The organism is Leisingera sp. ANG59 (assembly GCF_013317235.1).
Classification (GTDB): Bacteria; Pseudomonadota; Alphaproteobacteria; order Rhodobacterales; family Rhodobacteraceae; genus Leisingera.
Genome location: NZ_WLCM01000029.1, coordinates 1 through 54,309, shown reverse-complemented (window position 1 = coordinate 54,309; position 54,309 = coordinate 1). Strand labels below are relative to the sequence as shown.

The following is a 54,309-nucleotide window of genomic DNA, read 5'->3' as shown; positions in this document are numbered from 1 at the left end:
CTTCGGTGACGCCAAGATGACAACCGCGCTTCTGGATCGCGTAACTCATCACTGCGCAATCATCGAGACAGGCAACACGTCATACCGGTTCGCACAGAGCAAGCGACGCAGAAAAACATAAACGTCGCGCAAGCAAAGGCCCCAGACGGACTCGCTATAGGAGGGCGGCCCGCCTGGGGCCTTTGCGCCACAAGGGGTGGGTCAAATTCAAACGCTGAAACCGGGTCAGTTTTGAACGCTCATTGACAGTCTGGACTGGAAGCGCATGCGCCCTGTGGCGGTGAAAGCCCCTGTATTTGCGGGATAAACCAGCTGCGGCAAAGTGAATCATGACGCGCAGGGATGCCGATCCCCCGAGGCATGGCAAAAGGTCTGTGCTATCCTCCGCGCCATGCGCCCCGATGATCTCTCATTGCCTGACGACATGGACCAGCTCAAGGCGATGGTGCGCGCCATGGCCGCGAAGACGGCCGCCCTTGAGGACGAGAACGAGACGCTGAAGGCGCGTACGGCGACTACGAAGGCAACATGGGTCACTCGGAGTGGTTTTCCTACTGATCTGAGCTTTCACTGGGCGTCAGGGAAAACGGGCGAAGCTCAGCAAGGCAAGTATCAAAGCCATCAGGATCGACATGCCAGCGACGGCTCACCGAGCCATCATTCCAACGGTAATCGGTGAACAGGTGAATATCCTGCACACCGTCGTTCAGAAACCCTTCCTGGAAAGGCCAGCCTGTCTTTCTCTTCGCCATGTACCCGCGCCACTCGTATCGTTCTTGCCGTTATGTCTCTCGCGTTGGGGGACCGGATCAAAGCCTCAGGAAACGCACTAGCGTTTCGTGAAGAGCTCTTCGGGGTCGACATTGAGTGCCCTGGCGATGCGTTCGAGAAGGTCGAGGGAGGCTGCGAACTTGGCGTTCTCGACCTTGCCCATATGGCCGCGGCTCACGTCGGCCCGATGAGCAAGCTCCTCCTGGCTGAGGCCGCGGGCGCGTCTCAATTCCTGGATGTTCAGTGCTACACGGTCCCGCAAGTTCATGCCCGCGAACCGGACACGGTGCGCGAAATATCGCCACGCGATATATGTTACATTCGGAGGTGCAGAGAAGAAAACTTGGAACGGCGCGAGATCGCCGGAATGGGTTGCCTGCCAATACGCAGGTCACGGGATGAGCCGTCTCGTATACATACTCGGCCGTTCAATCGTTCTTTCTGAAAAGGGCGGCACCGGCAATACCGGTGCCGCCAGTTTTTCATCTAAAGGGAGGTTGTAGAGGACTAATTCTACAGGGAAATTTTTGGCTGGCTAAAAGTCGTATAATCAGATTTATGTAAAATGGACTTAAGTCAATTAAACGACTACCTCCTGCGATTGCGAAAACTCAATCCCTGTCGCGGCTCTGATTAGATCTAAAGTGGCCATGGTCTCCAAAGTGGCGGCAAGCGGTCGCGACCTGGCCTCGACCCGGCCTTCCGAGATAGAACGGGCGACCTCGGCTGCCTCGTAGCAGAGGCCTTCGTAGTGGCGTCCAACTGGTTCGTTCCAAGTCAGTCGCTTGCCGCCATCAGCCGAAATCAACTCGAACGGTCCGGGAAGGTTGAATTCGCTGCCGAACCGCAGTGTTGCGCTCGTACCAACCACGGCGGCGTTGGTGGGCGTCAGACCGTAGAGGGTCGTCGACATTGTGCCCTGGTTGCCCGCAGCATTAGCCATAATGACGGACAACTGGCCATGCACTCCCGAAGGGTCGTCCTGCTTGAAACCGACCAATTGATCGGGGATACCCAGCAGCTTTGTCAGGAAGGAAACAGGATAGGTGCCCAGGTCCAGAAGTGGTCCGCCTGCCAGAGCAGGCTTAAAAATACGATGGTCGCGGGTGAAGAACTCGCCGTATTCGGTATGGACGGACTTGATCTCCCCCAGCACGCCGGTATCGAGCAGTTGCTGGATCACGTCGAACTTGGGCAAGAAATAGGTCCACAGCGCCTCGGCGAAGAAGACGCCTTTTTCCCGCGCCAGAGCGACCATTTCGGTCGCCTCGGCATGGCTGAGGCCCATGGGCTTTTCCACTAGAACATTGCATCCGGCCTCCAGCGCCAGCCGGACGTGTCCGAGGTGCAGGTTGTGCGGCGTCGCGACGTAAATCACGTCGAGGCTGTCGTCGGCCACCAGAGCCTGATAGCTGCCGTGGGCCGTGTCGATGTCCCAGGTCCTGGCGAAGGTGTTGGCCTTCTCCTGACTGCGGGACCCGACGGCGGCGATTTCCTGCCGGGTATGGGCACGAGCGGATTCGATGAAGCGCTCGGCAATCCACCCGGAACCGAGGATGCCCCAGCGCAGGGTCGGCGCCTGCATCGGGTCGGGCACACGAGAGGCCGGCAAATGGTCAGGGAAGCTCATGATGGGTCCTTTTGCCTTGCTGGATCGCGCCGGACGGTTTCCCAGGCGCCGCTCTCCAGCGACCGCTCCATGGCGGCGATGACACGGGCGTTTTCCAGGCCGAAGGCGAAATCGGGATAACAGCCGCTGCCGCAAATGCCTTTGATCAAGTCGTGTACCTCGATCACCTTAACGTCGAAATAGCCGAGGCCCCCGCCGCCGAAATCGAAGCCGAAGAAGCCGCCAAACTGCGGCACCTGGCTGCCGGCTAGCAGGGTCTTGAACCCCCGGTCGGCCTTCGGATCGGCGAAACGCGACACCTTGAGTTCGTTGAACCGCTCTCCGTCCATGATGATCGTGCCTTCGGTCCCCGATACCTCCCAGTAGATGCCGAAGACCTTGCCGGCGGACACGCGGCTGGCCTCGATGGTGCCCCCTGCCCCGCTGGCAAAGCGGACCAGTGTCTGGATCTGATCCTCATTCTCGACCTCGCAGCGGGGCGCGTCCGTCCCGGCCTTGGCACCGTAGCCCATGCCGCCGGAGGGCACCGGCCGTGTCGGGAAGTAGGTCTGCGCCTGGGCGATCGTGCTATCGATCTCGCCCATTAGATATTGCGCAACGGACAAGACGTGACTGCCCAAGTCCCCAAGCGCCCCCGTTCCGGCCTCTGCCTTCGTACAGCGCCATGAGAATGGCAACTCGGGATCATTGAAGAAACCCTGGTCGAACCATCCGCGGAATCGCATCGGCGTGCCGATCTCGCCCCTGTCGATGATCTGTTTGGCCAGCATGGCGGCAGGGGTCTTGACGTTGTTGAAGGCCACCATGGTCTTGACTCCTGCCTTTTCGGCGGCAGCGGTCATTTCCTCGGCCTCGGCCAGCGTCACGGCGAGCGGTTTTTCGCAATAGACATGCTTGCCGGCGGCGAGCGCGGCCAAAGCCATCTTGTGATGCATCTTGTTTGGCGTGGTGATATCGACAACGTCGATCTCCGGACCCGTCACCAAGCTGCGCCAGTCGGCGGTATGCCGGGCAAAGCCCAGACGCGCGGCGGCTGTCCGTGCCATCTCTTTGGTCGCATCTGCAAGGGTGTGCAGCACCGGTCGCGCGGGCAGGTCAGGAAAGAGCATCGCGGCACGCGTGAAGGCATCGGCATGGGCCTGCCCCATGAAACCCGAGCCGATCAGCCCGATGTTGAGCGTGCGCCTGGTCATGCGGTTGTCTCCTTGGCGAAGGTTGCAAGGACGTGGCTCAGGGCCCGGGTCACTGCCGGACGCGGCGCCGCGCGCTTCGGGTCCTGTTCAGCCTCCACCACCAGCCAGCCGCGATAGCCCCCGTCGCGCACGAATTTGGCCAGCGGAGCGAAGTTGGTGAATCCGTCGCCCGGGACGGTGAACATGCCTGCCCTCACACCATCGTTGAAGGAGAGATCGCGCGTTCGAACCCCGGCCATCACCTCGGGACGAATATCCTTGAGATGAATGTGGAGGATCCGGTCGCCGAAGGTGTCGATCAGCCGGGTGTAGTCAAAGCCGCCTGCAGCGGCGTGCCCAGTATCGAGCAAAAGCCCCAGTTCCGGGCCGCCAGCGTCCAGTAGGCGGGCCGTTTCATCGTATGTTTCAGTCACCATCATCAGATGGTGGTGATAGGCTAGGCACAGACCGTATTCCGCGTGTAGTCGCTTGCCGAACTCTGTTAGTCGGGCGGCATAGGCGGGAACGTCGTCTGCGGGCATGATCCGTCGCGCTGTCATCGGCGCATCGAGTGACGCCATCATCGCGGTCTCGCCATAGACCATGACCTCGGCCCCAAGTGTCGAGAGGAGCGCCGCATGATCGGACGCTGCCTGCCACTCCTCTGCGACCGACCCTTCCGCCAGCCGCCCCGAATGCCATCCCGAAATCAGCGCCAGCCCGCGATCCTGCAAAAACGGTCCCAGCGTCGCTGCATCGCGCGGAAACTTGCGGCCCAGTTCAACTCCCTGATAGCCGACTTCGGCGGCTTCGGTCAGGCAGGTTTCCAGCGGGATGTCGCAACCGAGATCCTCCAGCACATCGTTTGTCCAACTGAGCGGGTTCACCCCCAGCCGCACCCCGTCAGGAAGGTCGTTGAAGTCAGGCATCAGGGCCTCCAGTCGGGCGAGAACTGCACAGGCGCGCCTGTCTGATGCGAGATGATGGCCGCCTCGACCAGCCGCTGCGCCTCGACCCCATCGGTCAGGGTCGCGAGCGGCGCGGCTCCGGTGCGGATCATGGCCACAAATGCCGCCATCTCGTCGCGGTAGGCCTGCGCGAACCGGTCCAGGAAATAATTCTCGGGCGGTGCAGTCGTCGCACCTTCGGGGCGGACAATGCGAACCGTACTCTGGGGCTGGTTTTCGACAAAAAGCACCTCGTCCGAACACAGGGCTTCGAGCCGTTGATCATAGCCCATTGGCCCGCGACGGCAGTTCGTCACCTGTGCCATGCGACCGGAACCTGTGGTCAGGGTGATCATCAGTGTGTCGATATCACCCGCCTTCCCGATCTCGGGCGAGATCAGGCAGGAGCCGACCGCATAAACGGTGGCCACATCTTCCTCCAAAAGGAATCGTGCCATGTCCATGTCGTGGATTGCGGTATCACGGAACATTCCGCCGGATGTCTTGACATAAGAAGCGGGCGGCGGTGAGGGATCGCGCGACTGCATTATCACATGTTCCAACCGGCCTGCAGCACCGCTGGCAATACGGTCTCGGACAGCGCGGAAAGAAGCATCATAGCGACGCTGAAAGCCCAGCATCACCGGCACGCCGGTCGCGGAAACCTTTTGCGCCACTGCCTCGACCCGTCCAAAATCGAGGCTGATGGGCTTTTCACAGAATACCGGAAATCCAGCATCGGCAGCACGGATCAGGATGTCGGCATGGGTGTCCGTGCTGCTGGCGACAATCACGCCGTCAAGGCTCGTGTCAGCAAAGACAGACTCGGCATCGGACACCGTCGCCCCGGTTTCGGCAGCAAGCGTGTCGCGTGACGGTCCTGCGATGGGATCGACAATATGAACCAGATCCACCCCTGCCAGCTTGACAGCGTTGCGGGCGTGAATCTGGCCTATGCGACCGGCTCCGAAAATGGCAAGGCGGGACATGGAAATTTCCTTCCTGGGCGCTACTCCGCATCACGGCGAATAATCTGTTCAACTTCCGGGGCCGCGACAAAGCGCCACTTGCGCAGGGGGCCGGCCATAACGTTGAGATAGTACATCTCGAAACCGTAGGGTGCGCCGCAGGGGTGGTGACCGCGCGGCACGCAGACCATGTCGCCATCGTGCACGGCCATGGTCTCGTTCAGTTGAAGATCGTCGGTGTAGACCCGCTGGATGCCGAAGCCGTCGGCCGGGTTCAGTCGATGATAATAGGTCTCTTCAAGATAGGTGATCCGGGGGAAATCATCTTCATCGTGGCGGTGGCTGGGATAGGACGACCAATGCCCGGCGGGGGTGAACACTTCGGTCACGAGGAGACTGTCGGCGTAATCCTCGTTCTCCATCGCGATGTTGTTGATATGCCGCGTATTTGTCCCCTTGCCACGTTCGGTCAGGGTGATGCCCTCGGGGCCGATGCGCCGGGCCTCATGGCCGCCGTGACCGGGCGCCGAGCAGACGGCGATCACGCAATCGGTAATCGCCGTTGCCGACCAGTCCTGATCGTTCGGGACATAGAGGCAATGCGGCGGGTTCTTCTCGAAGACGTTCATCCGGTCGCCCAACTCTCCCCAGTCCTTGCCTGCGGCCTGCATGGTGGCCTTGCCTTCGACCATGACGAGGATGACCTCGCGGTTGCCGGTGGCTTCACCGACCGTCTCGCCTGCGCGCAGCCGCCAGAGATCAAAGCCGACATAGCGCCAACCAGCGCTTTCGGGTGTGATCTGGTGAACTTTGCCGTGGCTCCCGAATGGCCTTTTCAGCAGGTTGCTCATGGGGTGTCTCCTTCGTCATCGGTCATTTTCTCCGGTGGGTCGTAGGTCAGAAACAGTGCCCAGATCACCCATGCGGCGACCCCGAGGAACAGCACCGCCCAGCCCGGACTGCCGGAGAACAGTTCCAACACGCCCCAGCCGCCGCTGACAGCAAGCAGAAGGACGCGCACCCAAAGCGGTCGGAACCAGGGGTGGGCGGTATCGAACATCTCAGGCACCCACCGGCAGGCCAGCTTTGGCCGCCATGTCCTTGAGCGCTGTCAGCCCCATGGACTGGTAGTGATAAGGGTCGCGCACAGCGCTGTCCTGTTCCGCCTCGATCACGATCCAGCCCTCATAGCCAGCCTCGGCTGCCGCCTTCAGCACGGGGGCGAAATCGACCGCGCCTTCCGGGTCGCCCGGCACGGTAAAGGCGCCGCGCCGCACGCCTTCCAGGAAGGACAGGTTCTGTTCCCGCACCTCTTGCGCATATTGTGGGCGGACGTTCTTGCAGTGGATGTGGGTCACGCGATCCATGAAATCTCGTGCGATCGCCGCCGGGTCGGCGCCGCCAAACCACGCATGTCCCGTGTCCAGCAAAAGCCGCGTATGCGGCCCCGCCATCTCCATGAAGCGGCGGATATCCGACTCGCTCTCGATGATCGTCCCCATGTGGTGATGATAGCCCATAGCGACCCCCTCTTCCGCTGCGACACGGCTGAGCTCCTCGTAGCCCTTGGAGAAGCGATCCCAATCCGCATCGGTCATGATCGGTCGGGCGTTCACCGCAACCTTGTCATTGCCATGTACGGTATTGGAACACTCGCAGGCGTTGATATGACTGCCCCCGGCGGCCTTGGTGAAGGCGATCCAGTCGCGCAAGGCGGCGATCTCGTCCGCGATGTCGCGCGCCAGGAGGTTGGTCGAGAACCAGCCGGCGGCGAAGCGCAGATCGTATTCGCTCAGCTTGGCCTTCAGCGCGGCGCCGTCATCGGGCATCTTGTGCCCCTTTTCGATGCCGTCAAAGCCGATCTTGCGGCAATCGTCGAGGCATTGCTCAAGGCTGATGTGATCGCCGATGGACCAATCGTCATCGTTGGACCATGCGATAGGGTTTGTGCCGAACAGAATCATGGATTTGCCTCAGTCAAAGATGCGTTGTTTGGAATAGTTGTGCTGGTAGCGTTCCCGGGCCTTCTCCAGCCGTTCGGGACCGCCGACTTGAGGCACGGCGACGTCCCACCAGTGACCGCCGGCGCCGGTGCCGGATACAGCCTCGGTGTCGATCACGATGACCGACGGAATGTCCCGGCCTCGGGCCTCTGCGATCTTTGCCTCCAGGTCGGCGATGTCGCAGGCCTTGACCGCATGCGCGCCCATCGAAGCCGCATGGGCCACAAAGTCGATCTCGGGCTGGGTTTCGACATTGCTGTCAACATACATGTTGTTGAACTCGGCGCCGCCGCATTCGATCTGCAGGCGATTGATGCAGCCGTAGCCGCGATTATCGGTCAACACGATGGTGAAGGGCACCTTGCGCATGACGGCCGTGGCCAGTTCGGAGTTCGCCATCATGTAAGAGCCATCGCCGACAAAGCAGATCACCTCTTTGGACGGATCCGCAAGGGCAATACCCATCGCGCCCGCCACCTCGTAGCCCATGCAGGAATAACCGTATTCCATGTGGTACCCGCCCTGCGCGGCAAGCCACAGGACCTGGAGGGCGCCAGGCATCGTCCCTGCTGCGCACATTGCGACGGTGTCCTTGGTAGAGGTTCGCTGAACCGCCCCAATCACTTGCGCATCCGATGGCAGACCGTCGCTGCTCGGCGCGGCGGTGACTGTCTTGACGGTGTCGATCCAGTGGGTGCGCGCGGCCGGGTCGTGCCAGCCAAAGCGCGTATCGCCCAGACCTTGCGAGACTTTCTCAAGCACCACCTTTGCATCGCCGACGCAAGGCGCTGCAAAATGCTTGGTTGCGTCATAGCGGTGCAAGTTGATCGACACCAGTTTGCGGTCCGATGCGCCGAAAACGGTCCATGATCCGGTGGTGAAATCCTGGAACCGGGTGCCGATACCGACAACCAAGTCCGCCTCGGCGGCCAGGGCATTGGCGCAAGCCGAGCCGGTCACGCCGGGCGAACCGAAGTTGAGCGCGTCCTCGTAGCTGAGACCGCCCTTGCCCGCCTGGGTTTCCACGAAGGGAATATTGTGCCTGGCGGCAAAATCCGTCAGCGCGGCCTCAGCGCCGGAATAAAGCACACCGCCGCCCGAGACGATCATCGGGCGTTTCGAAGCCTTGATCGCGGCGATGACGTCCTCCACCTCGCGCGGGTCCGGTTCGGGTCTCCGGATGCGCCAGACACGTGGCTCGAAGAAACTTTCGGGGTATTCAAAGGCCTCGGCCTGCACATCCTGGCAGAAGGCGAGGCAGACCGGACCGCAATTGGCCGGATCCGTCATCACTGCCAGCGCGCGCGGCAGACAGGTCAGCAGATGCTCTGGCCGGGTGATCCGATCGAAGTAGCGGGTGACCGGCTTGAAGCAATCATTGGCCGACACCGTGCCATCGTCGAAATCCTCGATCTGTTGCAGCACCGGGTCGGGGCGGCGGTTGGCGAAGACATCGCCGCAGATCATTAGCAAGGGCAGCCGGTTCACATGGGCCAAAGCCGCCGCGGTCACCAGGTTCGTCGATCCCGGTCCGATGGAGGACGTTACCGCATGGGCACGCGTACGCTTCTTCGTCTTGGCATAGGCTATGGCGGCATGGGCCATGGTCTGTTCGTTTTGGCCGCGCCAGGTGGGAAAGACCTCGCGATACTTGTGCAGCGCCTCGCCCACCCCGGCCACGTTGCCGTGCCCGAAGATAGCCCAGATGCCTTCAATGAAGCGTTCGCCATCCTCGGTATTCTGAACCGAGAGCCATTTCACCATTGCCTGTGCGGCGGTCAGCCGGATCGTTCTTTCCATCCTATCAATCCTTCAAGCATTGAGCCGGGCGTCGATCCGGGCCTTGTCCCAGATCTCGCAAAGCCGGGTGTAGCGGGTGGCCATCTGGTCCACCGCCGCTGCGTCGGTCATCTCGCCCTTGAGCCAGGCCCGCGCAGCATCGCCGAAAATCGTGCGGCCGACAGCAAAGCCTTTCACCAACGGTTGTGTGGCAGCCAGTGCGAAGCTGGCGGCAAGTTCATCTTCGGGCGCATCGAGGCCCAGCACCACGATTCCGCGTGTGCGCGGGTCGTTCAGCTCGATCGCCTGCACTGCATTCGCCCATGCAGCCTCGGTCTTGAACGGTTCCAGCTTCCACCAATCGGGAAAGATGCCCGCATCATAGACCCGCTGGATGAGGGTGGCGTTGGTTTCATCATCGACCACACCCAGTTTTGAGGGAATGATCTCCAGCAAGAATTCCAGATGGTGGCGTCGGCATGCGGCAAAAAGCCGACGAATTGTCTGGATCTGAGCGTCCCACATCGCGTCATCGTCATCAGGATGAGGGAAGCAAAGGCATTTGACCACATGGTCACGCGGCCACTGGGCAAGGCCACCGATATCTGCTCCCAATTCGGGTTCCAGTTTCAGGGGGCGTGACCCTGGCCACTCCACAGGACGCCCGACCCAGAGGCCAGTACCAGCGGTCTTAAAGAGCGTGCTCCGCCCGATACGATTGTCACATAGGATCCCATAGCCCGGCTGACCGTTCTGGACCCTCAGCGCCGCCTCAAGACAGAGATCTTTGAAGGCCCCTCCTTTTTCGAACGAGTAGCCGTCCATCTCTTCCAGTTGGAGCCGGTGGTCAAAGGCGAATGTCCTTACCGATGACCAATCGCCGTGGCGGTTGGTCGCCCAATGGACCTGCTCCAACTCCGCGTCATTGCGCAAATCCGGCCGCTTGATCCCTCTTTCAAAGAAGAACTGCAACTCCTCCCAGGACGGATAGGCTGGCGTGCAGCCGTGGCGCGACACGGCAAAAGCCCCGCAGGCGTTGGCATATTTCAGTGCGGTCGGCCAATCTTCGCCATCCAGCCAGCCCTTCAGGAGGCCGGACATGAAACCATCACCTGCTCCCAACACGTTGAAAACCTCGATCGGGAAGCCCTGGCCGGTTTGCCCGTCGTCGAGGCTGTCGGGGATCGGCCCTTCGAAGGCTGTTGCCCCCATCGGCCCACGTTTGCAGACCAGCGTTGCACCGCTGATGGCGCGCACGGCACGCAACGCTTCGATAGTGTCGGTGCTGCCTCCCGCGATGTGAAACTCTTCCTCCGTGCCGACGATCAGGTCGAATTGGCCGAGCGTTTCCTGCAGGCTTGCCGTCACCTCGGCACTTTCGGCAAAACGGCTTTCACCCTCGCCATGGCCCAGAACGCCCCACAGATTCGGGCGGTAGTCGATGTCGAGGGCAGTCTTCGCACCGTGCTTTTTCGCCAGTTTCAGCGCCTTGAGCAGCGCCGCACGCGGCGTGGCATGCGACAGATGCGTCCCGGTGGCCACGACCGAGCGGGCGGAAGCGATGAAACCCTCGTCAACATCGTCCTCACACAGCGCCATGTCGGCGCAGTTCTCGCGGTAGAAGATCAGCGGGAACTGTTCCTGGTCGCGGATGCCGAGGATGACCAGGGCGGTCAGCCGGTCGGGATCTGTTCTGACCCCGTCTACATTGACGCCGTGCCGGATGAGCTCTTCGCGGATGAAGCGGCCCATGTGCTCGTCGCCCACGCGGCTCAACAGCGCCGATTTCAGGCCCAGCCGAGCTGTGCCACAGGCCATATTGGTGGGGGAACCGCCGATATACTTGTCGAAGGATCCCATATCCTCGAGCCGCCCGCCGATCTGCGTGCCGTAAAAGTCCACGCCCGCGCGGCCCATTGTGATTACATCAAGGGTTTTCATTTCCTTGTTTCCTTTGTTCGGCGGCAGTGATTTCAGGCCGGGCATCGCAAGGGGAGGAGAGTGCGGCGCCCGGCCCCTTCCCGGTCAGGCCGGGATCTCCTGGTTTGCGCGTTCGGCGAGATAGGCCATGCTCTCGCGCAAGGCCGCCTCGGGGTCGGCCAGGGCGTGAACTTCTTCCGCGAAGGGCTCGAAGGAAAACGGTCCATCGTACCCCGCGTCGAGAAGTGCGCGGATCTGTGGGAGGTTCCCCAGCCGGTCCTGTTCGTCGACCAGCACCCTGTGCGCATCCAGCATGCCGTCCACGGGCACGTCCGGATCGGTCACGCCCGAGATGTGGACAAGGCCGGTCCATTCCGGGAAGATTTCGGCCTCGCCCGCAAGGTGGTGGTGGAAGGTGTCATGCATGAGCTTGTAGRCATCTTCGCCACCAGCGGCCTTGATGGCAGAGATGGCTTCGGCCTTGGTGCGCATGGACGAAATCGGGAAGCCCAGCGGTTCGACAAGTCCCATCAGCCCACGTTCGCGCAGGATCGGCGCCATGTTCGTGAGCGCTCCGACCAGATCCTCCTGCGCTACGGCATTGCCATCGTTGAGAGGGCACATCACCAGCGCCGTTGCGCCGCAGTCGCGGGCATAATCGGCCATCGCCACGGCCCGGTCCGGAAGGTCGCCGGACCAGACATTGAAGGGATATAGCGCGTTGATCGAGAGGATCGTCACACCTGCTGCCGCAGCAGCCGCCTTTACGTCTGCCGCGGGAACCGTGTTCATGACATCTGGAATGTCGTTGCGGATTTCGACTTTGTCGGCACCGATACGGCGCACCATCGCGAAAAAGTCCTGAACCGACAGCTTCGGTGCGGAGATGTGGTTGATAGCAAAATCCATCTTTCTGTCCCTTCAGTCATAAAGCGCCGGGCGAACCGGCAGGGAAATCTCGATGATCTTTCCGGTTTCCTGTGCCTCGACGCAGGCATCCGAGGAAATCGCGGCGACATACCCATCCCAGGCAGACGGGCCGCCGGTGCTGCCACTGGGCACGCGGTCGATGAAGTCCTGCAACTCGGCATCGAAGGCGGTCTTGAACCGGTCCTTCCAGTCGGTAAGGATCGCGTTTGACAGCCGGGCCTCCTTACGGGTCGTAATCGCCATGGGCTCCGGCAGGTTGGCAACCCCCTCCTCGCCAACGATCTGGCACTGGATGTCGTAGCCGTAGCGGCAATTGACGAAAATTTCGCAGTCGATGCGGACCCCCTTGGTCGTTTCAAGCAGCACGATCTGAGGATCCGCGACCTTTTCATGGGCGTGTTTCGTCTTGCGCGGGAAGACGACCTGTGCGGACACGAAATCGTCGTCCAGCAGCCAGCGGAAGGTGTCGATCTCGTGGATGAAGGTGTCGTGAATCGCCATCGGTGTGACGTACTGCTCCGGCACCGCCGGGTTGCGATGGGCCGAGTGGATCATCAGCGGCGTACCCAGTTCCTCCTCCATGGTGCGCTTGAGCATGTTGTAGCCCTGATCGAAGCGCCGCATGAAGCCGACCTGAACCAGCCGCTTTCCGCCTAGCGCTTCGGCATCGACGATGCGCTTTGCCCCTTCGGCGGTGGTCGCCAGCGGTTTTTCGCAGAATACCGGCTTTCCGGCGGCGATGGCGGCAAGCACGTATTCCTCGTGTGTCGACCCGGTGGAGCAGACCAGAACCGCGTCGACGTTGTCCGAAGCTATAAGATCTTCACCCTTGGCAAAGACCTCGGCCCTCCGGGCGTGCGTGGCCCTCAGCTTCTCCGCGTTCTCGGGCAGGTAGTCGCTCAGCGCGACTACCTCGGCACCGGTAAGCACATCCTGAATGCGCCGGGTATGATCGGTGCCGATCATGCCGGTGCCAATAACACCGATCTTGACTGTCATTTGAGGTTCCTCACTTGAAATATTTGTCGACATAGCGCTGCATTTCAGCGCGCATGAACTTGCCGCTCTCGTCAGCCTTTTCTTCCCAGGCAAAGACGCAGGCGGTCATGATGCCGTCGAAACCGATTTCGGCCAGTGTGCGGTAGAAGTCGTCCCAAGGCACTTCGCCCTGGCCGATATTCAGGTGCTGGTGCACCCGCGCCGACGAGCCCGGGGGATTGATGATGTATCGTAGGCCGGAACTGGCTTTGTGGKTGAACGTGTCGGCGATATGGACATGGGCCAGCACATCGGCGCATTCGCGCAGCATCGCGACGGTGTCGTCACCGAAATAGAAGGTGTGCGGCGTGCAGTATAGGAAGCGCACGTTCTTCGAGTTCACTGTGCGGATCAGGTCAACCGAGGGCTGCAGCGTCTCAACCCAGTCCTCGGGGTGCGGCTCGATGTTGAGCTGGATGCCCTCCTTCTCAAAGACCGGAACTAGTTCCTCCATGGACCGCCACCAGGCGTCCTCGCAGGCCTCGATCATCGAGCCGGTATGGCAGCAATAGCAGGTGCCCTTGTCGGGATGCGGGCCACGGCCGAACTCAGAGTTCATCGTGTCCACTTCCAACTCGACCGCGATTTCGATGGCGCGCTTCCAGTGTTTGACGGCCGCCTTGCGTTCTTCCTCGTCATTGCTGGCCCAGCGATACATCGGCAAGAGAGTGGCAACGCCAACATCGGCATCCTTGAGCGCCTTCTTGAAGCTCTTGATACGATCCGGAAAGACGCGCGGTGCTTTGAACCATTCAAGGAAATCCCCGCGAGGAGAAAGTTCGATCCAATCATAGCCAAGCTCTTTGACTTTCGACGGCAGCTCTTCGAGCGAGAGGTGGCGATGCATAAACGGGTCGAGGGTGATTTTCATGATATGCTCCTTCGGATGGATTCGGATTTCCCTGGCGACAGGCACAGCGAAACCGTGCCGCTACCGCGGATTCTTTCTGTTCGTATTGGGCCTCTGGGATAGGTCGGTGCTGGCGCCTATGCCCGCGCGGTCAGGTTATCGATATTCAGCCATGTTTTCCCGGGTTACCGGCTCGAACGGGATCCAGATGTTGCGCTCCGCTGGGGTTCCGCCCGCCATCGAAACCGCCGTTTGCAATGCCACTTGGCCCTGTTTCGCCGCGTTCTGGTAGACTGTGACATCGAGATCCCCGGAAGCCAGCGCCGCCAACCCGTCGGGCGTCGCGTCGATGCCCGCTACGACAACATCCTCCATACTCGTCCCCGCAGCCTTCATCGCCAGGATCGCACCAATGGCCATCTCGTCATTGTTGGCGATAACTGCATCGAATTGCACACCCGCAGTCAGCCAGTTGGTCATCAGATCCTGCGCTTCGGCGCGACTCCAGTTGGCAGTCTGTTCCTCGACAACGGTCATGCCCGAGCAGCCTGACGTGGCGATGACATCGTGAATGTCCTTGGTTCGAATGATCGCGGCGTGGTTTTCCAACGGCCCCATCATCACTAGGACATTGCCTTTGCCGCCAAGCAGTTCGCAAACCTGCTGGGTTTGCATGGTGCCACTATCCACCTCGTTCGAGCCGACGAAACTGACACCTTCGGGCAGACGATCCACATCGCCTGGCGGGTGATTGACGTAAACCAGCGGAATGCCTGCTGCGGTGGCTGCCTGGGTGATGGCAGTTGTGGCATTCCCGTCGACAGGATTCACGACCATTGCATCATATCCGTCGGCGATGAAGTTGTTTACCTGATCCAATTGCCGCGCGACGTCGAGTTGCGCGTCTTCGAATACAACCTCGATATCACCGGCTCGATCGGCTTCGGCGCCGATCGCGTCGCGAATGATAGTCAGGAAAGGGTTGTCAAAGGCTGTCATGGACACCGCCACCCGGGTCTCTGCAAGGGCTTCACCCGCCAGCATTGCCAAGGCCAGAAGGGCCGTCATCGGTAGAGATTTCCTCATCTTGTCCTCCTAGGCTACTGTTTCAAACTCTGGCTGTGTCTTGGCGCCGGTGATGTAGGCGACAACGTCCTGACCGTCGGTCTCCTCCTTGCGCAGGTTGGCGACCACTCTGCCCCGGCGCCACACCACGATACGGTCACAGAGATCCATCACCTGACGCATGTTGTGGCTGATCAGGATCAGCGGCTCGCCCTGCTCTTTCAGCGTGCGGATGATGTTCTCCACTTGCGCGGTTTCCTGCACGCCAAGCGCCGCCGTGGGTTCGTCCATGATGGTCAGCTTGGAGTGGAAAGTGGCGGTTCGTGCGATGGCGACACACTGGCGCTGGCCACCTGACATGTTCTGGATGGTGTTGCCAATGTTGGGGATCTTCACGCCCGTCTTTTCCAGTCCGGCCAATGTCGCTTCGCGCATGGCCTTGTAGTCGAGCACCCGGAACGGGCCGAGCCAATCCCAGCGTGTCTTTTCGCGCCCGAGGAACAGGTTGTCTGGCACGTCCAGGTGGTCTGCCAGGGCGAGAGTCTGGAAGACGGTCTCGATCCCGGCTTCACGCGCCTCAAGCGGGCCCTCGAAATCGACATATTTGCCGTCGAACCAGATTTTGCCAGCAGTGCGCTGCTCGACCGCGGTGATCTGGCGGACGAATGTCGATTTTCCAGCGCCGTTGTCGCCCATGATGGCAACGTGCTCGCCCTTACGGATCTCGAAGTTGCAATCGACGAGGGCGTGGACGCCACCGTAGTGTTTAGTCAGCCCCTCTGTCCGCAAGATCACGTCGCCTGCGGGAGTGTCCGAATGCGGCGCGTCTGCCCCCGAGATGTTTGTCTGGATATCGCTTGCCATGATGTCCTCCCTCACGTACTGGCTGCGGCACGACGCTGCCGCCACTGGTCGAGCACCACGGCTCCGACGATGATCGCGCCCTTGACCATCTCTTGGTAGTAGGCGTCGAGCCGCAGGAACGTGAACCCGGAGATAATCACGCCGAAGATCAGCGCGCCGAGCACCGTGCCTAGGATCGACCCACGTCCCCCCTGGAGCGAGATGCCCCCGATTACGGCCATGGCAATAGCGTCGAGTTCATACATTAGGCCCATGCCGGCCTGCGCCGTCAGGTTCTTGGAGCTGAGCACCAGCGCCGCAACCCCGGCCAAGAGGCCAGCGATCGCGTAGACCATGACCTTGTGGCGGGCGACCTTGATCCCCGACATCCGCGCGGCAGCCTCGCTCGAGCCAATGGCATAGGTGTGCTTACCGTAGACTGTGTGCCGCAGGATCAGGTGGAAAAGGATTGCGAGGAAGATGAAAATGAAGACCGGCATCATGCCGCCGCCGATCGCGGCATAGCTTTCCGTCGGGAAAGACACCGGCTGACCAGCGGTCCACCATTTGGCCACACCGCGCGCCGAGACCATCATGCCAAGGGTGGCGATGAAGGGCGGGATGCCGGTATAGGCGATCAGAAGGCCGTTGATCGTCCCGGCAATCAAGCCRCAGGCCAGACCAACAAGGATAGGCAACAGCACGGGCATGTCCACCAGGCCTTGTTCAATGAATACTGCACGGGTGTTCTCGAGGCCGTTGATCTCGCCCACCTGGGCGAAACTCATGGCGATCATCGCGGTGCCACCTACGACCGAACCCGAGGACAGGTCGATCCCGCCGGTGATGATCACTTGGGTCACCCCCAGCGCAATGATCCCGATGATGGACACCTGAAGGATGATGATCTTGAGCCGCGCGACGTTGAACAACCCGTCAACGTTTTCGCGGGTATTGAACAGGAAACTGTCGTTCATCAGGAACCTGCCAAGCAGTTCAAAGACGACGACGATCAGCACAAGGGCAATTGCGACCCCGGCTTCGGGTGGCAGGCTGCGCTTGGACGTATCGAACGTCAGTCCGCCAATTCCATGTGATTGGTCAGCCATTCTTGGGTGTCCTCCTCCACGACGTGGCTCAACCCCAGTCGCGGGGGAACCTTGGATTGCGATGGCGCTCGCCTGCGCCATCGCTCGTTTTCATGGTGATCTTTCGATCAGTTTTTGGTCGTATAGTCAGCCATGTTCTCGGGTGTGACGAGTTGAAAGGGCACATAGACCTTCTGATCCACGTCCTCGCCCSCAGCCAGCTTGAGCGCCGCGTCAAGCGCTCCTGCACCCTGACCGGCGGCATCCTGGAACACGGTCACATCCAGGTCGCCTGCCGCCATGGCCAACAGAGCATCCTGGGTGGCGTCGATGCCGCCCACAACCACATCGTCCATGCTGACGCCCGCTGCTTTCATCGCCTGGATCGCGCCGATGGCCATTTCGTCATTGTTGGCGATCAGGGCGTTAAAGGGCTCACCCGTCGACAGCCAGTTGGTCATTAGGTCCTGGGCCTCATCGCGCGACCAGTTGGCAGTCTGGCGGTCGATTTCCTCGATCTCCACGGCGCATTGACCATTGGCGATGACATCGTCGATGTCCTGAGTCCGTTGCACGGCGGCCTGGTTCGACAGCTCGCCCATCATCACGTAGACGCGCGCAGGGTTAGTGCCTTGTTCAGCCAGGATGTCGCAGATCTCGATTGTCTCGAGCGTGCCGGATTCGCGCTCATCCGAGGCGACGAACGCCTGGTTGTCCGGCAGGGTGTCGACGTTGACCGGCTGACGGTTGACATAGACCAACGGCACGCCCGCGGCGGCGGCGGCATCGGACATCGCTTGAGTGGCCGAAGTGTCGACCGGGTTGACGATGATCGCATCGACACCCGAGGCGATGAAGTTGTTGATCTGGTCAAGCTGCTTGCCAACATCGTTCAGCGCATCCTCAACCTGGATGTCCACGCCATCCATCGCTTCGGCCTGTTCGATCATGCCGTTGCGCAGAACGGTCAGGAAGTTGTCGTCAAACAGCGCCATCGACACGCCAATGGTTTCGGCTGAAACCGAACCCGCCATGGATGCGGCAATGGCCGTCGTGATCAGGAATTTCTTCATGAGTTTCTCCTCCACTTTTTTGACCGATTGGTGCGGCTAGAATCGCGCCTGACCGATCACTCGGCCGCGACCGCTGCCTTTTGGGGGGCGGTCGCAAAAAATGTGAGCTTTGGCTCAGACGCAGCAGGCTTTTCTCGTGCCTGCTGAAGTTTACATCCCCACGCCGCCCTTAGGTCAATTAGAAAGAGCGCCTGCTTACATCATCTGTGATGGATTCGTGATGTAAATGATGTGATTGCATCAGGAGAGGGATTCGGGTGTGTAGATCAGTGGTTGGAAAAAGCGCTGGCCCGGGGTTTCGGCGAATCCATTGTCGAACGTACTTGCAGCCAGAGCCAGCAACTCGCTCACGAGTTGCCTGAGCGGGGTGCCGAAGACGATGGAAACCATCCGTTTCTGGAGCGCCGTTTCCGATTCGGGTGTCAACTCGTTTACCAACAAGGCGCAGCTTTCGGGCTCTCGCATCTCCTCGAAGGCCTTGATGGCCCCCTCCATCCCACCTCCCGCGACGTATAGACCAACCAGGTCGGGAAACCTGTGCAACAGTTCGCTCGTAGCCTCATATGTCAATGCCCGGGTCTCGAGGTTAACTTGCGCATCGAGCAGCTGAAATTCCGGAGCATATTCCCGAAAATAGCTGCGTAGGCCCGTTTCTCGCAGTTCGTGACCGTGGTATCGGTGGGCGCCGACGAAGATTCCGACCTTGCCGGGACGTGGTGCGACCTTTGAGATGAACCACCCGGCAGTGCGTCCCACGCGCAGATTATTCAGGCCGAAATAGCTTTCCCGAACACCTTGTGCGAAATCCGACAGAAGCGAAAACGTGGGGATTCCTGCCTTGCGCAACTCCGTTACGGCAGCGGTCACCTCGTGATGGTCGATCCCCGTCGCCGCGACAGCATCGACCCTTCCCTTCATACTCAATACCAGCGCGGACACTTCTTCGGGACTTGTCGATGTCGCGAACTGAATGTCTAGCTTTATGTTTCGCGATATGACTGCCCTGGCTTGGGCTTCGAACTCGCGCCGGACCTCTTGATAGAAAATGTGCCGCTCTTTCTGAAGGATGATTCCAAGGCGCAATTCTGGAAGATCGCGCATGACTCGCTGCCGGATCGCGTTGGCGCCATGGTAACCGATGGTCTCTGCAGCGGTTTGCACGCGACGCGCGGTCTCTTCGCGCACTCTCACGCGCCCGCTAAGGACGCGATCTACCGTAGCCGTGCTAACGCCTGCCGCCTTGGCAATGTCTGAAATCGTAGGGCGTTTCATCAGGAAGGTCATCCGTATCCAGTTTCCTATGATGTAGTATTGCAAGAAAAGGCGTCATTGGAAATGGGCGCAATGCTGTTTCTGTGATGGGTTTCCACGCATCCCTCGACCGGGAGATACCTCTCTTTAACCCTTCATGAGGTCTAGACACTTTAATCACACACGATTTGCATCATTTTGGTTGGGGGAAATGGCGCGGTTCGAACGCGTCGACCCTTTCGTAGATCTCGCCGCACAGACGGCTGACCTAGCTCTTCGACACGCCGGTCATACCCATCGCCTTGACCAGATCGTCCACAGAACGTGTCGAGAGACCTTGGACACAGGCCTCCTGAATGACGGCCGTCATCGCTTTCTCCGCTGCCCTGCGGGGCTCAAGGTACTTAGGGAAGTAGGTGCCCTTGCGCAGTTTGAGGATCTTCGTGCCGACCCTCCCGGCACGCGTCTCCCAGGTTCTGGCCCGGCAACCATTACAGCGGTGTCTGGCAGGCTGCCATTGGCCACGATTGTTCTCCTCGGTCATAGGTCAGTAAGCAAACCAAACCTTATCCGAAGAACAACCGTGGCCGCCAAGCGGCCCGTGCTACCGGCGGAAATTACACCAACCGTTGGGACACTGTTCCACCGGGTGTCTGACGTCAGCGCCAAGGTTTCGTCGCGGAAAACTCTAGCCAAACTTGAGGGCGTTTTGGGGATGACATCACGACCTCACTCCCAGGCCGCCAGTCTCAAATCCCTAAAGCCTTGTAGATATCGGCTAGGCGGCGGACGGCGATCAAGTATCCGGCCGTGCGCAGGTCGCGCACGTTCGGATCGTTGTTCCAGATATACGACATCTCAGCATAGGCCGAGCGCATCTTGTCGTCGAGCCCCGAACGCACCAGATCGATTTCCCGCGCGCCACCCATGAATTCCTGCGCGCTTTCTTCAGGGAACCGGGTGCCGGTCATGTATTCGATGGACTGCGCCAGCACCCGGTGACCGCGCTCGTTGCGACGGCGCTCCATCAAGCCAAAGGGAATGTGCGTCAGGTTCTTGACCCATTCGAAATAGCTGACCGTCACCCCGCCGGCATTGGCAAAGAGATCCGGGATGATGACGGTGCCGCGGTCCAGCAGAACCTGATTGGCCTCATAAGTGACCGGTCCATTTGCAGCCTCGACGATCAGTGGCGTCTTCACGGCGGCCACGTTGTCGCGGTTGATCACACCTTCCAGCGCAGCCGGGATCAGGATGTCGCAGGGGTCGGTCAGTGCGCCTAAGCTGTCGGGATCGTATTCCCCGCCTGCAAACCCCGCGACGCCGCCGGTCGCGACGATGTGGGCTTTCAGCGTTTCGATATCCAAGCCGTAGGCATTGCGGATCACCCCGTCGCGTTCCGCCACCGCGGTGATCAGGCAGCCATCTTCCTGGCTGAGGAACTTGGCGGCATGATAGCCCACATTGCCCAGACCCTGCACGATCACACTGCGCCCGGCCAGTGAGGCCGGCAGCCCTGTGCGCGCTAGGTCCTGCGGATTGCGAAAGAATTCCTGAATGGCGTATTGAACACCCCGGCCGGTCGCTTCGACCCGGCCTTCAATTCCGCCCATCGCCAGCGGCTTGCCGGTTACGCAGGCGGTGGCGTTGATCTCGTTCGGTTTTATCCGGCGATATTCATCCGCCATCCAGATCATTGTGGTCTCATTGGTGCCGACATCAGGGGCCGGCACGTTCTGGCTGGGGCTGAGGAAATCGTGCCGGGCCAGTTCCTGCGCGAATCGGCGGGTGATCCGTTCCAGTTCGTGTTGCTCCCATTCTGCCGGGTTGACCTTCAATGCGCCCTTGKAACCTCCGAACGGAATGTCCATCAGCGCGCATTTGTAGGTCATCAGGGCGGCCAGCGCCTCGACCTCGTCTAGATTGGCGTAAGGCGCATAGCGGATGCCGCCTTTTGCGGGGCTGGGATGGTTCGAATGCACCGAACGCCAACCTTCGAACGTGTGCATCTTGCCACGCAGACGAACCCCGAAACGGGTGACATAGCTAGCATTGCAGACGCAGATCTTGTTCGCCAGCCCTTCTTCCATGGAAATGAGGTTGGCGGCCTGGTGGAACATCTGGTTGACGTCCTCCAGAAAGGTTTGACCGGTCGGCATTGCCGTACTCCTTGATCGGGTTTTGAAAGGAAAAGGTGGGCCGCCCGACTGACGGGAGAGGTCGGGCGGCCCTGATGCATGTGGCTCAGTTGATTTCGCCCATGCAAAGATATTTGACTTCCAGGAAGTCCTCGGTGCCGTATTTCGAACCTTCTCGGCCCAGGCCCGATTGCTTGATGCCGCCGAACGGCGCCACCTCGGTCGAGATCAGTCCGGTGTTGATACCGACCATGCCGCTTTCCAGTGCCTCGGCCACGCGCCAGACCCGGGACAGATCGCGGCTGTAGAAATAGGCGGCAAGACCAAACTCGCTGTCATTGGCCATCGCCACCACATCCGCCTCGTCCTCGAACTTGAACAGGGGGGCCACCGGTCCAAAGGTTTCTTCGCGGGCCACCTGCATGTCACGGGTGACGCCGGTCAGAACCGTCGGCTGGAAAAAGGTACCGCCCAAGTTCGAACGGTTGCCGCCCTCGATCACCTCGGCGCCCTTGGCCACCGCGTCCGAGATATGGGATTCGACCTTGGCCACCGCACCCTCGTCGATCAGCGGGCCGGTGGTGACACCGTCCTCAAAGCCGTTGCCGATCTTCAGCGCCCGGGTCTTTTCCTTCAGCTTGGCGGCAAACTCATCGTAAACACCCGCCTGCACATAGATCCGGTTTGCGCAAACGCAAGTCTGGCCGTTGTTGCGGTACTTGGCGATCATCGCCCCTTCGACCGCTGCATCGACATCGGCATCGTCGAACACGATGAAGGGTGCGTTGCCGCCCAGCTCCAGCGACATCTTCTTGATGGTGCTCGCAGCCTGCCCCATCAGGATCTGGCCAACCCGGGTCGACCCGGTGAAGGTGATCTTCGCCACCTTGTCATTGGTGCAAAGCTCGTTACCCACACCGGAACTGTCGGTGCCGGGGATCACGTTGAAAACGCCTGCCGGAATACCGGCGCGTTCACCAAGAACCGCCATGGCCAGCGCCGACAGCGGGGTCAGCGTCGCGGGACGGGCCACGAACGTGCAACCCACCGCCAGAGCCGGGCCGACCTTGCGAGCGATCATCGCGTTGGGAAAGTTCCACGGCGTGATCGAGCCGACCACGCCAACGGGCTGTTTCAGCACCACGATACGCTTGTCGCGCTGATGGCCGGGGATCACGTCGCCATAGACGCGCTTTGCCTCTTCGGCGAACCATTCGATGAACGAGGCGCCGTAAAGGATTTCGCCGCGTGCCTCGGGCCAGGGCTTGCCCATCTCCGCGGTCAGGATCGTTGCCAGATCGTCGGTATTTTCCACCATCAGATCGAACCATTTGCGCAGAACGGCGGCGCGTTCCTTTCCGGTCCAGGTTGCCCAGTCGGCCTTGGCTGCATGGGCGGCGTCGATGGCTGTGGCGGCGTCGTCCACATCCATGTCGGCCACCTTGGCCATCAGATCGCCTGTTGCCGGGTTGTAAACCGGAAAGGTCTTTTCACGTTCAACCCAGGCACCGCTCACATAGGCGCGGGTTTCAAGCAGTGATGGATCATTCAGCTTCAACGGGGTGATATTCGCATCCTGCATCAGGCGGCTCCTTTCAAGCTGATCACAGCGTCGATCGAGGCTTCGAGGATGGTCATCGCCTCATTGAACACCGCGTCTTCGACAGTCAACGGGGCGAGGAAGCGAATGACATTGCCGTAGACACCGCAGGTCAGCAGCACCAAACCACGGCTCAACGCCTTGGCCCTGATCGCATTGGCAAGCTCGGGATTGGGGGTACCATCGGTCGTATTGAACTCAGCAGCGATCATGAAACCGGGGCCGCGGATATCCGCGATCTCGGGCACGCGGTTGCGGATCTCTGACAGTTGCGATTTCAACCGTTCGCCCAGTTCATTGGCGCGCTCGCAAAGCTTTTCTTCCTCGATTGCATCGAGCACCGCATGAGCCGCGGCAATGCCCAGCGGGTTGCCTCCATAGGTGCCCCCCAGACCACCCGGCAGGGCGGCATCCATCAGCTCGGCGCGGCCGGTGACAGCGGCCAGCGGCAGGCCACCAGCCAGACCCTTGGCCATGGTGGTGATATCGGCGGCCACGTCATAGTGTTCCATCGCGAACAGCTTGCCGGTCCGTGCGAAACCGGTCTGTACCTCGTCGGCGATCATGACGATTCCATGCGTGTCGCACAGCGCACGCAGGGCATGCATCAGCTCGGCCGGGGCCTGATAGAACCCGCCTTCGCCCTGGACCGGTTCGATGATGATGGCGGCGACACGCTCGGGGTCGAGATCGGCCTTGAACAGCTTTTCAAGCGCAGCAAGCGAGTCTGTCACGCTGGTGCCATGCAGTTCTACCGGGAAGGGCACGTGATAGGTGTCCGGCATCATCGCACCGAAGCCTTGCTTGTAGGGCGCGACCTTGCCGGTCAGCGACATGCCCATGAAGGTACGGCCATGGAAACCGCCACCAAAGGCAATCACCGCCGGGCGCCCGGTCGCCGCACGGGCAATTTTAACCGCGTTTTCAACCGCTTCGGCGCCAGTGGTGACAAAGACGGTTTTCTTGGCGAAATCACCCGGCAGCTTGGCGTTCAGCCGCTCGGCCAGATGGATATAGTTTTCATATGGCAGCACCTGGTGACAGGTATGGGTAAACTGGGCGGCCTGTTTCTGAACCGCTTCCATCACGCGCGGGTGGCAATGGCCGGTGTTCACCACCGCGATACCGGCGGCAAAGTCGATATAGCGCTTGCCCTCGACATCCCAGACCTCGGCATTCTTGGCGCGTTCCACATAGATCTGGGTCTGCATCCCCACACCTTGCGAAATGGCCTCGTTACGCCGCTCTGCAATCGCTGAATTCGACATGGTGTTTCCTTTCTCATGGCGCGGCCCAATGGGCCGGTGGATGGATTCTGGCGGAGCCTAGATTGTTTTGAAAACGCCAAACAGTCTGTTTCTTGATGGCCGCAAGCAATTGTAATATAATGCTTTAAGAGAAGTGTTTTCGGTATATTGAACATGACAAACACGACGCCCGAAGATCTGGAACTCGGCCAGCGTTTACGTAGTTTTCGTGTCGGCGCGGGACTGTCGCAACGGGCTCTGGCAAAGCGTGCCGGTGTCACCAATTCGACGATTTCCCTGATCGAATCCGGTCAGGTGAATCCATCGGTTGGGGCGCTCAAAAGAATCCTCAAGGGCATCCCGGTCAAGCTGTCGGAATTCTTTGTTTACGAACCCGAGCCGGAAAAAACCGTGTTCTATGCTGCCGAGGAATTGACCGAGATCGGCAAGGGTGGCGTTTCATTGCAGCAGGTGGGCACCAACCCGTTTGGCCGCGCGATGATGATCCTGAAAGAGACTTATCAGGCCGGCGCCGATACCGGACGGGTGATGTACGGGCATGACGCAGAAGAAGGCGGTATCGTAATCGCCGGTCGCGTCGAGGTTACCGTGGGTGAACAACGCAAGATCCTGGGCCCCGGCGATGCCTATTATTTCGACAGTCGCACCCCGCACCGGTTCCGGCAGGTCGGATCGGAAGAATGTGTGATCATCAGCGCTTGTACGCCGCCAACATTCTGACCGAAAAACCCAATTATTATTAATAAGTTAATAAGAAGCAGACCCATGCGGACTTCGCATGCCTGTCATGCATAAACAGCTCTTTTTTTAGGCGCTCTACAGGCATATCTGCGGATTTATCGAACACGGATGTGCTCGACTGCAAATGAGCCGATTGCCGTAGGGATGTTAGACCCCAGAGCGTCAGCCACAGCATCGAACTGAACAGTGCAGAGTCTATGGAACAGACCTTGCGACTAGGAGCAAAGAAATGAGCAACGACATCAAAAAATCTGTCGAACTCACCTTGTCGGTGGTGACCGGAGCCGCTTTGATCTTCACGTTGGCAGTTGCGCACGTTCTCTGAGGATTTCCCAGGGTACCTAACAAGTGCTGATTTGAATGGTTAGAAAAAAGGCCGGACCTGCAAGGGTCCGGCCTTTCTTGTTTTTGAGCCGCTGGAATAGATGACCCGGCGCAAGCTCTTCCGGATCAGTTGCCCAGCAGCAGCTCCGGCAGCCACAGCGAGATCTGGGGAACAAAGGTTGTCAGCGCCAGGGTCGGCAACCATGCGAAGATGATGAAAGTCAGCGTCGGCAGCAACATGCTGGAAACCGGCGTCTTGGTGATCTTCGCACCCAGATACAGCAGCGGTGCTGTCGGCGGAGTGATGTTTGCCATGCCCAGATTGACCCCCAGAACAGCAGCGAAATGGATCGGGTCCATGCCGACACCGGTCACAATCGGCAGCAGGATCGGTGTCGACAGCAGCAACCCGCTGATATCGTCCATCAACATGCCGATCAGGATCATCACCAGGTTGACCATCAGCAGGATGACGATCGGGTTTTCCGACACCGAGTAGACCAGATCCTTGGCAATATAGGGGATGTCTTCGAAAATCAGGAACTTGCTGACGATCAGCACCATGAAGATCATCACCATGACCACACCGATGATCACACCTGCATCGGTCAGTGCATCAAGCAGCGTGCGCCAGGTCAGACCGCGATAGACATAGATTGCAACCGGAATGGCGTAGACAACCGCAACACCCGCCGCTTCGGTCGGGGTCATGATGCCCCCATAGATGCCGCCCAGGATAATCAGCGGCATCAGCAGCGCCGGAAACGCCAGCGTTGTCTTCTGGCGAAAGGCCAGCTTGAAGTTTTCCGGCCGGTCCATCAGCTTGATGTCGTCATTCTTGCGCAGCATGAACTGGTTCACCACGATCAGCAGGGTGATCAGAATGATGGCTGGAATGACTGTCGACAGGAAACACTTCAGCACCGATTGCTGCGCAACCCAGCCATAAAGGATGTGGTTGGCGCTTGGCGGAATCAGCAGGCCCAATGGGCTGGCACAGACGATCAGCGCAGCCGATTGACCTGCGGGGTAATTCGCGGCTCTCAGATGCGGCATCATGATACTGCCGATACAGGTCAGCGTTGCGTTGGCGGCGCCGGAGATCGATCCGAAAACACCACAGGCCAGAACCGTCGCCGCACTCAGACCGCCTTTTAGGTGGCCAATGAACAGCTCGGCCAGACCGACCAGCGGAGCGGCGATTTTGCCGCGCTCCATCACCGTACCGGCGATCATGAACAGCGGAATGGCAAGAAGAACGAGCGAACGCAGTTTCGTTGATCCCGACGGCAGATAGCCAGTGACATCATGCCCACCCATGGTCGCCAGGAACAGAAGCACCGCCCCGAACGCGACATATACGCTCACACCCAGCAGCAACATGCCGCAGATGATGATCAGACTGCCTGCAATGATCATTGGCCTGCCTTCCCTTCGTTGTTTTTATTTTCGATTTCAATGTCATCTCCGAATTCGACTTCAACGCCACGGATATGAGCGTAAAGGTAGGCCGCCGCGAATACCGTCATGAAGAAGAAGCCCAGGAAGATGGACAGCCGCCAGGCGAAATACGGGATCTTCAGGGCCGGTGTGGTCTTCCAGATCGGGTATTTTGCCACCTCTTCCGCCAGCATCAAGTAGCCCCAGTAAAGGATCGCCGCAGTCACCAGAAACTCGATGGTCAGCACGATCAGGCGCCGCCACCGGCGCAGTCTTGGGTCCTTGATGATAATGCCGAGAATATCGGCATTGATATGGTGGCCACGTTCCGAGGCCAGGGCGGACCCCGCAAAAAAGCCCCAGAAACAGACCGCCAGCAGCCATTCCTCATAGGCGAACAGGTCACCGTTGAAGCCATAACGGATGATCACCACCAGAAAAAAGGTGACCGACATCAGAAAGCCGCTGAAAATCACGATCCAGCGCATCAGTCGCAAGGATCCCCGAAGCGGAATTCCAACGGTTTTGGGTAAAATATCGGTAATGTGTGCCATTCGTCCCTGTTCTCCAAAACGGTTATTATTATTGAGGGGCCGCCGTTGCGGCCCCTCTCAAATTTTCGACGTGATGCTTAGTTCAAGCTGGCAAGCAGACGATCGATCAGATCCTTGCCAACGCTGTCTTCCAGTAGCGGCCAGATATCGGTGCGCACCTTGTTGGCCATCGCCTGCTGCTCTTCCGGCGACAGCTTCAGGATGGTGTAGCCGCTTTCGACCAGCTTCTGTTCGAAGGCCGCATCGCTTTCACGGTTAAAGGCAAAGAAATCGTCCGACGCTTTGGTGAACGCGGCCTGAACCACGGCGCGCTGTTCTTCGTTCAGCTCGTCCCAGGTTTTCTGCGATGCGTAGTAAGTGGTGTTTTCCGGGATCGAGTTGTACTGGACGAAGTGCGACCCCACGTTGCTTTGCGCAAAGATCGAGTAGGTCGCGGTCTTGGTGCAGCAGATGGCGCCGTCCACGATGCCCGACTGGATCGCCGGGAAGATGTCACCCCAGGACATGGTGGTGGCCTGGAAGCCCAGGGTTTCGACCATCGACTTCACGACATTCGACGACCAGACACGGATGTTCATGTCTTTGGCGTCGAAGTTGTTCCAGTTCTTGGGCTCTTCGGTGGCAACGATGCCCACGAAGCCTTCGGGGTTCTGGCCCAGCACGCGAACGCCGTGATCGGCCAGGATTTCGTTCAGGATGACGTTGTATTCGGAATCCAGATCACGGATGACCGAGTTCATTTCATCCCAGTTGTTGACCAGGAACGGCATCGACAGGAATTCCAGCCGCTGGTCGGTATCTGCATACAGGAAAGCAGCGGCGAAATCGATGTTGCCACGCGCGACGTCTTCCAGCAGCGCTTCGCCGGATCCCAGCTGGTTGGCCGGGAAAACCGAGACCCGCAAGCCAACATCAGCGGCCTCGATATCGGTCTTGATCTGTTCCATCATCTTGGAACCCTGATGGTCGACCGGGAACACGCCGGCAAATTTCAGGCGCATGTCGCCGGCGCTTGCCGGCAGTGCCAGCAGCGATGCAACGGCGCCGATCTGCAGGCCTTTGATGATCGAAGAAAACTTCATTTGGTACTCTCCCTTGAGGTTGGTGGTTTCCGATGAACGCTACATCACGCAGGTACAAAAAATGGGTCGGACCCCAACGCATGCTGGAGTTCGAGCAGGTGATCCTTCAGTTCTGACGGTGTTGGCAGTTCGTTAAACAGGAATACCATTTCGGTGATTTCGCAAACAATAGCCGGAACGACCAAATACCGGTATTGGCTGGGTGATTTACCCAAATATGACGTCTCCGTTGGGTGATCGCCCCGGATGGCAACACCAGCTGCTTTTTTCAGAATTTTCGGTTGGTTTTTTGCGGCTTTCTTGGGCTGCAGATCAGCTTGCATTCAGTTGCCGCGCGTCAGGCTCTGACGGCCATCGAAGGCCCAATATTCGGCGCTTCATGGCGGAAGATCGATCCGACAACTCGTTTCTTTGAAAGAGGTCAGGGACAGTTCCCAACGAACATTCGGCCAGCACAGGCTTATCGACCGGCGCTTAGGACGATAGACAGCGGTGTAAAGCGTGCCGAAGCCACGACTGAACGCGGTCGAATAAAGCGGTGGCCGCAGGAAAGCGCGGACGAATTTCTCGATTGGTTCGACATGCAGTGTCAGACGCTGCAGCAGGTATCTTTCGCGCTCAACCGTCGCCGTGAACCGGGCGTGGGATTCCCACTCGACCCGTTCCTGGTGGTTGGTGGCGACCGGCGAATGCGTCAGCGCGGTGGGACGGTCCGGAGCCATCAACGCGGTCAGGTAATTGCGTTTGGCATCCAGCACGGTGACATTATAGCTCATATGCGACGGAACGCGTTTGAGCGCTTCACCCGCTTCCTTCGCAGTTTCGCAAGTCTGCAAGATATAGCGGATAATCAGCGGTACCCCGAACCCATCGCCCACCACCCGACGACCACCAAAGGTCAACGACACCGCCAAACCGGCATCGTTCACACCGTCGACCAGTCCAAACATGCCATCACTGGTGCCAATGACACCGCGCCCTTGCCAATTGGTTTTGAGGATCAGCTTGTCGAAGGCTTGCGGGCTGTAGTCGTAGTTGCGCACCAACACCGGTTCCTTGCCCGGCCAGATCGCTTGTGAGCAGCCTGTCAGATAGGGCGGCGGACAATAGAAACTCAGAAACCGCGCCGCTGAATCCGAACCGCCTGCCCATTCGCACAGCTCTTCGTAAAGCGGCACGATCTCGGGCATGTATTTTTCAAGCGCGCGTACCCCTTCCAGATAGGATGGCCGGGCCTCGATACCGTCACGAACCCACCATTGATGATAGGCCGGCCAATATTCCTGAAACAGCCCGGCCCATTTCGGGCCGGGCGCGTCTTCCCCGACGGAACGCCAGGTCATATGCGTGGATATGCTGATCTCATCCTCCGCCAGCGTCACAGCATCTTGAAGGCAGGATCGGCGAATTCAGGACCGGCGGCCGCCGAACTGATCGGCTTGGCGCTGACCGCGTTCTTGATGCCGTGAATCCAGCGCTTGCCGCGTTCGTTCAGCTGGAAATTCGGCGTCATTGAACGGCCGCGGGTCACCAGGATACCGATATCGGCCCCTTCATAGCGGTAATCGCCAGGCTTGAGGATGCGCAGGAAGAACGCTTCGTTTTCGCTTTCAACCGCACGTCTGTGATAGTCGAACCGGTCATAAACCACGCGACCGTCTTCCAGCATGTGGTAGATCCCGGTTTCGGGCATCTCGGTCACGATGTCGACGCTGTCTTCGGTATGCTTGATCACCATCTGTGACCAGCTGTCGATCATCTTGGGATCGGCCCAGCGTCCGTTCAGCTCGTCCACGTCCAACTTGAACTTGCGCTTGGAGAACTCAAGCAGGTGGAACAGGAACAGCGGCGCATCCGCATGCGCGAAAGCCGCGTGGTTGGTCATCGACGACGCGCCGGTGATACGCGGATTCAGCTCGCCTAGCCAGATGTCGTTGGTTTTCTTGTCGATCAGGAAATCCAGTTCGAAATAACCGCGATAGCCTTCCTTGCGCAGCTGTTCGCCGAATTTGAAGGTCAGCTCGCGGGCCTTCTGGCGGATCTTCGGCGGGAAGGCCGTCGAGAAGATTTCGTTACCACACCAGCCACCGCGATAGGGGGTCAGTTCTTTAAAACCAACCAATTCGGTCATCAGCGGGCCGACGATGGTGCCTTCCTTGGTCGCACAGCCTTCGATTGCCGATCCACGGCAGTCGATCCGCTTCATGATCTTGATTTCGCCCTGATCGACGATCTCGTGCTCGTGCTTGCGGAAGTCGGCCTCGGACTTGATGAAGAAGGTTGTGTGGCCACTGTCGCCGAAGGCCGACTGCAGCACCAGGTCATTTCCAAGCCCCGCCTCTTGCGAGATCTCTTCCAGATGCGCGTAGCTTTCCACCTTGCTCAGCGTGTTGGGCACCGAAGGTACACCGGCCTTGTTGCCAATGCGGACGGTTTCGATCTTGTCGTCCATCTTGGTCCGCAGCTTGGCCTTGGGGAACCAGATCTCGCCGCCCAGCTCCTTCACCAGGCGCTCGGTTTCCTCGTCGAACATCAGGAAGACGAACTTCGGCTTGCCGCCACGCCGCTTCACCAGGTCGATCACCTCTTTATGCTGCAAGAGGTAGTTGTTGATCTCTTCGATCGACTGGAATTCGGCATGCGGTGCTTCAGAGGGGATAAATGTATTTGGGTGCCGGCCATCATAGCAATCGATATAGCAGATGTATTTGAAGTTCTTGCTCCATTCATCCAGCCCCAACAGATTGAAGTTGGTCGCGGACACAAAATATATCGGCTCTTCGTTGCGATGAAAATGCCGCCGGATTTCCGAAATGTTGTTTAGTACAGTCGTGGGCATCAGATATCTCCCTCAGTTCGATTTTCTGTTTGTTTTTGTTTGTGCCTCCAAGGCCTCTTGAGTGAAAACGCGCAGACCCAGCTCCGGCCGATAGCCGTGAATTTCGCTGACGTCGAGCGCGCGCATGAATGCGAGAATTTCCTCGCTGATCACCTGCCCGGGAACCAGGATCGGAAACCCGGGCGGATAGGGAATGATGAAGCTGGCTGAGACTACGTCCTGACCGCTTTCCATCGCGGCCTTGATCGAGCCATCGAGTTCCAGATAGTCACAATTGTTGTCGTCATAGGCGAGAAAGAAAGCACTGCGAATATCGCCTTCAGGGGTTTCCGCACCGGCGCGGAACGCATCGTGGAACCGGCTGAAATCGGGCAAGGGCGGCAGATCTTCCATCAGGTTGGCAACCCGGCGCTCAAAACCCAGCCGTTCCATGCGCGACGCGTCGTCCAAGAGGTCGTCCAGATCCTTTGCAATCTCGACCAGCACCTCGATCAGATAGGCGATCGAGGATCGCGTTGTGCCGATATTGGTCATGAACAGCACGGTATTGCGTGAGGTTTTGTTGATCTGGATCCCGTATTTATCCATCAGGATCTTGGTCTTGAACGTGTCCCCTTCCCAGCCGGTATGGCCCACCGCCAGTGTCACACGCGTGGCATCCAAGGCGAATTCATCCTGCACCCATGAATCGTGCTGATCGCCGGACCAGCCGGTATCGGCGTCATAGTAGCTTGAGAAACCGCTTTCACGATGCGCCTCGGGGATCATGTCGGCGGCAGTGAGGACCTTGAAATATTTCTGCAGCAGCGGATGGGTCATGATCGCCTTGCGCAGCGACATCGCCGCCTCTTGTTGGCGCTGCACGAACTCATATCCCTCCAGCTCAACCTGACGACGCCCGACATCAAGCGAAGCGATGATCTGATAGTTGGGTGAAGTCGAGGTGTGGGTCATGTAGGCTTCGTGGAAGGCCTGTTCCACCTCGCCTTTGAATTCCTGATCGTTGACGTGGATCATCGATCCCTGCCGCAGCGAAGTCAGCGTCTTGTGCGTCGACTGCGTGGTATAAACCCGCACCCGCGCATCGGGCGGTGGCAGCAAACGGGTGTTCAGCAGCGTTTCGTTATCCGCATCGGCCAATTCGGCCTGTTGCGCGGCATAGGCCTGGGCATATTTTTCCGAACGCAACCGGCGCCGCAGCGTGTTTGCCGCCGCCATGCCGGTGCGTTTACGATAGGTCGGACTGAACCGGGCAAAGGCAAACCAGGCCTCGTCCCACAGGAAGATCAGGTCGGGCTTAATCGCCAGGCATTCTTCCATCACCCGCTCGACGTTATACACAATGCCGTCGAATGTGCAGTTGGTCAGCAACAGCATGCGCACCTTGTCCAGCTTGCCCGCCGCTTTCAACTCCAGCAGTTGATGCTTGATCTCATGCAGCGGGACCGCGCCATACATTGAGTATTCATTGATCGGATAGCTATCGAGATAGCAGACCTGCGCACCGGCCAGCACCATGCCGTAATGGTGTGATTTATGGCAATCGCGGTCGACCAGCACGATATCACCGGGGCGCACCAGCGCCTGCACCACGATCTTGTTGCAGGTCGAGGTCCCGTTGGTGGCAAAGAAGGTCTGTTTCGATCCGAAGGCCCGGCTGGCCAGTTCCTGCGCTTCCTTGATCGGCCCGTGCGGTTCCAGCAGACTGTCGAGACCACCCGACGTGGCCGAAGTTTCCGCCAGGAAGATGTTGGGACCATAAAAGGCGCCCATGTCCTGAATCCAGTGACTGCGCGAGATTGACTTGCCACGGCTGATCGGCATCGCATGGAACACGCCGGTGGGTTGTGCCGAAAAATCCTTGAGCGCGGTAAAGAACGGCGTCTTGTAGCGCGATTGCACCCCCCGGATGATGTTCAGGTGCAGTTCGACAAAGTCTTCCTGATTGTAGAATACCCGCCGGCAGATCCCCAGGTCGAATCCCGCGATCTCCTCGACGGATCGGTCGGTCACCAAGTAGGCATCCAACTCGGGGCGGACCTCGGCGATCAGGCGGCAAAGCTCGGGGCCGTAGGCGTCGTTTTGCAGCGTGTTCAGATAGTCGGCACCTCCGACCAGCTCCAGATAACGGGTCAAGACCGGCGACTCGACCTTCGAGCGCAGCCGCAGCCCAGGACGCACTACGATGGCCTGAATGTTGTAATTGAACAGAACGCCGATCAGCGCGTCTTCAAAACTGGGTACGATGACGGGTTGATAGTGAAACGGGTCCTCGGGGCGCTGCATGCGCTGAAAGTTCGACTTCAGCCAACGCTCCTGATGCTCGTTCAAGTCATCGACGATCATCACCTCGAAATAGGGCTTGGCCAGTGCGCGTGCCTCGACCGACTGCATCGCCTCGTCTTCGTAATCCTCGATATCCGACACTTCCCGGTCGAGAGGAATGTGGCGGCGGCGATAAGCCCCCGAGGTCAGTGCGCGGGTGACGCGTTCGACCGAAAAGGCGGCATCGGTATAATTACCGTGTTCGAATTGCCGCCGAATGTGATCGAAGGCCTGAACCCCGGGAAAGGCCCAGAAGGTTTCCGTAAGTGACAGCGAGTCGAACAGCGCAATCACCGCTGCCCGATCCTTGGAAGTGTCGCGGCTTTGTCCAGCATTTACCAGGCGCCGTAAGTCTTCGCGCAGCGCGTTCCAGTGATCTGACCTCAGCTGTATGGCCGAGTAGTATTTATTCTCATTCAGCATCTCGGGCCCTTTAAATCTAACTTTCGGTCATTCGCGTCTGCAATGAAAGAAACGGCCGGCATGCTGGTTCTTTCATTGCAAAAACTATTTACAATTTCCGTGTCAGCTTGCTTCGGCCAGCAACGAGGCGTTGCCGCCAGCAGCAGTGGTGTCAATGCAGATGTGCCGTTCCAACAGACAACGCTCGGCAAGATCGAGTTCCGCCAGCAGCGGGATCAAACGTCCCTCACGACCCGCCAGCGCAATGCGCGCTTCGCGCAGCGCGTCTTCAGATCCCCAATAGGCGACACCGTGATACCCTTCCAGATTGGCCAGATCACGAAGATCCAGGCTGCCATTCAGGGCATGCTCTCCCTCGGCCCCCGGCGCGATCTGCACCGCGCGACAACCATTCGCTTCGGCAATTTGCGCTTGACGTTTCGCCAGTTCGGCGGTTGGCCCCAAGCACAGGATCACCCCTCGCCCAAAGGTCGACAGCATGTTGGATTCACCGGTCGGTCCAGGCAGAATCGTTGTCTCGATCTCGACGCGCTCGGCCGCTGGTACCTGCTTCAGAAGATCCGTCACATCCGATGCCGAGAGCGGTGCGCCGTCTGCCGCTTCACATGTCTCGATCGCCGGTTTGGTGAACCGTTTGACATAGGCCGGGCCACCGGCCTTGGGGCCTGTGCCCGAAAGCCCTTCACCACCAAAGGGCTGCGATCCCACGATCGCGCCGATCTGGTTGCGGTTGATATACATGTTGCCCACGTTCAGCCGCTCGGTCACCTGCTGGATCCGGTCATCGATGCGCGAATGCATGCCGAATGTCAGGCCGAAGCGCGAAGCATTGATGGTGTCGACCACCTTGTCCAGATCGCGGGATTTGAAGGTCGCGAAATGCAGCACCGGACCGAAGATTTCGCGCTCCATATCCTCGATCCCGTTCACCCGGATCACGGTCGGGGCGACGAAGGTGCCCTGGTTCGGGATGGTCTGTTCCTTCATGATCCGGCCTTCGGCGCGGGCGGCGTCGATGTAATCCTGAATGCCGCTGCGCGCCTTTTCGTTGATCACCGGACCGATATCGGTGGACAGATCCCAGGGATTGCCAACCACCTGTTCATCCATCGCGCCAAAGAGCATTTCCAGGAAAGTCTCGGCGACATCTTCCTGAACATAGAGACAGCGCAGCGCCGAACAGCGCTGACCGGCCGATTGGAAGGCCGAGGCGATGATGTCCTTGATCGCCTGCTCGGGCAACGCGGTCGAATCGACGATCATTGCGTTCAGACCGCCGGTTTCGGCAATCAGTGGCGCGGTTGGATCGATCTGCGCCGCCATCGTGCGGTTGATCCGCTGTGCGGTGGCGGTCGAGCCGGTGAAGCACACCCCGGCAATGCGCGCATCCGAAGTCAGCGCGGCGCCTACCACCGCGCCATGGCCCGGCAACAGTTGCAACGCTTCAGCGGGCACGCCTGCCTTGTGCATCAGACGCACGGCGATCGCCGCATTGATCGCGGTGGATTCCGCCGGTTTGGCCAGCACACCATTGCCAGCGGCCAGTGCCGCCGCTATCTGGCCGGTGAAGATCGCCAGCGGGAAGTTCCACGGGCTGATACAGGTGAAGATCCCGCGTGCCGGCTGGTCCAGCTCGGTGCCGCGGGCGCCGTAGTAGCGCAGGAAGTCCACCGCTTCGCGCAGCTCGGCAATCGCATCCATCGGCGTCTTGCCAGCCTCTCGGGTCAATGCGGCAAAGATCTCGCCATAATGCTCTTCATAAAGATCGGCAGCGCGGAACAGCACTTTTCTGCGCTCTTCTGGCGAGGCCGTCCAGGGGGCTGCGTTTTCCAGCGCAGCTTCGACATCCTCGGCCGAAGCCAGGGTTACTTCGCCTACCTGATCGGTCGGGTCAGCGGGGTTGCGGACGGTTTCGGCTTCGCCACCTTCTGCAGCCGCCACGGTTGCAGGCCCAACATTCCACTGGATAGCCTGGAACGGCGTCCGGGCCTTTTCGAGATCTGCCAGATCGTCGACAGAGTGCAGATCCCAGCCTCGGGAATTGTCCCGCTCCTCGCCGTAAAGATCGATCGGACGCAACACTGCGGTATTGCTGGCATCCGGATCATAGACATTGAAGGGATCGGCCGCGACCACCTCGGCCGGGACGGTTTCATCGACGATCTGGTTCACGAAGGATGAATTGGCGCCATTTTCCAGCAGGCGGCGCACCAGATAGGCCAGCAGATCGCGATGTGCCCCGACTGGCGCATAGATCCGGCAACGGGTGCCGTTGTTGTTCCGAGTGATCTTGTGCAGCGCCTCGCCCATCCCGTGCAAGCGCTGGAACTCATACTTCGACGGATCGTCGGCCAGTTCCAGAACGGCGGCGACGGTCTGGGCGTTGTGGGTCGCGAATTGCGGATAGATGCGGTCGGTGTAACCCAACAGCTTCTTTGCATTGGCGATATAGGAGATATCGGTGGCCACTTTCTGAGTGAACAGCGGGAAGCCTTCCAGCCCTTCGACCTGGGCGCGCTTGATCTCGGTATCCCAATAGGCGCCCTTCACCAGCCGTACCATGATCTTGCGGTCCAGCTCGGTCGCCAGGGCATACAGCCAGTCCAGCACATGGCTGGCGCGGCGACCATAGGCCTGTACCACCACGCCGAAACCATCCCAGCCGCGCAGCGACGGATCGCGCAGCACTGCCTCGATCACATCGAGCGAGATATCCAGCCGGTCGGCCTCTTCCGCGTCGATGTTCAGCCCCATGCCGGCCGCCTTGGCCGCTTGTGCCAGTTCCAGCGTGCGCGGCACCAGCTCTTCCATCACGCGGGCCTTCTGGCCGACCTCATAGCGCGGATGCAGCGCCGACAGCTTGATCGAGATGCCGGGGTTTTCGCGAATGTCTTCCGAGGTGCACTGACCGGCCAGCTTGCGGATGGCGCCGGAATAGGCATCGAAGAACGTGTCGGCATCGGCCTGGGTCAGCGCCGCTTCGCCCAGCATATCGTAGGAATAGGTATAGCCTTTGCCGACATTCTTCTTGCCGCGCTGCAATGCCTCTTCGATGGTCTGCCCCAGAACGAACTGTGCACCCATTTCCTTCATGGCGCGGCCCACTGCGGTGCGGATCACCGGCTCGCCCAACCGCTTTACCGCACCGCGCAGAACGCCTGCGATCCCCGGCTGATCGTCGTTCAGCACCTTGCCGGTCAGCATCAGCGCCCAGGTGGATGCGTTCACCAGCGAAGAGCTGGAATGCCCCAGATGCTTGCCCCATTCCGACGGCGCGATCTTGTCTTCGATCAGCGCATCGATGGTGTCGGCATCGGGTACCCGCAGCAGCGCTTCGGCCAGGCACATCAACGCAACGCCCTCGTCCGTTGATAGACCATATTCGGCCAGGAACACATCCATCAGGCCAGGCTTGGCATCGTTGCGAATACCGTTGATCAGGGCAACCGCATCGCGCTTGATGTTTTCGCGCTGCGTTTCCGTAATTCCGGCACCTTCAATCAGTTCACCGATCACCAGCTTTTCGTCACGCGTGTGATAGGCCCGGATCTGAGTGCGGATTTCCTGCGAAGCGGTCATTTGGTGGCTCCCTGTGTTCAAGTTCCCTCCACGCTACCACATGGCCATTAGGCGTTTTGCCTGTTGTTGTTATACCGCTAGGCATTTGTTACGTTTATTCCAAGCAATATGGGCGGAAGAGGCTACCGGGATGCAGAACTCCAGCGATTTGGACCAAATCGACCGCAATATACTGAAAGTCCTCGGCAAAAACGGCAGAATCACGGTGACGGAACTGGCGAAAATTGTGGGACTGTCAAAGACTCCCTGCCAGATCCGCCTAAAACGCCTGATCAAAGACGACTTCATTCAAGGCTTCAAAGCCAGACTGAACCCGGCCAAGATGGGGCTGGAACATGTGGCCTTTGTCGAGGTCAAGATGTCGAACACCAACGAAGACGCCCTGCTGGCTTTCAACAGCGCGGTATTGGAAATCCCCGAGGTCGAACAATGCCACATGATCGCCGGTAATTTTGACTATCTTCTCAAGATCCGAACCCCTGACATTCTATGCTACCGGAAGGTATTGGCAGAGTCCGTGTCCGGGCTTCCCTATGTCGCCAGCACCTCGACGCATGTGTCGATGCAATCGGTGAAAGACGAAATCAGCTGATCGGCATCCGGACGCTGCTTTGAGCCGCTTTCCCTTCGCTATTTAAGCGAAGGACCGCGCATCGGCCCATCGCCGCTGCCTTCGATCTCATCGATATCGTTACGCACCCAGAAAAACCGGAATCCAAAGCTGCGCAGCCATTTTTCGATGCGATCCAGACTGGACCATTCGCGGCGCAGTCCCCGGGCGGACAGCACAAGCGCCCATTGCCCATCCACCAGAAAATAGACGGTCCAGGTGTTCGGATGCTTGGTTTGATCCGCAAATCCGCCGCTGATGATCTCGCGCGGGGTACGTACTGCAACAGGGTAGTCGCCCAGCCGGTTTTCCGTCGCCAGATTCAGCAATTCGTTTTGCCGGATTGTAAAGGTCGGGAGAGGCGTTTCTTCAACAGTCGACGCGTCGTCGGTCAAATCACCACTCCCTCGCAGGATTCGCAGCAAACACAGTTCATCGTCAGCCTATCAGTCGGCGGCTTCGGTTTCCAATTCATCGCCCGCTTCGGCCGGAACCAGCCCCTGATGCGCGGCGCGACGCTGTTCTAGCTCTTCCGCGCTCAGCTGTTCAAGCCGGGTCGCAATTGTCCAGATATGGCCGAATGGGTCATGCAGCGTGGCGCTGCGTTCACCCCAATAGGTATCCTGCAGATCGGAAACCAGACGCGCACCGGCTTTGACGGCAACCGCAACAACGGTATCGGCATCGGCCACATACATGTGCTGAGCGACCGGCGCCGCGGCCCCTGCCTGCGTTGGGACATGGCCCGACACCTGCCACCCCTGGGTGACGAACATCATCGAATTGCCGATCTTGATCGAGGCAAAACGCGTATCTTCGTCAGCATCCCTGGCGCAGATCTCCGCATCGAACGCCGCGTTGTAAAAGGCCAGTGCCGCGGGAACATCCACTACGGCCAGCGACGTCGTGCAGGTCCGGAACCCGCGCGGGCGGATTGCAGGTTTCTTCTTCATTGCATCGTTCTCCATCTCAGGCGGACGCATATACAAACGTGGAATGCGTGACGCCTCGACTACACTATGGGGCATTCTGTAGTTGATTTTGCTTGAACTGGCAACACCATGAAGCATAATGTTGGCCAAACCCCCAGAGAGGGCACGAATGTTCATGCTTGAAGTCCGCCATCATCACGGCATTCCGACGTTCCCTCATCAATCAAACGCAGGCGGTGTTACGCATTGCACCGAACCAAGCCCCAACCAACCGACAGGAGTCAGGGTATGAGCAAATTCGCGATTGCCGGCATCCAGATGCACATCACGACCCACAACAACCTTCCAGAGATGCGCAAGCGGCTGGCGTTGCTCATGCATATGTATCCATGGGTTGAGATGGTGCTGTTCAGCGAATTGGCGGCGCATGGACCTGTCTTGCACGCCACGCAACCGGCGGGTGGTGAGTTCGAACAGGCATTCTGCGAGATGGCCAAACACTACGATATCTGGCTGCAACCCGGCACCTATTTTGAAAGCCGCGATGGCAAGACCTACAACACCGCGCCGGTGATCAACCCACAGGGCGAGGTCGTGACCCGCTATCGCAAGATGTTCCCCTTTACGCCTTACGAAGAAGGTGTAACCCCGGGCGAGGACTTCTGCGTCTTTGACGTGCCGAATGTGGGCCGCTTCGGCCTGTCGATCTGCTACGATGTCTGGTTCCCGGAAGTGACGCGCACCCTGGCCTCGATGGGGGCCGAGGTTCTGATCAATCCGGTCAATGCCAGCTTCATCGACCGCGGATCGGATATCGCCTGTGCCCGCGCCTCGGCTGCGATGTTCCAGATGTATGTATTCCACATCAATGGTCTGCTGGCTGGCGGCAATGGTTACAGCCAGGTGTTCGATCCGGCCGGCTATTGCCTGCACGCCGGCTGCGTGCAGGAAGAGATGATCCCGATCGAGGTGGATTTCGAACTGGTACGCCGCCAGCGTCAGCGCGGGGTTCTGAATATGGGGCAACCGCTTAAAAGCTTCCGTGACTCCAGCGTCAAGTTCCCGATCTATCAGGAAGGGTATCACTCGGATTACCTTGAGACGCTGGGCCCGCTTGAAAAGGCCAGACGCGAACGGTGAGCTGCTGCGCCAGCTTGATCCCTGTATCTGCCGGACACCCGTTCGCATCGCGACCGGGTGTTCCAACCGACACGCGATCCGGGCCACGGCATCGGATCCCGAAGCCGCCGAGATATGCGGCGTCGACGCCCGCCAGGCGCTCCGCGCGGCGGCAGCGATTGCGGTGACGCTTGCCGCACTGGCCGGGGTTTTCCTGGCCATGCAGGGGCAGGATACGCCCTATTCGGGCCCGGCACAGTTGCTCTTCGCATTCGAGGTGGTGGTGATCGGCGGCATCATCCTTGGCCCGGTTATGGGCGCGGTTCTGTTGTTCGCATTGCAGGAACTCTTCGGCGATTTCGGGGCGTGGTATCTGGCGGGTATCGGCGCGGTCGCGATCCTGTTTGCGCTTAATGCACCTCAAGGAATCATAGGACTGTTGCACGACCGGACCGGGATGGATCCGCTTTCAGCGCGCAAGTTGTGGGTGGGGAGATTATCATGAAACTCGTAGAACGGCCAAAACCACTTAAGGGTCTGGCCCCCATCGCGTGACCAAACAACGATAGGTGAAACTCAACGCCCTCATATTCAATTTTCGACAGCGGTTTTTCCAGCTTGTTGGGGATGGAGGGTCTGCCGCCCGCGCTTGGACCGTGAACGAACCTTTACACGCCGCGCCGCGAACGACTAGATCGAGCCTTATTGCCTACAGAACGCTGCGAACCGCCGCAGGAAGTCGACGATTTCCTGGCGGTTCTCGGACAGGGCCAGTTGTTCGTCTATCGCGGCGGGAGTTTTCTTCATGAGTTCAAAGCGCAGGAATAACTCGCTCGAAAAACGCGTACTGACCGTGGACAGGACAACGCGGAGCTGCTCAAGCATATCGTCGCCACGGTGGGAGCCGTGCATCAGGGCGATCGGCTTGTTGATGATCTCATCACCCGAAACCAGCCAATCTATCGCGTTCTTAAGGCCGCCCGGGATTGTCCTTACATATTCGGGGCTTGAAATGATCAACCCGTCGCTTCGCCGGATCTGATCAATGAAGGTTCGAACGGGTTCAGGCAACGGGCCTGTCTCCAGATCGGGTGAGAAGACCGGCAAATCGCCAATCCGGTCGAACACGGATATCGTGTGCTCCCGACGCACGATGTCCGACACGGAATGCAGCATCGCCGTATTCGTTGAGAGCGTTCTGGCGCTACCTGAGATCGCAAGAAATTCCATAAGTTCCGTATAAACTCTGCAGAATAACGCTTCAACGACCCCACTGCCCTGCATAGACGTTGTTCCTGTATCGTGCCGCGAAGGGCGGCTTAGGTGGACATAGATATCATATGTCTGAATTGGGAGAACGACCGCTGTATTGGCTTCGCTGCAAGTTGATCTTGCAGCATTTTTGTCAGCAGACTGGAGAACCACGTGGCCGCTTGCAGTGGGCCCGATCGCTACCGCTCAAAGGAGACATGGCTTTGTATACGTCATACGAGCATCATGAGCCAGCAAGGCAAGGTTATGCAGCTGAGTAGTGTTGACTGGGCGATAAGCGTGGCCACCCTTTCGCGGTCTGCGCCGTAGACCGAGGCCAGCACATGCGCCGCCGATGCGGTCGGCAGCGCGGCAAAGATCGTCAGCACCATGCGCGGCCCTGGCCCAACCCCCAGAAGGGTTGCGCCCAAGAACGTCGCGCCTGGCAGGACGATGAGCTTGATGGCGTTCAGTGCGACTTCAAACCGATCCATCTGTGCCAACGCGTGCCAGTTGACCGAGGCGCCGATGGAGAGCAGCGCGACAGGGACGGCAGCTTGAGCCAGCTTGGTTAGTGCCGTCATCACCGTATCAGGCAGGTGGATTTTCAGCACAGAAAGTGTGACACCCACAACGCTGGCGATCAGGAAGGGATTGGTCATAACCTGATGCAACGTCTTCTTCCAACTCACCTCATGGCCGCGCGATAGCGCTGAAATCGCCATTATGTTCGCAACCGGCACAGCGAGGCCGATGGCGATTGACATCAGGCCGCGATATTCGGCAGGCAGTGCCTGCGCTGCAACTATCGCAATCGCCGTGTTGAACCGCCAGACCGTCTGCCACATTCCCGCGAAATCGAGGAGGTTCGAAGGCCCCAACCCACGCAAACCCCAAGCGAGAGCACAGGCAAACACCATGCCCGCCCAGACCCCCAGGCCCATTACGGTGAGGTCCACCGTCGAGGGCGGGCTTCTGAGCGCGCTCACAAAGATGAGTGCAGGAAACAGCAGGCAGAAATTGAGCTTGTCGATCCCCTGCCGTCCGGGTGCGGGCAAGGTGCGACGCAAAAGCCCACCCGTGATCAGGAGCAAAAAGTCGGGCAGCAGGGCAAGAAAGACCGGAGGCATCAGCTTACTCCTTCAGCGCGGCCACCAGCCGTCTTGCGGCCGTGCCCAAGGTCTCGGCGTCGAGCCCGGCAAAACACAGGCGTAGCCGATTGCCTAACCGATGATCACCACGTTCCAGAGCGAAAGCGGGACCGGGCGCGTAGAGCACGTCTTGATCCAGGGCGCGCTCGAACAAGCCCTCGGCCCTGGCGTCCTCGGGTAGGGCCGGGAATAGGAACATCCCGCCGGCCGCAGGCTCAAGGGTGAAGTCGGCGCGCGCGAGCGCCGCAGCCAGACGGTCTCGCCGCGCCGCGTAGAGTTTGCGCACCCGGCTTAGATGAGCGTCCAGCCGGTCAAGTTCGAGGTAGCGTAGCGCCACCCGTTGCGCCAAGGAATTCGGCTGCAGATCACCAGCCTGTCGCAGATCGGTCATCGGTTGCGCAATGGCCTGCGGTACGGCTGCCCAGCCAAGCCGCAGCCCCGGCGCCAGAATTTTCGAAAGGCTCCCCGCCCAGATGACCACGCTGCCAGCCACCTCGGCCGATAGTTCCACCAGCGCGGCGGGCGGCGCTCCCGCAAAGGAAAGGAAGCGATAGGGGTCGTCCTCGACCACCGACACGCGATACGCGGCACAAAGCTCCAGAAGGCGCTTTCGCATCGGCAGGCTCCAGGTCTCACCCCCAGGGTTGGAGAAGGTCGGCTGGGCGTAGAGTGCGGACACTCCTACCTGCCCGAGCAGCCGACCCAGATCGGTCAGATCGGGATCTTCCGCCGTCACCCGATAGCCCGAGACCCGCAGCCCCGCCGCCGCGCAGATCGCCAGAATCGCTGGATAGACCGGCTCGGGGAGCAAAACGGTGCTGCCGGGGCGGGCAAGGCTGCGCAGCGCAAGATCGACAACCTGCTGTGCGCCTGAGGTCACGATCAGCCGATGACCTTGCGGGCGCGGCGGGGTCAGCGCCACCAGTGCGGCGATGAGTTCTGGGTCGCCCGCGCTCGGCCCATAGCTCCAGGCGGTGGCGTCCAGGGTCGCCCGGTGGCTGGCCTCGGTCAGCCCCTCGACATCGTAAGCATCGCGCGAGGGATGGCCGCTGGCGAGGTTGAGCATGCCGGGGCGAGTATTGTACGGATAAAGCGCACGTAGCGGATTATCCGGAACTGCCAGCACCAACGATGAGAGTTCGGGAGAGAATACGTCAGTCTGCACGGGGCCCTCTTCTAACTATTTTGTTGTGCTTCGACATGCCATAAGAGAATTACTAGGTATGATAAAATATCCTTCGGTTATCTTATGGCTCTCGTCGATCTTCCCTCATCAACGCTCCGGCTCCTGTTGCACATTGGTCGGACTGGCAACCTGACCGAGGCAGCGCGTGCGTGCGGAATCAGCCAGCCTGCTGCCAGCAAGGCGATCGCTCGCGCCGAGGCACAAAGCGGTCTGGCTCTGGTGCGGCGCGACCGGCGCCCGCTAAGCCTGAGCGCTGAGGGGCGCATCCTTGCCGATTACGCACAGCGGCAAGAGGCGATGGCGCGATCCACCCGTATTGCTCTTGACGAATGCCGCGTTCAGGGACGCGGGCTGGTGCGCATCGCCTCTTTTGGTGCCTCGGCCTCGACGCATATTCTGCCCGGACTGGTTGCGGCCGTAACCCGGAGCCGTTCGATGCTACAGGTGGAGATCTCGGAAAGTGCCGACTTGATGAGCCTCGAAGCCCTGCGCGAAGGGTTGGTCGATTTCGCCATTGCAATCGAGGACGAAGCGCCCGATCTGGATATGATCCCGCTCGCACGCGACCGACTCGTTGCACTGGTCAAGCAGGGGGAGCCCCTAGCGAAATGCACGACAGTGGATGCTGAAACGCTCGCCGGCCACGATTTCATCATGACCAAAGGGGGCAGCGAGCCGCTGGTGCGCGCCTGGTTCGCCCGTACCGGGCACGCACCGAATGTGCGTCACGGCATTCAGCAAATTACATCGATTCTTGCAATGGTCCGGGCCGGAATGGGGGTTTCAGTGATCGCCGAAATGGCAGTTCCCGAAACCCACGCCGGTGTTTCCGTCATCCCGCTCATACCCGAGCAACCCAGGGTAATCTGTCTGGCACGCCGACAAGGCTCATTTGCTTCGCACGCGGCGGAGTTATTCTGGAAGACGGCTTTGGCCAGATCACATAGCAAATCGTTTGGCGACATCTGACTGTGTCGCCCGACTTTCCTGGGGCTGTCCCTCAGAGGTGGCCAAAGAAAACTGCACAGGTGTGCCAAGTGGATTTTCCGCTCCTGATCCGGCAGTGTGCTAGAACGAAGGAGCGAAAATGGCAAGGCGTCTGGACTGAACGCCCCTCAGATCTGGTCCACCACTTTCTCCAGGCACCAGACCTTGGCCACGATCTGCCATCCGTCTTCGCCTTTCAGCAGCGACAGGTGATCCTGATACACGTTCTTGCGCGCGCGAAAGCGGATCTTGGCGACCGCGCTGACCGGCGACAGGTAGTCCACCATCAGGATCTCCGCATCCGGCTCCTGGCCCAGGGCATGGGGCGAGTTGGCCGCATTGCCGCCCACGTCTGCATTGAAACTCGCAACCGGCTCGGCGAAAATCACACCTTTCTCAGCGTCAAAGAGACTCGCCGCAGGGTGAAACACGGCGTCCAGCTTGGACTTGTCGCAGAAAAACAAACCGTCAAAATATCTCTGCAACGCCTCAAAGAGCTCTGCGTGGTTTTCCATGTGATGACCGCTTTCCAATTCTGAATTTCGTTCCGGCTTATGGTTTAGGGGCTGATGCCCTCTCTGCCAAATGAAGAGATTTGGGCGGGTGCATTCGCAATCGTGATGCATTCAAGGAAGCCCATCAAAGATCAATGTGGTTGCTGCCCGCATTTTCACTGAAGTCTCAGGTCCTCGATCGCGATTCAGGTCTCGCAAGCCGTCATTCCGGCAGATGAAGCGAGCGTTCACTGCACAGAAGGACCTTTGCAATGCTCAGAACTTTTACCGCTGCCGCGGTTTGCTTGATTTGCGTGACCGTTTCCGCACATGCCGAAGCGACCGGTTTTCGGCAGGTTGGTATCGATAGTGAGGGTGCGCGTCCGCTGCATGTCGCACTCTGGTACCCGACCGAGGACAGAGCCGCATCCGAGCAGGTCGGGGAAAATCCGGCGTTCATCGGCATTGATGCCATTCCCGGAGCAACGCCGAAGCCAGGCCCGCATCCACTCATCGTGTTGTCGCACGGGTTCGGCGGCAATTGGCGGAACCTGAACTGGCTGGCCGGCGAGCTTGTGAGGGAGGGCTATGCAGTCGCCGCCCCGGATCATCCCGGAACGACAACTTTCGACCGGGATCCGGTTCGCGCCGCAATGCTTTGGGAGCGGCCGCGCGATCTGAGCCGCACCATCGACGCCGTTCTGGCAGATCCGGTGCTGGCTGGCGAAATCGATCCCGACCGTATCGCTGCCATTGGCCATTCGCTGGGAGGCTGGACTGTAACCGCGGTTGCGGGCGGCCGGTTCGACCCGGCGCAGTTCACATGGGATTGCGAGGTCAACCCCAGTCTCCGGGCCTGTTCGCTGTCCAGGGAACTCGGGCTTGCCGATCCAGCCCTCACCCGGGATTTTCGTGACCCGCGTGTGAGAAGCTTTGTCTCACTGGACCTTGGTCTGGCGCGGGGCTTTACGCCCGAAAGCCTGGCTGTGCTGCCTGTTCCGGCCCTTATACTGGGCGCGGGCATTGATGTTGGGGATATGTCAGCTGAACTGGAATCCGGTTGGCTGAGCGAACATTTGCCCGCCGGAAGCACCCGCAAGGCGACAATCCCGGATGCAATGCACTTCAGTTTCATGCAGCAATGCAAGCCCGGGGGAGAAACATTGATCGAGGCACAGGCGCCGGGAGAGGGAATTATCTGCCACGACGGCGGCGACCGTGGCCGCGCAGAGATTCATGCGGAGATCTCCGCGGCAGTCATCAGCTTTCTGGAGGAAACGCTTCTGCCGCGCTGACCGGAGCAATCGTGCCGGACCTTGCCTGGCGGCGCCAGCCGCTGGGTGAAGTGCCGGCAACGCGCCGGAATTCGCGGTTGAAGTTCGACTTCGTCTGGAATCCACAGTCGAACATTATCGCCGTCACCGGATGGTCCGTTTCCGCCAGCAGTTCCATTGCGTCGCGGATGCGCCATTCATTAATGGCTTGCGAAACATTCTGGCCCAGCTTGCGGTTGATCGCCCCGGAGACCTGCCGGGCGGGAATGCCCAAACGGCGCGAAAGCCGGTCCAGTGTCAGGTCGGGATCCCGGTAAAGCCTGAGCTCGGCGAGGATCCGGTTTACCTCTGCCATGACTTGGCTGTCCGCGGGTGCCGGGAGGTCTCGCCGTTCAGTCTCCTCGGCATTCCCAGCCACAGGTGCCGCTTCGGGACGCGGTAGGCCGCGCGCCATCACGATCACCGTCCAAGCAAGGGGCGGCAAGACCAGAAGATTGGCCGCGCTGACGATCTCCCGGACGTGGTCGCCATCGCCCAGTCCGAAGTCCAGGGCGATGGCCAGATCCACTGCCCCGGAAAACAAAAGCAACCCGCCCGCAAAGGCGGCTGCACGGCCGGATTGCCGGGCTTCGCTCAGCCGGGCTCCGGTGAGATTGTCTGCTCCTGCGAGACCACGCTGCCTCAGCATTGCGCCGTACCCGAGGAACAGCGCGGCCAACAAAGCATCGACCGGCGGCTGCACCCAAGGCCACAGCGCCGAGAGCACAAGAACTATTCCTGTTGGCACGAAATGCGGCCAGGCCGAACCCTTCACCGGCCCGCTCAGGCCCGAAAAGCACAGCCACGCGGCAGGTGGCAAAAGCGCCGCGATCACCGGTTGCAGGAAGCGGAAGACTGGCGCCTCGTAGCTCCACCGCAGACCGACAACCACAAGCAGCAAGATGCAAGCACTCAGGAAGACTATGGCAGGTCTTTGGCCGTTTTCCCTCTGTGTCATGATGAGACAAAGCAAAAAGGCGAGTACAAGCGCGACAATGAAGGGCAGCGGCACCGAGATCATGCGGGCCACTAATACCTCAATCTGCGCGAAGGGGAATGCCCCAACCGGCACCGGATTTCACCTGAACTCTGGCGGCCCACTATTCTTGCCCCCTGCGTGGTCGCGAGCGTCCTTTTCGGAGCGGGCGCGCCCTTGTCCCATTCGCCCGTCAGCTCGGATTTCGTTGATCGGTTTGATCACCGCTAGGGCGTAGACCCATAAACCAACCACCACCGGCGGCGTTCCCGCGAAATATCAGTGGTTTATGGGTCTACGCCCTAGTCCAACGGGTCCGACGAGTTTGCTGAGACTTTTCGCTTGTTGGCCTTGAGCGCTGGCCGGATGCCGAGCCAGAAGACCGAGAAGGCCGACATCAGCAGCAGGACGATGGCCACCGGGTGATTTGTCAGATTCGTCACGTCTCCCCGCAGGATCGTCGCCGTCTGTCCCAGTGACAATTCGAACCTGGGCCCGAGGAAATAGGCGATGACAAAGATCACAACCGGATAGTTGAGCGCGTTCATCGCCATGCCAAGCGCGGCGAAGATCAACATCACATAGACCCCGAAAATCCCGCCGGTGGACAGATAGACCCCGACGATGCACAGCACGAGCCCGCTGGCGAAGACGATGGATTCCGGCGCGGTGATCAGCCGGGACCACAGGCGCAGCCCGACCAGACCAAAGACAAGGTTGCAGGCATTGGCGATGATCATGGCTCCGAAGAGGCCATAGACCAGCCGCCCCTGCTGTTCGAAGAGGAGCGGGCCGGGCTGCAACCCGTGGATCAGGAAGGCACCGATCAGCAGCGCCGCCGAGACGCTGCCGGGAATGCCCAGCGTCAAGAGCGGGATCAGGCTGGCGCCACCCACAGCCGAATTCGCCGATTCCGTTGCCGCGATGCCGCGTATATCGCCCTTGCCGAAGCTCTCGGGATCCTTGGCCGCCTGTTTGGTCGAGGCATAGCTCATGAAGGCGGCGGCGGTGGACCCGATCCCCGGCACGATGCCGATGCCGACGCCGATCAGCGCGCCGCGCAACAGCACAAAGCGGCAGGCCAGATATTCGGCAAGGCTGACGCGTTTCTGATCGGCTGTCTGGTCGCGCGGAATATGCAGGGCCGGCCGCATCCCGCCCGACATGTTTGCCAGCCGCGCGATGATCACCGAAACCGCCAGCGATCCGATGGCCACAGAGGAAATCGGGAAACCGCTGTAAAGATCCGGGAAGCCGAACAGGAAGCGGGGCGTGGAATGCTCGGGGTCGAGGCCGACCGTCGAGATCAGCAGACCGAAGACGGTTGCGATAATACCCTTGGTCACCGAGCCACCGATCAGGCCGGAGATCAGCGCAAAGGCCATGATGATCAGCGCGAAAATTTCGACGGGCCCCATCTTGAGCGCGACCACCGCCAGCGGCGCGGCCACGGTGATCAGAACCAGATCGCTGAACGTGTCACCCGTCACCGACGAGTAGAGCGCCATTTTCAGCGCTTTGATCGGCTTGCCCTTTTGCGTCATCGGATAGCCGTCCAGCGCCGTCGCGCTGGCATCCGGCGTGCCGGGCATGTTGATCAGGATGGCGGGGATCGCCCCGCCGACCAGCCCGCCCTTGTTGACGCCGATCAGAAATCCGATGGCCGACAAGGGGGTAAAGACCAGGGTAAAGGGAATGGCGATGGCAATGGTCATTTCCTGGCTGCTGCCGGGCATCGCGCCAACGAATTGTCCCAGGACCACTCCGGCCAGGACAAACAGGATATTGCTCAGGGTGAAAGCGTCGCCCAGACCGGCCAATATTGTCGCGAGATCAACCATGATCGCCTCCGTCAGGCCAGTGTTCGGTCAAGAATACGCTCGACCAGCAGCCAGATCCCCAGGGGGATGGCAACACCACCGAGCAACAGCCAGTACCAGCGCCGCTCCCCCATGAAGAGCATGAGGATCAGCGCCAGGACCGGGGCGACATATTCGAAGTAGAGCCGGTCCATGGACCAGACCGCGGCCACCATCAGCGCCAGCAAACCCACCGCGCGGATGACAACCACCGTGTTGAAATCGGCATCGTCCTTCAACGTGACCATTTGCACCGCCGCCGCGATGGTAATGATCCAGAGAAGGGCGCCGGGAAGCGTGGACGGAACGACACGTCCGTATGAAACAGTTTCCACCTGCTGCGGCATGACCAGAAACAGGAATGTCAGGCCAAAGGCCAGAATTCCGCCGGTCACGATACGTTCAAAAGTCATCTTCCCCTCCCTCCTTGGCGACCGGGCCGACAGACGGCCCGGTCAATCTTGTTGCGGATCGCCGCTTAGTTGCCCGCCGCCTCGATCAGCGAGGTGATCTCGGACAGGCCGTTCACCAATTTGGCTTCGGTGCCGTCGGCCCCCAGATTGGTCGGCGTGGTCTGCATGACATTGCCGACCAGCTCGGTCAGGGCATCGGAGGTGATCGCCGCATCCAACGCCGAGGCCAGTGCGTCGCGCGCTTCGGGATCCAGCCCCTTGGGCGCAGCGATGTAGAAATAGGGCTCGGCGGAATAGGGGAACCCCTGCTCGATGAAAGAGGTGGTGTCCGGTGCGTAGGCTTGACGGGTCTGCGTTGCGACCGCCAGCATCTTCAGGTCGTCGGATTCGATGTACTGAATATGCGCACCCGCCCCCCAGCCCGCCTGCAACTGGCCACCCAGCAGCCCCTGGATGATCTCGGCGCCGCTCTGGTAGTTGACCAGTTCGAACCCGGCCCCCTCGGTATTGTTGATCGCCTGCATCATCAGCCGCATCTCGCCGCCGTCGAAACCGACCAGTGCGCCGCCGTTTTCCTTGGAGTAGGCGATCAACTCGGCGATATTGTCATAGGGCGCATCTGCCGGCGCCACCACGGCCAGCGGGGCCACGGCGACGGTTGCCAGATAGTCGAAGCTGTCAGCCTTGAACGGCAACGTCTCGCCGCGCTCGGCAAGGTTGATCAGCGTCGGGATGGTCACACCCATACCCATGGTCAGCCCGTCGGGCCGCGCATTGACCAGTTGCGAGAACATGGCGATACCGCCGCCGCCTGGCTTGTTTTCAACGACCACGTCCCAGCCGGTGTTTTCTTCCATTTCCGCGGCCACAGCGCGGGCCAGCGTATCGGTGCTGCCGCCGGCACCAAAGCCGACTTGCAAGGTAATCGGGCCATCCGGCTGCCAGTCGGCCAGCGCCGCGCCGGGTAGCGCAACCGCCGCGGCACAGACCGCCGCTTTAAGGGTGTTGATGATCTTCATATCTCTCCTCCGTTGGGTTCAGTGTGATAGAAACAGTGGCAATTTGGTCTTGCGCAGCACCGATGCGGTGACACCGCCGAACAGGTCTTCCGACAGTTTCGAGTGCTCATAAGCGCCCATCACCAACAGGCCGGCGTCCATCTCGTCGCTGAATTTCAGGATCGAGTCGGCGATCGATCCTGATAACGGGATGAAATGATGCCGGGCCTCGACATTGTGCCGGGCCAGAATGGTGACTAGGTCTATGGGCTTGGGGACCGGCGAACGTTCGGGCTTGCCGACTGTGACGATCTCGACTTCGCGCTTGGTCTCCAGGATCTGCATCGCGTCAAAGAAAGCGCGAGCGGCGGTGCGTCGCCCGTCCCAGGCGACAATCGCCTTTTCATTGATTTCGGGCACTCGGAAGTTTTTTGGCGCGACCAGGATTGGGCGCCCGCTCTCATAGGCGATGCGGTCCGGGTGCAGCACCAGTTCATCCGCAGAGATCAAGTTCTCATATTGGCCCAGTACCGTGATGTCGAAGAGCCGCGAATAGTCAGAGACCGCACGGTCGGGGTCCTCTCTCACGTCGATCCAATGCAACCTTTCTTCGGCGATCCTGTCCCGCGCCTGATCCCTGAACTTTTGGGCCAGTTCCTCAGTCCGGCGTGCGGTGATCTCGGTGATCGACTCACGCATGGCGTTGCTCAGCCATTTGGGAATGTTGCGGGTAACGCTGGAGGCCCCATGCGCAACGATGCCAGTAAGATGCGCGTCGTATTTCGCCGCCATCTGTAACGCCAGATGCAGGGCCGAATCCGAGGCCTCTCCACCGTTATAAGCAATCAGGATGTTCTTAATTGCCATGGGAAATCTCCGGCAAGTTACTGAAATATTGTAGGGATTCTGGGTTTCGCAGGGCGGATCCATTGGTCACATCACGCCCGTTGATCAGGTTCTTGATGGCCAGTTCGGCGATCTTGCCCGTGCGGGTATAGGGAATAGCCGCCACTTGGATGACCTTGGCCGGCACGTGGCGCGGTGAGGTATTGGCGCGGATCTCGTCGCGGATCCGCTTGACTAGGGCTTCCGTCAACGCAACGCCCCGCTGCAATTGCACGAACAGGATGATACGTTCGTCGTTGTTCCAGCGCTGGCCCACCGCGACGCAATCGGCGACCTCGGCCACGCGCTCGACCTGACGGTACAGCTCGGCAGTGCCGATGCGCACGCCGCCCGGGTTGAGCGTCGCGTCGGAGCGGCCGAAGAACTCCATCCCGCCCTCCGGCATCAGCTCCACCAGATCACCCTGGTGCCACAGCCCCGGATAGGTCTCGAAATACGAATTGCGATAGCGCGCCCGGTCGGTATCGTTGAGAAAACCCAGTGGCATGGACGGGTGCGACAGCCGCGAAATCAACTCGCCGGGGCTGCCGCGCAATGGGGTTCCGGCCTCGTCCACCACATCGACCGCCATGCCCAGCTGCCGCTTCTGCGACTGCCCGGCATAGACCGGCGAAATCGGCGAACCACCGACGAAACAGCCGAGGATATCCGTGCCCCCGGCGATCGAGGACAGGCACAGATCGGATTTCCAACGCTCGTAGACATAGGCGAACCCGCTCTCGGACAGCGGCGAGCCGGTCGAAAACAGCACCCGCAGCGCCGTGAGGTCATGGCTGTCCTTCGGTTGAAACCCGGCGGCCATGCAAGATTCGATGTATTTCGCCGAAATACCGAAATGGGTCACCCGTTCGGCCACACAGAGATCCGCCAGCCGCGACGGGCTGGGGTAGAACGGCGAGCCGTCGAACAGCACCAGAGTCGCCCCAGAGGCCAGCGCGCTGACCTGCCAGTTCCACATCATCCAGCCGCAGGTGGTGTAGTAGAACAGCCGGTCGCCGGGGCGGATATCGCCCTGCAACTGATGCTCTTTCAGATGCTGCAAGAGCGCCCCACCCGTCCGGTGGATGATGCATTTCGGCAGGCCGGTGGTGCCGGATGAGAACAGGATGAACAGGGGATCGTCAAAGCCCATCGGCTCGAAAACCGGCTCCCCCGCCGCATGAGGAGCGCAGAACTCCGCAAGTGTCACCACCCCCGGCCCCTCGCCACTCTCGCCAGCATAGGGCACGCAGACCAGATGGCTGCAATCGTCCAGCTTGCCAGCAAGATCGCGCAGCTTGTCCATGCAACGGTGGGTCTTGCCGTTATAGTGATAGGCCGGAACCGTGAAGATGACCTTGGGCCGGATCTGACCCAGCCGGTCGATCAGGGTTTGCGTTCCGAAGTCGGGCGAACAGCTCGACCAGACCGCCCCGAGGCTCGTCGCGGCCAGCATCGCCAGGATCGTCTCTGGGATGTTGGGCATCACGCCCGCCACCCGGTCGCCCTTGCCCACACCCGCCGCGCGTAGCGCCTGTTGCAGGCGGGATACTTCGGCCCGCAGTTCGGCCCAGCTCATCTCGCTACGCGTGCCGTCCTCGCCAATGCCGATCAGCACCGGGCCGGGCAGATCAGCGCGCAAGAGATTTTCGGCATAGTTCAGCCGCGCTTCGGGAAAGAAGCGATCATCGATCATGTGCTCGCCGGGGCTGAGGGCGCTGTTGCCCTTCAGCCCGGTCACGCCGCAGAAATCCCAGACCGTCGACCAGAAAGCGGCGCGATCCGTGACCGACCATTCCCAAAGCGCATCGTAGCCCTCGAAAGGCCCGTATTCACGCATGAATCTGTTTAGCAAGCTCGCCGAGACCCGCTCGGCACTCGGTGTCCAAAGGCAAGTGTTCATGGCTTTGCCTTCCCGCCAGGATGCCGCACCAGGCTTGCAACAACGCAACCGCTGTGGGTGACAAGTCCTTTCCTCGGTACCATTTGCCCAAACCTTCCATTCTCAGGAGCCTGCAAGGAAAAGGCTAGGTCACACGCGCTTTTGCGTATGTCCTGTCAAATTGACGACAAAGGCCGATATGTTGGCCCGCAGTTCGCCAGACTACGCCATGTTTGTAAGCGGCGTCTCCACCTCACCCAGGATCAGCTTGACGGCTGGAAGTTCCAGGGGAGGAGTTCATCGAGCTGGTTAGCGGGGTGTCCTGAAGCGATGGCTTCGAGGGTGGCCTTGAGGTAGGCGAAGGGCTCGACGCCGTTGATCTTTGCCGTGGCGATGAGCGAAGCGATACGGCCCCAAGCGCGGCCGCCTTCGTCATGGCCAGCGAAGAGCGCGTTCTTTCTCGTCAATGCGATAGGGCGGATCAGGTTTTCAACGGCATTGGAGTCGATCTCGACGCGGCCGTCGTGGAGGAAGGTCTGCAGCCCGTCCCACTGACGGTGGATGTAGGCCAGCTTCTCTCCGAGACGTGACTTTGAGGAGATCCGGCGGCGC

Annotated in this window: 50 protein-coding genes and 1 pseudogene; 8 read left to right on the top strand and 43 right to left on the bottom strand. The window is 59.9% G+C overall.

Features of this window, described 5'->3' with window-relative positions:
• On the top strand, positions 1 to 121 hold a 121-nt coding region (locus GKC28_RS19590; protein ID WP_217433978.1), incomplete at its 5' end, for an ATP-binding protein.
• A 291-nt stretch (positions 122 to 412) separates the two neighbouring features.
• On the top strand, positions 413 to 679 hold the full coding sequence (locus tag GKC28_RS19585; RefSeq protein ID WP_174148682.1) for a hypothetical protein: 267 nt from the start codon (positions 413 to 415) through the stop codon (positions 677 to 679).
• 150 nt (positions 680 to 829) lie between these two features.
• Here GKC28_RS19585 and GKC28_RS19580 read toward each other — a convergent pair whose 3' ends face one another.
• The 22 genes and pseudogenes from GKC28_RS19580 to GKC28_RS19475 form a co-directional block, all read right to left on the bottom strand.
• Positions 830 to 1,039 (bottom strand): helix-turn-helix transcriptional regulator, encoded by a 210-nt coding sequence (locus GKC28_RS19580; protein WP_174148681.1) that lies wholly within the window; start codon positions 1,037 to 1,039, stop codon positions 830 to 832.
• A 312-nt stretch (positions 1,040 to 1,351) separates the two neighbouring features.
• Positions 1,352 to 2,401 carry a Gfo/Idh/MocA family protein gene (locus GKC28_RS19575; protein ID WP_217434151.1) on the bottom strand — a complete coding sequence of 350 codons (1,050 nt, stop codon included), beginning with the start codon at positions 2,399 to 2,401 and terminating at the stop codon, positions 1,352 to 1,354.
• Complete coding sequence (locus GKC28_RS19570) at positions 2,398 to 3,594, bottom strand: Gfo/Idh/MocA family protein (protein ID WP_174148680.1); 1,197 nt, start codon at positions 3,592 to 3,594, stop codon at positions 2,398 to 2,400. The genes GKC28_RS19575 and GKC28_RS19570 overlap by 4 nt, the downstream gene beginning before the upstream one ends.
• Positions 3,591 to 4,502 (bottom strand): myo-inosose-2 dehydratase, encoded by a 912-nt coding sequence (gene iolE, locus GKC28_RS19565; RefSeq protein ID WP_174148679.1) that lies wholly within the window; start codon positions 4,500 to 4,502, stop codon positions 3,591 to 3,593. Before iolE (GKC28_RS19565) ends, GKC28_RS19570 begins: the two co-directional genes overlap by 4 nt.
• The gene (gene iolG / locus GKC28_RS19560) at positions 4,502 to 5,509 is read right to left on the bottom strand and encodes an inositol 2-dehydrogenase (protein WP_174148678.1); all 1,008 of its coding nucleotides are present in this window, start codon (positions 5,507 to 5,509) and stop codon (positions 4,502 to 4,504) included. Before iolG ends, iolE (GKC28_RS19565) begins: the two co-directional genes overlap by 1 nt.
• A 20-nt stretch (positions 5,510 to 5,529) precedes the next feature.
• On the bottom strand, positions 5,530 to 6,339 hold the full coding sequence (iolB, locus tag GKC28_RS19555; protein ID WP_174148677.1) for a 5-deoxy-glucuronate isomerase: 810 nt from the start codon (positions 6,337 to 6,339) through the stop codon (positions 5,530 to 5,532).
• Positions 6,336 to 6,548 carry a DUF3329 domain-containing protein gene (locus GKC28_RS19550; RefSeq protein ID WP_174148676.1) on the bottom strand — a complete coding sequence of 71 codons (213 nt, stop codon included), beginning with the start codon at positions 6,546 to 6,548 and terminating at the stop codon, positions 6,336 to 6,338. Before GKC28_RS19550 ends, iolB begins: the two co-directional genes overlap by 4 nt.
• Position 6,549: 1 nt before the next feature.
• Entirely contained in the window at positions 6,550 to 7,452 is a 903-nt protein-coding gene (iolE, locus tag GKC28_RS19545; RefSeq protein WP_174148675.1) for a myo-inosose-2 dehydratase, read from the bottom strand.
• A gap of 9 nt (positions 7,453 to 7,461) precedes the next feature.
• A complete protein-coding gene (gene iolD / locus GKC28_RS19540) occupies positions 7,462 to 9,291 on the bottom strand; it encodes a 3D-(3,5/4)-trihydroxycyclohexane-1,2-dione acylhydrolase (decyclizing) (RefSeq protein WP_174148674.1) in 1,830 nt (609 codons plus the stop codon).
• Positions 9,292 to 9,303: 12 nt separating this feature from the next.
• Positions 9,304 to 11,211 carry a 5-dehydro-2-deoxygluconokinase gene (gene iolC, locus GKC28_RS19535; RefSeq protein ID WP_174148673.1) on the bottom strand — a complete coding sequence of 636 codons (1,908 nt, stop codon included), beginning with the start codon at positions 11,209 to 11,211 and terminating at the stop codon, positions 9,304 to 9,306.
• 84 nt (positions 11,212 to 11,295) lie between these two features.
• The gene (locus tag GKC28_RS19530; protein WP_174148672.1) at positions 11,296 to 12,099 is read right to left on the bottom strand and encodes a TIM barrel protein; all 804 of its coding nucleotides are present in this window, start codon (positions 12,097 to 12,099) and stop codon (positions 11,296 to 11,298) included.
• Positions 12,100 to 12,111: 12 nt separating this feature from the next.
• The gene (locus tag GKC28_RS19525; protein ID WP_174148671.1) at positions 12,112 to 13,119 is read right to left on the bottom strand and encodes a Gfo/Idh/MocA family protein; all 1,008 of its coding nucleotides are present in this window, start codon (positions 13,117 to 13,119) and stop codon (positions 12,112 to 12,114) included.
• A gap of 10 nt (positions 13,120 to 13,129) precedes the next feature.
• On the bottom strand, positions 13,130 to 14,029 hold the full coding sequence (locus GKC28_RS19520) for a sugar phosphate isomerase/epimerase family protein (RefSeq protein ID WP_174148670.1): 900 nt from the start codon (positions 14,027 to 14,029) through the stop codon (positions 13,130 to 13,132).
• Between the two features lie 135 nt (positions 14,030 to 14,164).
• Complete coding sequence (locus GKC28_RS19515) at positions 14,165 to 15,076, bottom strand: sugar ABC transporter substrate-binding protein (protein ID WP_254604320.1); 912 nt, start codon at positions 15,074 to 15,076, stop codon at positions 14,165 to 14,167.
• A gap of 27 nt (positions 15,077 to 15,103) precedes the next feature.
• Complete coding sequence (locus GKC28_RS19510) at positions 15,104 to 15,937, bottom strand: ATP-binding cassette domain-containing protein (RefSeq protein WP_174148668.1); 834 nt, start codon at positions 15,935 to 15,937, stop codon at positions 15,104 to 15,106.
• Positions 15,938 to 15,948: 11 nt separating this feature from the next.
• Entirely contained in the window at positions 15,949 to 17,025 is a 1,077-nt protein-coding gene (locus tag GKC28_RS19505) for an ABC transporter permease (RefSeq protein ID WP_174148667.1), read from the bottom strand.
• 107 nt (positions 17,026 to 17,132) lie between these two features.
• Positions 17,133 to 18,077 carry a substrate-binding domain-containing protein gene (locus GKC28_RS19500; protein WP_174148666.1) on the bottom strand — a complete coding sequence of 315 codons (945 nt, stop codon included), beginning with the start codon at positions 18,075 to 18,077 and terminating at the stop codon, positions 17,133 to 17,135.
• A gap of 240 nt (positions 18,078 to 18,317) precedes the next feature.
• On the bottom strand, positions 18,318 to 19,361 hold the full coding sequence (locus GKC28_RS19495; RefSeq protein WP_254604319.1) for a LacI family DNA-binding transcriptional regulator: 1,044 nt from the start codon (positions 19,359 to 19,361) through the stop codon (positions 18,318 to 18,320).
• A 238-nt stretch (positions 19,362 to 19,599) separates the two neighbouring features.
• Positions 19,600 to 19,827: pseudogene (locus GKC28_RS19490) on the bottom strand (transposase); the annotation flags it as partial.
• 250 nt (positions 19,828 to 20,077) lie between these two features.
• Entirely contained in the window at positions 20,078 to 21,487 is a 1,410-nt protein-coding gene (locus GKC28_RS19485; RefSeq protein WP_174148665.1) for a Glu/Leu/Phe/Val dehydrogenase, read from the bottom strand.
• Positions 21,488 to 21,572: 85 nt separating this feature from the next.
• Positions 21,573 to 23,048, bottom strand: a complete 1,476-nt coding sequence (locus GKC28_RS19480; protein WP_174148664.1) for an NAD-dependent succinate-semialdehyde dehydrogenase — start codon at positions 23,046 to 23,048, stop codon at positions 21,573 to 21,575.
• Positions 23,048 to 24,334 carry a 4-aminobutyrate--2-oxoglutarate transaminase gene (locus tag GKC28_RS19475; RefSeq protein WP_174148663.1) on the bottom strand — a complete coding sequence of 429 codons (1,287 nt, stop codon included), beginning with the start codon at positions 24,332 to 24,334 and terminating at the stop codon, positions 23,048 to 23,050. The genes GKC28_RS19480 and GKC28_RS19475 overlap by 1 nt, the downstream gene beginning before the upstream one ends.
• A gap of 177 nt (positions 24,335 to 24,511) precedes the next feature.
• Here GKC28_RS19475 and GKC28_RS19470 point away from each other — a divergent pair, with 177 nt between their 5' ends.
• The gene (locus tag GKC28_RS19470) at positions 24,512 to 25,054 is read left to right on the top strand and encodes a cupin domain-containing protein (protein ID WP_368041150.1); all 543 of its coding nucleotides are present in this window, start codon (positions 24,512 to 24,514) and stop codon (positions 25,052 to 25,054) included.
• Positions 25,055 to 25,525: 471 nt separating this feature from the next.
• Here the strand turns inward: GKC28_RS19470 and GKC28_RS19465 are convergent, their stop codons facing one another.
• From GKC28_RS19465 to putA, 8 genes are all read right to left on the bottom strand, one after another.
• Positions 25,526 to 26,818, bottom strand: a complete 1,293-nt coding sequence (locus GKC28_RS19465) for a TRAP transporter large permease (RefSeq protein ID WP_174148661.1) — start codon at positions 26,816 to 26,818, stop codon at positions 25,526 to 25,528.
• A complete protein-coding gene (locus GKC28_RS19460) occupies positions 26,815 to 27,393 on the bottom strand; it encodes a TRAP transporter small permease (RefSeq protein ID WP_174148660.1) in 579 nt (192 codons plus the stop codon). Before GKC28_RS19460 ends, GKC28_RS19465 begins: the two co-directional genes overlap by 4 nt.
• Before the next feature lie 77 nt (positions 27,394 to 27,470).
• Positions 27,471 to 28,475: a TRAP transporter substrate-binding protein DctP gene (gene dctP, locus GKC28_RS19455; RefSeq protein ID WP_174148659.1), complete on the bottom strand. Its 1,005-nt coding sequence runs from the start codon at positions 28,473 to 28,475 to the stop codon at positions 27,471 to 27,473.
• A 44-nt stretch (positions 28,476 to 28,519) separates the two neighbouring features.
• Positions 28,520 to 28,798, bottom strand: a complete 279-nt coding sequence (locus GKC28_RS19450) for a hypothetical protein (RefSeq protein WP_174148658.1) — start codon at positions 28,796 to 28,798, stop codon at positions 28,520 to 28,522.
• Between the two features lie 54 nt (positions 28,799 to 28,852).
• Positions 28,853 to 29,818 carry a C45 family autoproteolytic acyltransferase/hydolase gene (locus tag GKC28_RS19445; protein WP_174148657.1) on the bottom strand — a complete coding sequence of 322 codons (966 nt, stop codon included), beginning with the start codon at positions 29,816 to 29,818 and terminating at the stop codon, positions 28,853 to 28,855.
• A gap of 35 nt (positions 29,819 to 29,853) precedes the next feature.
• Positions 29,854 to 31,314: a biotin carboxylase gene (locus GKC28_RS19440; protein ID WP_174148656.1), complete on the bottom strand. Its 1,461-nt coding sequence runs from the start codon at positions 31,312 to 31,314 to the stop codon at positions 29,854 to 29,856.
• A gap of 12 nt (positions 31,315 to 31,326) precedes the next feature.
• Positions 31,327 to 34,062, bottom strand: coding sequence for an aminotransferase class I/II-fold pyridoxal phosphate-dependent enzyme (locus tag GKC28_RS19435; protein ID WP_174148655.1), 2,736 nt, complete (start codon positions 34,060 to 34,062; stop codon positions 31,327 to 31,329).
• A gap of 102 nt (positions 34,063 to 34,164) precedes the next feature.
• Positions 34,165 to 37,641, bottom strand: a complete 3,477-nt coding sequence (gene putA / locus GKC28_RS19430; RefSeq protein ID WP_174148654.1) for a bifunctional proline dehydrogenase/L-glutamate gamma-semialdehyde dehydrogenase PutA — start codon at positions 37,639 to 37,641, stop codon at positions 34,165 to 34,167.
• Positions 37,642 to 37,771: 130 nt separating this feature from the next.
• On the opposite strand from putA, the gene GKC28_RS19425 reads away from it, so the two are divergent.
• Positions 37,772 to 38,233, top strand: coding sequence for an Lrp/AsnC family transcriptional regulator (locus GKC28_RS19425; protein WP_174148653.1), 462 nt, complete (start codon positions 37,772 to 37,774; stop codon positions 38,231 to 38,233).
• Between the two features lie 38 nt (positions 38,234 to 38,271).
• Here GKC28_RS19425 and GKC28_RS19420 read toward each other — a convergent pair whose 3' ends face one another.
• On the bottom strand, positions 38,272 to 38,646 hold the full coding sequence (locus GKC28_RS19420; RefSeq protein ID WP_254604318.1) for a hypothetical protein: 375 nt from the start codon (positions 38,644 to 38,646) through the stop codon (positions 38,272 to 38,274).
• A 51-nt stretch (positions 38,647 to 38,697) separates the two neighbouring features.
• Positions 38,698 to 39,204: a VOC family protein gene (locus GKC28_RS19415; protein WP_254604317.1), complete on the bottom strand. Its 507-nt coding sequence runs from the start codon at positions 39,202 to 39,204 to the stop codon at positions 38,698 to 38,700.
• 267 nt (positions 39,205 to 39,471) lie between these two features.
• On the opposite strand from GKC28_RS19415, the gene GKC28_RS19410 reads away from it, so the two are divergent.
• The gene (locus GKC28_RS19410; protein WP_174148652.1) at positions 39,472 to 40,323 is read left to right on the top strand and encodes a carbon-nitrogen hydrolase family protein; all 852 of its coding nucleotides are present in this window, start codon (positions 39,472 to 39,474) and stop codon (positions 40,321 to 40,323) included.
• Complete coding sequence (locus tag GKC28_RS19405; protein ID WP_174148651.1) at positions 40,298 to 40,807, top strand: hypothetical protein; 510 nt, start codon at positions 40,298 to 40,300, stop codon at positions 40,805 to 40,807. The genes GKC28_RS19410 and GKC28_RS19405 overlap by 26 nt, the downstream gene beginning before the upstream one ends.
• Positions 40,808 to 41,004: 197 nt before the next feature.
• On the opposite strand, the gene GKC28_RS19400 is transcribed toward GKC28_RS19405, so the two are convergent.
• From GKC28_RS19400 to GKC28_RS19390, 3 genes are all read right to left on the bottom strand, one after another.
• The gene (locus GKC28_RS19400; RefSeq protein WP_174148684.1) at positions 41,005 to 41,532 is read right to left on the bottom strand and encodes an NADPH-dependent FMN reductase; all 528 of its coding nucleotides are present in this window, start codon (positions 41,530 to 41,532) and stop codon (positions 41,005 to 41,007) included.
• 254 nt (positions 41,533 to 41,786) lie between these two features.
• Positions 41,787 to 42,683, bottom strand: a complete 897-nt coding sequence (locus GKC28_RS19395) for an AEC family transporter (protein ID WP_174148650.1) — start codon at positions 42,681 to 42,683, stop codon at positions 41,787 to 41,789.
• Between the two features lie 4 nt (positions 42,684 to 42,687).
• Positions 42,688 to 43,869, bottom strand: coding sequence for a PLP-dependent aminotransferase family protein (locus GKC28_RS19390; protein WP_174148649.1), 1,182 nt, complete (start codon positions 43,867 to 43,869; stop codon positions 42,688 to 42,690).
• 84 nt (positions 43,870 to 43,953) lie between these two features.
• Here GKC28_RS19390 and GKC28_RS19385 point away from each other — a divergent pair, with 84 nt between their 5' ends.
• Positions 43,954 to 44,859: a LysR family transcriptional regulator gene (locus GKC28_RS19385; RefSeq protein WP_174148648.1), complete on the top strand. Its 906-nt coding sequence runs from the start codon at positions 43,954 to 43,956 to the stop codon at positions 44,857 to 44,859.
• Between the two features lie 146 nt (positions 44,860 to 45,005).
• On the opposite strand, the gene GKC28_RS19380 is transcribed toward GKC28_RS19385, so the two are convergent.
• Positions 45,006 to 45,392: a nuclear transport factor 2 family protein gene (locus GKC28_RS19380; RefSeq protein ID WP_174148647.1), complete on the bottom strand. Its 387-nt coding sequence runs from the start codon at positions 45,390 to 45,392 to the stop codon at positions 45,006 to 45,008.
• 251 nt (positions 45,393 to 45,643) lie between these two features.
• Here GKC28_RS19380 and GKC28_RS19375 point away from each other — a divergent pair, with 251 nt between their 5' ends.
• Positions 45,644 to 46,666, top strand: coding sequence for an alpha/beta fold hydrolase (locus GKC28_RS19375; protein WP_174148646.1), 1,023 nt, complete (start codon positions 45,644 to 45,646; stop codon positions 46,664 to 46,666).
• Here the strand turns inward: GKC28_RS19375 and GKC28_RS19370 are convergent.
• The 7 genes from GKC28_RS19370 to GKC28_RS19340 all read right to left on the bottom strand — a co-directional run.
• On the bottom strand, positions 46,632 to 47,576 hold the full coding sequence (locus GKC28_RS19370) for a helix-turn-helix domain-containing protein (RefSeq protein ID WP_368041149.1): 945 nt from the start codon (positions 47,574 to 47,576) through the stop codon (positions 46,632 to 46,634). The two genes, GKC28_RS19375 and GKC28_RS19370, sit on opposite strands and share 35 nt — an antisense overlap.
• A gap of 386 nt (positions 47,577 to 47,962) precedes the next feature.
• Positions 47,963 to 49,501: a tripartite tricarboxylate transporter permease gene (locus GKC28_RS19365; RefSeq protein ID WP_174148645.1), complete on the bottom strand. Its 1,539-nt coding sequence runs from the start codon at positions 49,499 to 49,501 to the stop codon at positions 47,963 to 47,965.
• 11 nt (positions 49,502 to 49,512) lie between these two features.
• Positions 49,513 to 49,932: a tripartite tricarboxylate transporter TctB family protein gene (locus GKC28_RS19360; protein ID WP_174148644.1), complete on the bottom strand. Its 420-nt coding sequence runs from the start codon at positions 49,930 to 49,932 to the stop codon at positions 49,513 to 49,515.
• A gap of 65 nt (positions 49,933 to 49,997) precedes the next feature.
• Positions 49,998 to 50,951 carry a tripartite tricarboxylate transporter substrate binding protein gene (locus tag GKC28_RS19355; protein ID WP_174148643.1) on the bottom strand — a complete coding sequence of 318 codons (954 nt, stop codon included), beginning with the start codon at positions 50,949 to 50,951 and terminating at the stop codon, positions 49,998 to 50,000.
• Between the two features lie 18 nt (positions 50,952 to 50,969).
• Positions 50,970 to 51,797, bottom strand: a complete 828-nt coding sequence (locus GKC28_RS19350) for a universal stress protein (RefSeq protein ID WP_174148642.1) — start codon at positions 51,795 to 51,797, stop codon at positions 50,970 to 50,972.
• The gene (locus GKC28_RS19345; protein ID WP_174148641.1) at positions 51,787 to 53,718 is read right to left on the bottom strand and encodes an acetoacetate--CoA ligase; all 1,932 of its coding nucleotides are present in this window, start codon (positions 53,716 to 53,718) and stop codon (positions 51,787 to 51,789) included. The genes GKC28_RS19350 and GKC28_RS19345 overlap by 11 nt, the downstream gene beginning before the upstream one ends.
• Before the next feature lie 242 nt (positions 53,719 to 53,960).
• Positions 53,961 to 54,309, bottom strand: a 349-nt coding sequence (locus tag GKC28_RS19340) for a transposase (protein ID WP_174148640.1), incomplete at its 5' end; no start/stop codon positions are given.

What these genes read in the sequence shown, in the direction of transcription:
- GKC28_RS19580 (WP_174148681.1), bottom strand. Translation starts at nt 1,039, where the DNA reads ATGAACTTGCGGGACCGTGTAGCACTGAACATCCAGGAATTGAGACGC.
- GKC28_RS19575 (WP_217434151.1), bottom strand. Translation starts at nt 2,401, where the DNA reads ATGAGCTTCCCTGACCATTTGCCGGCCTCTCGTGTGCCCGACCCGATG.
- GKC28_RS19570 (WP_174148680.1), bottom strand. Translation starts at nt 3,594, where the DNA reads ATGACCAGGCGCACGCTCAACATCGGGCTGATCGGCTCGGGTTTCATG.
- iolE (WP_174148679.1), bottom strand. Translation starts at nt 4,502, where the DNA reads ATGCCTGACTTCAACGACCTTCCTGACGGGGTGCGGCTGGGGGTGAAC.
- iolG (WP_174148678.1), bottom strand. Translation starts at nt 5,509, where the DNA reads ATGTCCCGCCTTGCCATTTTCGGAGCCGGTCGCATAGGCCAGATTCAC.
- iolB (WP_174148677.1), bottom strand. Translation starts at nt 6,339, where the DNA reads ATGAGCAACCTGCTGAAAAGGCCATTCGGGAGCCACGGCAAAGTTCAC.
- GKC28_RS19550 (WP_174148676.1), bottom strand. Translation starts at nt 6,548, where the DNA reads ATGTTCGATACCGCCCACCCCTGGTTCCGACCGCTTTGGGTGCGCGTC.
- iolE (WP_174148675.1), bottom strand. Translation starts at nt 7,452, where the DNA reads ATGATTCTGTTCGGCACAAACCCTATCGCATGGTCCAACGATGACGAT.
- iolD (WP_174148674.1), bottom strand. Translation starts at nt 9,291, where the DNA reads ATGGAAAGAACGATCCGGCTGACCGCCGCACAGGCAATGGTGAAATGG.
- iolC (WP_174148673.1), bottom strand. Translation starts at nt 11,211, where the DNA reads ATGAAAACCCTTGATGTAATCACAATGGGCCGCGCGGGCGTGGACTTT.
- GKC28_RS19525 (WP_174148671.1), bottom strand. Translation starts at nt 13,119, where the DNA reads ATGACAGTCAAGATCGGTGTTATTGGCACCGGCATGATCGGCACCGAT.
- GKC28_RS19515 (WP_254604320.1), bottom strand. Translation starts at nt 15,076, where the DNA reads ATGACGGCCCTTCTGGCCTTGGCAATGCTGGCGGGTGAAGCCCTTGCA.
- GKC28_RS19510 (WP_174148668.1), bottom strand. Translation starts at nt 15,937, where the DNA reads ATGGCAAGCGATATCCAGACAAACATCTCGGGGGCAGACGCGCCGCAT.
- GKC28_RS19495 (WP_254604319.1), bottom strand. Translation starts at nt 19,361, where the DNA reads ATGACCTTCCTGATGAAACGCCCTACGATTTCAGACATTGCCAAGGCG.
- GKC28_RS19480 (WP_174148664.1), bottom strand. Translation starts at nt 23,048, where the DNA reads ATGCAGGATGCGAATATCACCCCGTTGAAGCTGAATGATCCATCACTG.
- GKC28_RS19475 (WP_174148663.1), bottom strand. Translation starts at nt 24,334, where the DNA reads ATGTCGAATTCAGCGATTGCAGAGCGGCGTAACGAGGCCATTTCGCAA.
- GKC28_RS19465 (WP_174148661.1), bottom strand. Translation starts at nt 26,818, where the DNA reads ATGATCATTGCAGGCAGTCTGATCATCATCTGCGGCATGTTGCTGCTG.
- GKC28_RS19460 (WP_174148660.1), bottom strand. Translation starts at nt 27,393, where the DNA reads ATGGCACACATTACCGATATTTTACCCAAAACCGTTGGAATTCCGCTT.
- dctP (WP_174148659.1), bottom strand. Translation starts at nt 28,475, where the DNA reads ATGAAGTTTTCTTCGATCATCAAAGGCCTGCAGATCGGCGCCGTTGCA.
- GKC28_RS19450 (WP_174148658.1), bottom strand. Translation starts at nt 28,798, where the DNA reads ATGCAAGCTGATCTGCAGCCCAAGAAAGCCGCAAAAAACCAACCGAAA.
- GKC28_RS19445 (WP_174148657.1), bottom strand. Translation starts at nt 29,818, where the DNA reads ATGACCTGGCGTTCCGTCGGGGAAGACGCGCCCGGCCCGAAATGGGCC.
- GKC28_RS19440 (WP_174148656.1), bottom strand. Translation starts at nt 31,314, where the DNA reads ATGCCCACGACTGTACTAAACAACATTTCGGAAATCCGGCGGCATTTT.
- GKC28_RS19435 (WP_174148655.1), bottom strand. Translation starts at nt 34,062, where the DNA reads ATGCTGAATGAGAATAAATACTACTCGGCCATACAGCTGAGGTCAGAT.
- putA (WP_174148654.1), bottom strand. Translation starts at nt 37,641, where the DNA reads ATGACCGCTTCGCAGGAAATCCGCACTCAGATCCGGGCCTATCACACG.
- GKC28_RS19425 (WP_174148653.1), top strand. Translation starts at nt 37,772, where the DNA reads ATGCAGAACTCCAGCGATTTGGACCAAATCGACCGCAATATACTGAAA.
- GKC28_RS19415 (WP_254604317.1), bottom strand. Translation starts at nt 39,204, where the DNA reads ATGAAGAAGAAACCTGCAATCCGCCCGCGCGGGTTCCGGACCTGCACG.
- GKC28_RS19410 (WP_174148652.1), top strand. Translation starts at nt 39,472, where the DNA reads ATGAGCAAATTCGCGATTGCCGGCATCCAGATGCACATCACGACCCAC.
- GKC28_RS19400 (WP_174148684.1), bottom strand. Translation starts at nt 41,532, where the DNA reads ATGGAATTTCTTGCGATCTCAGGTAGCGCCAGAACGCTCTCAACGAAT.
- GKC28_RS19395 (WP_174148650.1), bottom strand. Translation starts at nt 42,683, where the DNA reads ATGCCTCCGGTCTTTCTTGCCCTGCTGCCCGACTTTTTGCTCCTGATC.
- GKC28_RS19385 (WP_174148648.1), top strand. Translation starts at nt 43,954, where the DNA reads ATGGCTCTCGTCGATCTTCCCTCATCAACGCTCCGGCTCCTGTTGCAC.
- GKC28_RS19380 (WP_174148647.1), bottom strand. Translation starts at nt 45,392, where the DNA reads ATGGAAAACCACGCAGAGCTCTTTGAGGCGTTGCAGAGATATTTTGAC.
- GKC28_RS19375 (WP_174148646.1), top strand. Translation starts at nt 45,644, where the DNA reads ATGCTCAGAACTTTTACCGCTGCCGCGGTTTGCTTGATTTGCGTGACC.
- GKC28_RS19365 (WP_174148645.1), bottom strand. Translation starts at nt 49,501, where the DNA reads ATGGTTGATCTCGCGACAATATTGGCCGGTCTGGGCGACGCTTTCACC.
- GKC28_RS19360 (WP_174148644.1), bottom strand. Translation starts at nt 49,932, where the DNA reads ATGACTTTTGAACGTATCGTGACCGGCGGAATTCTGGCCTTTGGCCTG.
- GKC28_RS19355 (WP_174148643.1), bottom strand. Translation starts at nt 50,951, where the DNA reads ATGAAGATCATCAACACCCTTAAAGCGGCGGTCTGTGCCGCGGCGGTT.
- GKC28_RS19350 (WP_174148642.1), bottom strand. Translation starts at nt 51,797, where the DNA reads ATGGCAATTAAGAACATCCTGATTGCTTATAACGGTGGAGAGGCCTCG.
- GKC28_RS19345 (WP_174148641.1), bottom strand. Translation starts at nt 53,718, where the DNA reads ATGAACACTTGCCTTTGGACACCGAGTGCCGAGCGGGTCTCGGCGAGC.